Annotated in this window: 58 protein-coding genes (1 of these 58 only partly in view); 33 read left to right on the plus strand and 25 right to left on the minus strand. The window is 49.8% G+C overall.

Annotation, left to right across the window (positions count from 1 at the left end; all coding sequences use genetic code 11):
* Positions 1-448 precede the first annotated feature (448 nt).
* The gene (locus tag PsAD26_RS04570) at positions 449-1,978 is read right to left on the minus strand and encodes a reverse transcriptase domain-containing protein (protein WP_063309459.1); all 1,530 of its coding nucleotides are present in this window, start codon (positions 1,976-1,978) and stop codon (positions 449-451) included.
* 566 nt (positions 1,979-2,544) lie between these two features.
* On the opposite strand from PsAD26_RS04570, the gene PsAD26_RS04575 reads away from it, so the two are divergent.
* The 8 genes from PsAD26_RS04575 to PsAD26_RS04605 all read left to right on the plus strand — a co-directional run bounded on the left by PsAD26_RS04575 (position 2,545) and on the right by PsAD26_RS04605 (position 13,305).
* On the plus strand, positions 2,545-2,817 hold the full coding sequence (locus tag PsAD26_RS04575) for a hypothetical protein (RefSeq protein WP_063309460.1): 273 nt from the start codon (positions 2,545-2,547) through the stop codon (positions 2,815-2,817).
* Between the two features lie 1,311 nt (positions 2,818-4,128).
* Complete coding sequence (locus PsAD26_RS04580) at positions 4,129-5,505, plus strand: tyrosine phenol-lyase (RefSeq protein WP_063309461.1); 1,377 nt, start codon at positions 4,129-4,131, stop codon at positions 5,503-5,505.
* Between the two features lie 212 nt (positions 5,506-5,717).
* A complete protein-coding gene (locus tag PsAD26_RS04585; RefSeq protein ID WP_063309462.1) occupies positions 5,718-7,010 on the plus strand; it encodes an aromatic amino acid transport family protein in 1,293 nt (430 codons plus the stop codon).
* An 801-nt stretch (positions 7,011-7,811) separates the two neighbouring features.
* Positions 7,812-8,021, plus strand: a complete 210-nt coding sequence (locus PsAD26_RS04590) for a cold-shock protein (RefSeq protein WP_057464243.1) — start codon at positions 7,812-7,814, stop codon at positions 8,019-8,021.
* A gap of 58 nt (positions 8,022-8,079) precedes the next feature.
* Positions 8,080-8,262: a hypothetical protein gene (locus tag PsAD26_RS29275; protein ID WP_153039783.1), complete on the plus strand. Its 183-nt coding sequence runs from the start codon at positions 8,080-8,082 to the stop codon at positions 8,260-8,262.
* Positions 8,263-9,035: 773 nt separating this feature from the next.
* The gene (locus PsAD26_RS04595; RefSeq protein WP_193758249.1) at positions 9,036-10,178 is read left to right on the plus strand and encodes a D-alanine--D-alanine ligase; all 1,143 of its coding nucleotides are present in this window, start codon (positions 9,036-9,038) and stop codon (positions 10,176-10,178) included.
* Positions 10,179-10,671: 493 nt separating this feature from the next.
* Entirely contained in the window at positions 10,672-12,411 is a 1,740-nt protein-coding gene (locus PsAD26_RS04600; RefSeq protein ID WP_063309464.1) for a sulfatase-like hydrolase/transferase, read from the plus strand.
* Positions 12,412-12,516: 105 nt separating this feature from the next.
* Positions 12,517-13,305, plus strand: coding sequence for a hypothetical protein (locus PsAD26_RS04605; RefSeq protein WP_063309465.1), 789 nt, complete (start codon positions 12,517-12,519; stop codon positions 13,303-13,305).
* 134 nt (positions 13,306-13,439) lie between these two features.
* Here PsAD26_RS04605 and PsAD26_RS04610 read toward each other — a convergent pair whose 3' ends face one another.
* The 4 genes from PsAD26_RS04610 to PsAD26_RS04625 all read right to left on the minus strand — a co-directional run bounded on the left by PsAD26_RS04610 (position 13,440) and on the right by PsAD26_RS04625 (position 16,402).
* The gene (locus tag PsAD26_RS04610; protein ID WP_208985513.1) at positions 13,440-13,913 is read right to left on the minus strand and encodes a GNAT family N-acetyltransferase; all 474 of its coding nucleotides are present in this window, start codon (positions 13,911-13,913) and stop codon (positions 13,440-13,442) included.
* A gap of 136 nt (positions 13,914-14,049) precedes the next feature.
* Positions 14,050-14,505: a DUF2267 domain-containing protein gene (locus PsAD26_RS04615; protein ID WP_063309467.1), complete on the minus strand. Its 456-nt coding sequence runs from the start codon at positions 14,503-14,505 to the stop codon at positions 14,050-14,052.
* Between the two features lie 652 nt (positions 14,506-15,157).
* Positions 15,158-15,901 carry a VOC family protein gene (locus PsAD26_RS04620; protein ID WP_063309468.1) on the minus strand — a complete coding sequence of 248 codons (744 nt, stop codon included), beginning with the start codon at positions 15,899-15,901 and terminating at the stop codon, positions 15,158-15,160.
* A 42-nt stretch (positions 15,902-15,943) separates the two neighbouring features.
* A complete protein-coding gene (locus tag PsAD26_RS04625; RefSeq protein WP_193758250.1) occupies positions 15,944-16,402 on the minus strand; it encodes a nuclear transport factor 2 family protein in 459 nt (152 codons plus the stop codon).
* 107 nt (positions 16,403-16,509) lie between these two features.
* On the opposite strand from PsAD26_RS04625, the gene PsAD26_RS04630 reads away from it, so the two are divergent.
* The 5 genes from PsAD26_RS04630 to PsAD26_RS29915 all read left to right on the plus strand — a co-directional run bounded on the left by PsAD26_RS04630 (position 16,510) and on the right by PsAD26_RS29915 (position 20,157).
* Positions 16,510-17,415, plus strand: coding sequence for a LysR family transcriptional regulator (locus tag PsAD26_RS04630; protein WP_063309469.1), 906 nt, complete (start codon positions 16,510-16,512; stop codon positions 17,413-17,415).
* A gap of 182 nt (positions 17,416-17,597) precedes the next feature.
* Positions 17,598-18,476, plus strand: a complete 879-nt coding sequence (locus PsAD26_RS04635) for an alpha/beta fold hydrolase (protein ID WP_063309470.1) — start codon at positions 17,598-17,600, stop codon at positions 18,474-18,476.
* Between the two features lie 110 nt (positions 18,477-18,586).
* A complete protein-coding gene (locus PsAD26_RS04640; protein WP_063309471.1) occupies positions 18,587-19,081 on the plus strand; it encodes a DUF2165 domain-containing protein in 495 nt (164 codons plus the stop codon).
* A 136-nt stretch (positions 19,082-19,217) separates the two neighbouring features.
* The gene (locus tag PsAD26_RS04645) at positions 19,218-19,877 is read left to right on the plus strand and encodes a hypothetical protein (protein WP_063309472.1); all 660 of its coding nucleotides are present in this window, start codon (positions 19,218-19,220) and stop codon (positions 19,875-19,877) included.
* 118 nt (positions 19,878-19,995) lie between these two features.
* Positions 19,996-20,157, plus strand: a complete 162-nt coding sequence (locus PsAD26_RS29915; RefSeq protein ID WP_208985514.1) for a hypothetical protein — start codon at positions 19,996-19,998, stop codon at positions 20,155-20,157.
* Between the two features lie 275 nt (positions 20,158-20,432).
* On the opposite strand, the gene PsAD26_RS04650 is transcribed toward PsAD26_RS29915, so the two are convergent.
* From PsAD26_RS04650 to PsAD26_RS04670, 5 genes are all read right to left on the minus strand, one after another.
* On the minus strand, positions 20,433-20,999 hold the full coding sequence (locus PsAD26_RS04650) for a hypothetical protein (RefSeq protein WP_063309473.1): 567 nt from the start codon (positions 20,997-20,999) through the stop codon (positions 20,433-20,435).
* Positions 21,000-21,172: 173 nt separating this feature from the next.
* Positions 21,173-21,751, minus strand: coding sequence for an alkylphosphonate utilization protein (locus PsAD26_RS04655; protein WP_063309474.1), 579 nt, complete (start codon positions 21,749-21,751; stop codon positions 21,173-21,175).
* A 98-nt stretch (positions 21,752-21,849) separates the two neighbouring features.
* Entirely contained in the window at positions 21,850-23,655 is a 1,806-nt protein-coding gene (gene lepA / locus PsAD26_RS04660) for a translation elongation factor 4 (protein WP_063309475.1), read from the minus strand.
* A 129-nt stretch (positions 23,656-23,784) separates the two neighbouring features.
* Complete coding sequence (locus tag PsAD26_RS04665; RefSeq protein WP_063309476.1) at positions 23,785-24,540, minus strand: outer membrane beta-barrel protein; 756 nt, start codon at positions 24,538-24,540, stop codon at positions 23,785-23,787.
* Positions 24,541-24,780: 240 nt separating this feature from the next.
* Positions 24,781-25,482, minus strand: a complete 702-nt coding sequence (locus PsAD26_RS04670; protein WP_193758251.1) for an outer membrane beta-barrel protein — start codon at positions 25,480-25,482, stop codon at positions 24,781-24,783.
* 434 nt (positions 25,483-25,916) lie between these two features.
* Here PsAD26_RS04670 and PsAD26_RS04675 point away from each other — a divergent pair, with 434 nt between their 5' ends.
* Complete coding sequence (locus tag PsAD26_RS04675) at positions 25,917-26,447, plus strand: GNAT family N-acetyltransferase (RefSeq protein ID WP_063309478.1); 531 nt, start codon at positions 25,917-25,919, stop codon at positions 26,445-26,447.
* 64 nt (positions 26,448-26,511) lie between these two features.
* Here PsAD26_RS04675 and PsAD26_RS04680 read toward each other — a convergent pair whose 3' ends face one another.
* The 4 genes from PsAD26_RS04680 to PsAD26_RS04695 form a co-directional block, all read right to left on the minus strand.
* Complete coding sequence (locus PsAD26_RS04680) at positions 26,512-27,216, minus strand: hypothetical protein (protein ID WP_063309479.1); 705 nt, start codon at positions 27,214-27,216, stop codon at positions 26,512-26,514.
* 658 nt (positions 27,217-27,874) lie between these two features.
* Complete coding sequence (mepA, locus tag PsAD26_RS04685) at positions 27,875-28,867, minus strand: penicillin-insensitive murein endopeptidase (RefSeq protein WP_084403575.1); 993 nt, start codon at positions 28,865-28,867, stop codon at positions 27,875-27,877.
* Positions 28,868-28,955: 88 nt separating this feature from the next.
* A complete protein-coding gene (locus PsAD26_RS04690) occupies positions 28,956-29,999 on the minus strand; it encodes a patatin-like phospholipase family protein (protein ID WP_063291314.1) in 1,044 nt (347 codons plus the stop codon).
* Between the two features lie 132 nt (positions 30,000-30,131).
* Complete coding sequence (locus tag PsAD26_RS04695; protein ID WP_063309537.1) at positions 30,132-30,722, minus strand: flavodoxin family protein; 591 nt, start codon at positions 30,720-30,722, stop codon at positions 30,132-30,134.
* 90 nt (positions 30,723-30,812) lie between these two features.
* Here PsAD26_RS04695 and PsAD26_RS04700 point away from each other — a divergent pair, with 90 nt between their 5' ends.
* The 3 genes from PsAD26_RS04700 to PsAD26_RS04710 all read left to right on the plus strand — a co-directional run bounded on the left by PsAD26_RS04700 (position 30,813) and on the right by PsAD26_RS04710 (position 33,521).
* The gene (locus PsAD26_RS04700; protein ID WP_063309480.1) at positions 30,813-31,745 is read left to right on the plus strand and encodes a LysR family transcriptional regulator; all 933 of its coding nucleotides are present in this window, start codon (positions 30,813-30,815) and stop codon (positions 31,743-31,745) included.
* A gap of 173 nt (positions 31,746-31,918) precedes the next feature.
* Entirely contained in the window at positions 31,919-32,611 is a 693-nt protein-coding gene (locus PsAD26_RS04705; protein ID WP_063309481.1) for an SDR family oxidoreductase, read from the plus strand.
* Positions 32,612-32,645: 34 nt separating this feature from the next.
* Complete coding sequence (locus tag PsAD26_RS04710; RefSeq protein ID WP_063309482.1) at positions 32,646-33,521, plus strand: nucleoside-diphosphate kinase; 876 nt, start codon at positions 32,646-32,648, stop codon at positions 33,519-33,521.
* Between the two features lie 21 nt (positions 33,522-33,542).
* Here PsAD26_RS04710 and PsAD26_RS04715 read toward each other — a convergent pair whose 3' ends face one another.
* The 3 genes from PsAD26_RS04715 to PsAD26_RS04725 form a co-directional block, all read right to left on the minus strand.
* Positions 33,543-33,863 carry a multidrug efflux SMR transporter gene (locus PsAD26_RS04715; RefSeq protein WP_063309483.1) on the minus strand — a complete coding sequence of 107 codons (321 nt, stop codon included), beginning with the start codon at positions 33,861-33,863 and terminating at the stop codon, positions 33,543-33,545.
* Positions 33,864-34,011: 148 nt separating this feature from the next.
* Positions 34,012-34,629 carry a flavodoxin family protein gene (locus PsAD26_RS04720; protein WP_063309484.1) on the minus strand — a complete coding sequence of 206 codons (618 nt, stop codon included), beginning with the start codon at positions 34,627-34,629 and terminating at the stop codon, positions 34,012-34,014.
* Positions 34,630-34,758: 129 nt separating this feature from the next.
* Positions 34,759-35,268: a lactoylglutathione lyase family protein gene (locus PsAD26_RS04725; RefSeq protein WP_063286729.1), complete on the minus strand. Its 510-nt coding sequence runs from the start codon at positions 35,266-35,268 to the stop codon at positions 34,759-34,761.
* A gap of 130 nt (positions 35,269-35,398) precedes the next feature.
* On the opposite strand from PsAD26_RS04725, the gene PsAD26_RS04730 reads away from it, so the two are divergent.
* Positions 35,399-36,295, plus strand: a complete 897-nt coding sequence (locus PsAD26_RS04730; RefSeq protein WP_208985515.1) for a LysR family transcriptional regulator — start codon at positions 35,399-35,401, stop codon at positions 36,293-36,295.
* Between the two features lie 34 nt (positions 36,296-36,329).
* Here PsAD26_RS04730 and PsAD26_RS04735 read toward each other — a convergent pair whose 3' ends face one another.
* Complete coding sequence (locus PsAD26_RS04735) at positions 36,330-37,118, minus strand: alpha/beta hydrolase (RefSeq protein ID WP_063309486.1); 789 nt, start codon at positions 37,116-37,118, stop codon at positions 36,330-36,332.
* Positions 37,119-37,249: 131 nt separating this feature from the next.
* On the opposite strand from PsAD26_RS04735, the gene PsAD26_RS04740 reads away from it, so the two are divergent.
* The 9 genes from PsAD26_RS04740 to PsAD26_RS04780 all read left to right on the plus strand — a co-directional run bounded on the left by PsAD26_RS04740 (position 37,250) and on the right by PsAD26_RS04780 (position 43,472).
* Positions 37,250-38,425, plus strand: coding sequence for a glycosyltransferase family 4 protein (locus PsAD26_RS04740; protein WP_063309487.1), 1,176 nt, complete (start codon positions 37,250-37,252; stop codon positions 38,423-38,425).
* Between the two features lie 190 nt (positions 38,426-38,615).
* Positions 38,616-39,158: a translation initiation factor IF-3 gene (gene infC, locus PsAD26_RS04745; RefSeq protein WP_082596985.1), complete on the plus strand. Its 543-nt coding sequence runs from the start codon at positions 38,616-38,618 to the stop codon at positions 39,156-39,158.
* A 126-nt stretch (positions 39,159-39,284) separates the two neighbouring features.
* Positions 39,285-39,824: a nucleoside deaminase gene (locus PsAD26_RS04750; protein ID WP_063309488.1), complete on the plus strand. Its 540-nt coding sequence runs from the start codon at positions 39,285-39,287 to the stop codon at positions 39,822-39,824.
* Between the two features lie 86 nt (positions 39,825-39,910).
* On the plus strand, positions 39,911-40,561 hold the full coding sequence (locus PsAD26_RS04755; RefSeq protein ID WP_193758252.1) for a lysoplasmalogenase: 651 nt from the start codon (positions 39,911-39,913) through the stop codon (positions 40,559-40,561).
* Between the two features lie 184 nt (positions 40,562-40,745).
* Positions 40,746-40,943, plus strand: a complete 198-nt coding sequence (rpmI, locus tag PsAD26_RS04760; protein WP_057464257.1) for a 50S ribosomal protein L35 — start codon at positions 40,746-40,748, stop codon at positions 40,941-40,943.
* 29 nt (positions 40,944-40,972) lie between these two features.
* Positions 40,973-41,329, plus strand: coding sequence for a 50S ribosomal protein L20 (gene rplT, locus PsAD26_RS04765; RefSeq protein ID WP_008553032.1), 357 nt, complete (start codon positions 40,973-40,975; stop codon positions 41,327-41,329).
* A 179-nt stretch (positions 41,330-41,508) separates the two neighbouring features.
* Entirely contained in the window at positions 41,509-41,892 is a 384-nt protein-coding gene (locus tag PsAD26_RS04770; RefSeq protein ID WP_063309538.1) for a GFA family protein, read from the plus strand.
* Positions 41,893-42,249: 357 nt separating this feature from the next.
* Positions 42,250-42,825: an AraC family transcriptional regulator gene (locus PsAD26_RS04775; RefSeq protein WP_244278153.1), complete on the plus strand. Its 576-nt coding sequence runs from the start codon at positions 42,250-42,252 to the stop codon at positions 42,823-42,825.
* A 98-nt stretch (positions 42,826-42,923) separates the two neighbouring features.
* A complete protein-coding gene (locus PsAD26_RS04780) occupies positions 42,924-43,472 on the plus strand; it encodes a YbhB/YbcL family Raf kinase inhibitor-like protein (protein ID WP_063309490.1) in 549 nt (182 codons plus the stop codon).
* A gap of 133 nt (positions 43,473-43,605) precedes the next feature.
* On the opposite strand, the gene PsAD26_RS04785 is transcribed toward PsAD26_RS04780, so the two are convergent.
* Positions 43,606-45,507: a PhoX family phosphatase gene (locus tag PsAD26_RS04785; RefSeq protein WP_063309491.1), complete on the minus strand. Its 1,902-nt coding sequence runs from the start codon at positions 45,505-45,507 to the stop codon at positions 43,606-43,608.
* 388 nt (positions 45,508-45,895) lie between these two features.
* Positions 45,896-46,312, minus strand: coding sequence for a GNAT family acetyltransferase (locus PsAD26_RS04790; RefSeq protein WP_084403576.1), 417 nt, complete (start codon positions 46,310-46,312; stop codon positions 45,896-45,898).
* 163 nt (positions 46,313-46,475) lie between these two features.
* On the opposite strand from PsAD26_RS04790, the gene PsAD26_RS04795 reads away from it, so the two are divergent.
* Complete coding sequence (locus tag PsAD26_RS04795; RefSeq protein WP_063309492.1) at positions 46,476-47,951, plus strand: methyl-accepting chemotaxis protein; 1,476 nt, start codon at positions 46,476-46,478, stop codon at positions 47,949-47,951.
* Positions 47,952-48,096: 145 nt separating this feature from the next.
* On the opposite strand, the gene PsAD26_RS04800 is transcribed toward PsAD26_RS04795, so the two are convergent.
* Positions 48,097-48,549, minus strand: coding sequence for a YtoQ family protein (locus tag PsAD26_RS04800; protein ID WP_063309493.1), 453 nt, complete (start codon positions 48,547-48,549; stop codon positions 48,097-48,099).
* 41 nt (positions 48,550-48,590) lie between these two features.
* The gene (locus PsAD26_RS04805; protein WP_063309541.1) at positions 48,591-49,223 is read right to left on the minus strand and encodes a DUF2799 domain-containing protein; all 633 of its coding nucleotides are present in this window, start codon (positions 49,221-49,223) and stop codon (positions 48,591-48,593) included.
* Between the two features lie 203 nt (positions 49,224-49,426).
* On the opposite strand from PsAD26_RS04805, the gene PsAD26_RS04810 reads away from it, so the two are divergent.
* On the plus strand, positions 49,427-49,843 hold the full coding sequence (locus tag PsAD26_RS04810; RefSeq protein WP_063309494.1) for a GFA family protein: 417 nt from the start codon (positions 49,427-49,429) through the stop codon (positions 49,841-49,843).
* 72 nt (positions 49,844-49,915) lie between these two features.
* Positions 49,916-50,329 (plus strand): GFA family protein, encoded by a 414-nt coding sequence (locus PsAD26_RS04815; protein ID WP_063291330.1) that lies wholly within the window; start codon positions 49,916-49,918, stop codon positions 50,327-50,329.
* A 67-nt stretch (positions 50,330-50,396) separates the two neighbouring features.
* On the opposite strand, the gene PsAD26_RS04820 is transcribed toward PsAD26_RS04815, so the two are convergent.
* The 3 genes from PsAD26_RS04820 to PsAD26_RS04830 are packed head-to-tail and all read right to left on the minus strand — an operon-like array spanning position 50,397 to position 53,328.
* On the minus strand, positions 50,397-51,260 hold the full coding sequence (locus PsAD26_RS04820) for an SDR family oxidoreductase (RefSeq protein ID WP_063309495.1): 864 nt from the start codon (positions 51,258-51,260) through the stop codon (positions 50,397-50,399).
* A gap of 21 nt (positions 51,261-51,281) precedes the next feature.
* Complete coding sequence (locus tag PsAD26_RS04825) at positions 51,282-52,118, minus strand: RNA methyltransferase (RefSeq protein ID WP_063309496.1); 837 nt, start codon at positions 52,116-52,118, stop codon at positions 51,282-51,284.
* A gap of 4 nt (positions 52,119-52,122) precedes the next feature.
* Positions 52,123-53,328 (minus strand): class I SAM-dependent methyltransferase, encoded by a 1,206-nt coding sequence (locus PsAD26_RS04830; RefSeq protein ID WP_343228967.1) that lies wholly within the window; start codon positions 53,326-53,328, stop codon positions 52,123-52,125.
* Between the two features lie 356 nt (positions 53,329-53,684).
* Between PsAD26_RS04830 and PsAD26_RS04835 the strand changes: the two genes are divergently transcribed.
* The 3 genes from PsAD26_RS04835 to PsAD26_RS04845 form a co-directional block, all read left to right on the plus strand.
* On the plus strand, positions 53,685-54,386 hold the full coding sequence (locus PsAD26_RS04835; RefSeq protein ID WP_063309498.1) for a carbon monoxide dehydrogenase subunit G: 702 nt from the start codon (positions 53,685-53,687) through the stop codon (positions 54,384-54,386).
* A gap of 192 nt (positions 54,387-54,578) precedes the next feature.
* Positions 54,579-55,067: a (2Fe-2S)-binding protein gene (locus PsAD26_RS04840; protein ID WP_063309499.1), complete on the plus strand. Its 489-nt coding sequence runs from the start codon at positions 54,579-54,581 to the stop codon at positions 55,065-55,067.
* A gap of 108 nt (positions 55,068-55,175) precedes the next feature.
* Positions 55,176-56,877: the 5' portion of a xanthine dehydrogenase family protein molybdopterin-binding subunit gene (locus PsAD26_RS04845; protein ID WP_063309500.1), read on the plus strand. It continues 662 nt past the right edge of the window; only the first 1,702 of its 2,364 coding nucleotides appear in the window; the start codon lies at positions 55,176-55,178; the stop codon falls past the right edge of the window.

Below are 56,877 nucleotides of genomic sequence, written 5' to 3' on the forward strand. Positions count from 1 at the left end.
CAGACAAACCTGAGATCTTCAACGTATGTTTTGCAGCAAACACAGTCGCAAAAATCGACTTAACATCATAACATGACCGTCACCCATGTCCCCGAACAAACGTCAACCATCTCTCCGGGACAAACATCAAGTGCGGGATGACGTCCTTTGCGGCTCTCTCCTCAATCGCTGCTGCAGTCGTTTCACATACTCGCCAGCTCAATCTTACACCTTGCCAATACCTCACCATCCCCTTGCACTCACAGCGCTGCCCACCTTCCGTCATCCCGCACAAGCGAAGCTCAATGCGGGGACGAAGACGTTCACTTTGTTAGTATACGAGATCTATTGCTAAATGTTGGGAGTGGTCCAGGTTGGATCCCACATCAATTACGGAAAAATTCCTAGAGCCTTTCCGGCTCTCCCAATAATGCACTAAGGACCGAATTTCTAACTAAATAAATGGAATTTAGTAATATCCGTAGTGTGGAGGTTCGACATCCTCTAGTCCAAAGGTGAAATAGTACTTTCTTGCCGCTCTCCATCCTCTTACAAAGCTGGGTATTTGGGTGTTCGGGATATCACCGTCACCACGCCAATGTTTGGGGTCAAACCAGTCTCCCAATATAAGTTGCTCGTTAGATGGGGTCGGGCATCCGTAACTAGTCGGATACATTTTCTTAAGCATTTGATTTCGCTTAATCATTACACGGCGCAAATTATTTACAAGCCAGCCATCTAATCTCTGTAGTGCTGATTTGTCATCAATGAGCGCATAGAAGCCCATTAAGCCTTTCATCTGTTGAAGCTTTTCACCGTTATAAAGAAAGTTACGAATTTCGTTCTCATGCAACCCACCGTAAAGATACCCTCTTATTTCTCCAATGAGACCCATGAGATCCCAATCTTTCGCAACTGAGTTGCTCCTAGATCTAGCAAAATCAAATTTTTGCGGGTAATGGATAAGATATACGTGGCAAAGCCTTGATATTTTTGACTTTATTCTACTTTCGACATGAGTTGGGACCGTTAATCCATTTTTGGTGAACCTGTACCCTAGATAGTCAAAATGCTCGAATGTTCGAATCTCAGCGTCTTCGTTTGAGATAATTGCAATTCCAGGCGATTTCTTTTTGTTGATGACAAGTCCACTGTTTGCGCAGTGACTTACAAAAGCCTGCTGTAATCCTTGAGCTTCTTCATATGTATCACACAAAGCAACTACATCATCCGCAAATCTTACGAACCTTCCTGAGCGTCTTTCTAGAGCTCGGTCAAGGTCATCATTGGCAAGGTTTGCAAGCAAAAGTGATAATGAGCACCCTTGCGGTGTACCAATGTGCCGTCTTAAGAATTTTCCGCTAGCATATGCTGCCGAGTCACCAAACTGGTGATGTAGGAACTCTTTGAAAACGTACTTCTCGTGCGGTGTAAGGCTTAGCTTGTTTTTGTCATCTATTAAGTTAATTAAATACCTAGTTGGAATCGTATCGAAATACTTTTGAAAATCAATTTGGACCGAATAAAGCTGCTTCTCAGTAATGAAGCCTCGTAAAGCTAATACTGCATCAAACAGGTTGAGATCGGGATGGTATGCGTATGAAAATGGGGAGAGACGTTTTAGATTTCGATCCCTAGCTTTTCTGAGCATCACATTTGTTAGCGCTGCATCTGGGATAGAAAAAGACATCACACTCCGATGCCCACCGGATGGTTTGGGTATTTGAAAGTTATATGCAGGGAGTGGTTTGTAGCTCTCTGTAAGAATCTTATGCCAGATTGTTTTGGCAATAAAATTTGCGTTTCGGCAGCAGTAAATGGGATCAAAGTGCTTATGGTGGTAATTCTTGGGCGCTTTTGATACAGAGATCACTCCCTTTCGCCCAGTTCTCTTCATAAACTTCTTTTGGAATTCAATATTCCTATTTTGTTTAGAGCGTTCCTTCGCCCACATTCTACGGCAAAGTCGTTTAATTTCAGCTTTAAGTTGTTTTTGCATGAGTAGACAGAGGACCAGTAAGTAAGGGTTTCCGCAACATAGCGTTCCCAACACCTTAGCGTTGGGGTTTCCTTCGCCGCGTCTCAGCGACAAGACCTTTAGTGCCTCGACACTAGGTAACTTTGGCCCTCTGCCAATTGGGCTACTACGCCATGCATGTAGTATAAAATAAAATTTTAAATTGATAAATAGAAATATGTAACTTTTGATTGAAAAATTCTACTGGACAACTCAGGCGCTTCCCATCGTCTCCCCTTCGCCACACAACGCCCGCTTGCAAACCTTGGCCATTGACACCGCATGCATCTGGTTGCATGCTCTTGGGTGAGGCCCAAAACCTCTCCAAACAGCGGTACCCGCTCCCGTTAACTAGCGGATTTTTTGTGCCTTTTTTCCAAAAGTGCGCAAACCCTTCGTTATGAGCGGGAGGGCGGTGAATGCAATACCTTCTTCGGAGGGGAATAAACCCGCCTGTCTGTTTGCAGGTTTTTGGCCTCCCGCTCGCCAGCGAGTCCCAAAAGCTCTTTGTCGTGCGGCCTTCAACACCCTAAACAGAGGGATTGAATATGGTCGACTCCGCATGCGCATGCAGCGCCACAAACACTCTTCAGAATGAAATTGACGAAGTCCAGATCGTCGTCTCTGATCTTCAGAACCTCGCGTACATGCAACAGTTTGTACTCAGCGAGCGCGTGAAGAACAGCTGCGAGCGGGATGCTTTGCTCACTTTGCACCACGCTTTATGTGACCGCCTGGAGGCACTGAAAAAGTCCTGCGGATTATTGGAGCGGGTCGCCCTTCCGCAGCCGGTCAACACCAATGTTGTGTCTCTGGATTAACGCACTGTGACAGGTGCTCGGGTGGTGTCACACGCACCCCGTGTTCACTGCCACAGGGAAGCCTCCACACCAAGGCCTCCAACCTCAGGTGAATGGCACAACCCTGCAAATGAGCACCCTGCTGGTCTGCGGCCGGGCAAACGCGCCCGCAGGCCAGCATCCCAAAATTGGGCACCGCAGCGCTGCGACTCTGTTCAAACGCAGCGCAAGCGAGCTCTCTGAGCGTGAAAGTGATTCATGCCAACCTTTTCAAAAATAGTGGCAGGACTTGCTAATATATAAGTTTATTGTGGAATAAATAGGATGTTTTGGCGAAACGAGGACTCTGCCCAAATGAGTGATTCATACCCTATAAAACCCGAAAACCCTTGGTATTTCAGGGAGCTTGTAACGGCATCTGCATCGCGCCGCGGCAGGGCAGCCCCGTCAAGCCACTGTCTCTAAGTAGTTTTTCCTTTTGACTTTCAGGCTAATTCGCCCAAACTCCGATGTGTGTAATCAATTAGGTCTTGAAGTTACATTGGGACTAGGAAAATGCGCTGGTATCAGCTGTATTTGAATATCTTAAAGAGAGATAAGCTGCCTTGGCACATCGAAGATGTTTCCATGGCCAATAACCTGCATCTCGTCTGACGACCTCCGCCTGCAGTGGAGTCGCTCCTGCTGCACGGCCGCATGTAAGCCCGCCTCCTGCCTCCTACAGTCCACCAAAGATGCAGAGCGTAGGGGCCAGCCAAACATGCAACACCCCCAGAACAAGTAAATATTAGGCACTCATTCCAAAACTGCATCCCCTGTGCAGCAGAAGAACTGTGTCCGGATATTGGCAATACCATCGGCACCTCCGGTTTGCGCTGCAGTTGTGTCGTGATTGCTTCAGATAATGACGTTTGTCTTTACTCCTGTCTCCCAAGTGTTGAGCGCGCTGGGTGCAGAAGAACGATACCGCCATGCCTGAGACTTGCAACGGGGAAATATACAGATCACAGCACAGCCAAGATTATGCAGACCATGAATCTGTATGATCAAGTAATACTCATGTAAACATCAGCGCCTTGTGTATTGCATAAAGGTATATGTGTTTGTGGTCTGTATATAAAAACGATTATTTATTCACATATGGATATTGTTACTTATTGTGGTGATGAAATATTTGAGTATCTAATGGTTTTGAAGATTGGTGAAACGAAAATGCTTTCGATTCGTAAGTAAATAAACTTTGAAATCGATAATTTTCTTCACTCCTTGAGAATTCGGAGAGACATATTCCCTCCGCCCTATTGGTAAAGAAGCAAGTAAGAGGACGTTCTTATGACTAAGTTTATGCCAGAGCCGTTCAAGATTAAATCTGTTGAACCAATGTACTTCATTTCTGACGAGCGTCGCGAAGCGGCAATCCAGGAAGCTGGCTTCAACACATTCCTGCTGAAGTCCAAAGATTGCTACATCGATCTGCTGACCGACTCCGGTACATCCGCGATGTCCGACAAGCAGTGGGCTGGCCTGATGGTTGGTGACGAAGCTTATGCTGGCTCCGAAAACTTCTACCACCTTGAAGAAGTTGTTAAAGAGCACTTCGGCTTCAAACACCTCATCCCTACTCACCAGGGCCGCGGCGCAGAAAACATCCTGTCCACGCTCACAATCAAGCCAGGCGACTACGTTCCAGGCAACATGTACTTCACCACAACACGTTTCCACCAGGAACGTAACGGTGCAACATTTGTTGACGTAATCTGCGACGAAGCCCACAACCCTGACCTGGCTGACGTGCCATTCAAAGGCAACGTGGACCTTGCAAAACTGCAGAAGCTCATCGACGAAGTTGGCGGCGAAAAGATCCCTTACATCTGTCTTGCTGTAACCGTGAACCTGGCTGGTGGTCAGCCTGTTTCCATGGGCAACATCAAAGCAGTAAGCGAACTCTGCCACAAGCACGGCATCAAAGTGATGTACGATGCAACCCGTTGTGTAGAAAACGCATACTTCATCAAAGAACGTGAAGCTGGCTTCGAAGACAAAACAATCAAGGCAATCCTCCTTGAAATGTTCTCCTACGGCGACGGCTGCACCATGTCCGGCAAAAAAGATTGCCTGACAAACAACGGCGGTTTCCTCTGCATGAACGACGACGACCTGTTTGCTGAAGCAAAAGGCATGGTTGTTCAGTTCGAAGGTATGCCTTCCTACGGTGGTCTCGCAGGCCGCGACATGGAAGCAATGGCAATCGGCATCAAGGAATCCGTAGAGTTTGACTACATCTCACACCGCGTAAATCAGATCCGCTACCTCGGCGAACGTCTGGATGCAGCTGGCGTGCCAATGGTTAAGCCTTACGGCGGTCACGCAATCTTCCTCGATGCACGCGCATTCCTGCCACACCTTGACCAACAGCAGCTCCCTGCACAGGCACTTGCCGCAGCGATCTACCGCACCTCCGGTGTACGCACCATGGAACGCGGCATCGTATCCGCAGGCCGCGACGTTAAGACCGGTGAGAACCACGTTCCTAAGCTCGAAACCGTTCGTCTGACTATCCCACGTCGCGTATACACATACGCACACATGGATTACGTCGCAGATGCGATCATCGAGCTCTACAAAAACCGCGAAAGCATCAAGGGTCTCGAGTTCGTATTCGAACCTAAGGTACTTCGCTTCTTCACTGGCCGTTTCGAAGAAATCTAAGAACTAAGCCATTGAAGTGACTAGCAATAGTCAAAGACTAAACTGCATTGGAGGAGAGCCTGTGTGCTCTCCTCTGTTGTTATCAAAGCACAAATCTTACCCATCGTAAGTCTATGTGCGCTTTTCGGGAAAGCTCTGCCACGGGGCACTTACAAAATCGGCAGGTGTTTTCTCAATTGGTCACGGCAAATGCCGGAGTTGGGAGGCTCAACATGACCATCGCTTCTGATCAGGTTCCAGCTGCTGAGACAGCCGAACCGAAGCCTACCAAAAAAAGTCAGGGCACTATCTTGGGCGCCAGTGTGATCGCTGCTGGCACCGCCGTCGGCGCGGGCATGTTCTCGCTCCCTGTTGCAAACAGTGGTGTTTGGTTCTCTGTCTGTCTGGTTCTGATGATCGTCGTTGGTTACATCATGCACACCGCATCGTTGTACATCATGGAAATCACGCTTCATTTCCCTGAAGGGTCCAACTACGACAGCCTTGCCAAGGGCACCATTGGTAACGTGGGCCGTGTGGTCAACGGTCTTTCCGTTGCCTTCCTGTGCTACGTTCTCACCTACGCCTACATCTCAGGTGGTAGTTCAATCATCACGTACTCGCTGTCGATTTTTGGTGACGTAAACATGTCATCAGAGGTTGCGAGTTTGATCTTCGCAGTCGTGCTATTATCGATAGTGATGATGGGAACCCGAGCAGTCGACCGTGTGAACACAGTTCTCATCGGCGGTATGATCATCACATTCATGATCAGCTTGAGCTCATTGATCGGCAACTCATCTACAACGAACCTGTTCCCAGAGATCTCACTCGGCGATCGCATGCCATATGCGTTCTACACCATCTCCTTCTTGGTGGCGAGTTTTGGTCTTCAGATTACAGTTCCAACTGTAACCAACTACCTGGGGCTGGATGCGAAACGGACAAGTAAAGCGCTGTTAATCGCGATTTTCCTTGCTGGTTTCTTCTACTTCCTCTGGATGTTTGCAGTATTCGGAAACATCTCCCGTGATGACTTCCCTGCAATTATCGCTGAAGGCGGTAACATCGGTAACATCATTGGTGCTCTGAGTAAGTCTGGTATCAGTGCCAACATCTCTGTAATCCTGCAGATCTTTGGCAACATGGCTGTTGCAACATCCTTCCTGGGTGTGTCTCTCAGCCTGTATGATTACATCTCTGACTTGTTCAAGTTCGACACATCTACCGTTGCCGGTAAAGCAAAGACTGTAGGTATCGCATTCGTCCCAACCATCATCCTTGCTATCCTGTACCCACACGGGTTCATCGCAGCAATCGGTTATGCTGGTGTGGTTCTGGTGATCTTCTCCTTGCTGGCACCAATCGTAATGGTTCGCATCTGTCGTGAGCGGAACCCAGACATGTACCAGGTCCCAGGCGGCAACGCCCGTCAGGCAATGGTATTCGGCTTCGGTATCCTGGTGTTCATCATCACTGCATTCGAACTAACCGGTAACCTGCCAATCTTCGGCTCATCCGTTTGAAGAGAATGCAATAAAGACGACTATTCAGTCGGGGCAAAACTGATTGCGAGGCAAGCCACAAGCCCCCGCAATCAAACCAACTGACCCTCAAACGTCAGTAAAAGACTTGCCGCAGCCCTTCCCGCTGCGGCAAGTTTTTGTCCGTTCCAACACCCCGAACCCACTGGGAGGCAGGTTCGGGGTGTTGGCGTAACCCCCAACAATGACTGATCAGGTGTAGTAGAAAACAAAATCGCGCTCTGAGAGGGCGACTGTTTGCCCCCAGACAACCTCTCACCAAAAACGCAAAGCAACACCGAGTGCCAAATATCTGATCGGCAATTCAGGCGGGGTAACTGCCCATTGTTGCATTTGCGAAGTGCCGTGCTAATAACAAGGTCAGAGCTGGAATGTCGGGCCAAGAGTGGGCATTCGGTAACGTCAGTTAAGGTTTGAGATCGTACTACCTCAATATTATAGATTGCACGCCTCCGGTATTTTCTTCGAAAATAAATATTCACGCAGTCGAAGCACTAAGTGATCATGGTGTAGGGTTGTAGGAGAACGAGCTTTTCTTGCTTTCAGGGCCGATCATTGCAGCAAGAATTGCAGATTGTTTAGCATAGCTTACATAGCCTCTTGAAAAGAGAGCCGAGAATAACTACATAAGCAGAGCGCGTTTACAGCCATCATTGGCTATCTTTTCTTCCGGCTTGCCGGTTTGCTAGGTTCCCCCTGATTTTGAGAATGTTGCACCCCATGTACATATCGAACATGGGAAACACGCCCGCTTAGCCCGGGTAAAGTTACAAGGTATCAACCATGACACACGGCACTGTAAAATTCTTCAATTCCACAAAAGGCTTCGGCTTTATTTCTCCGGAAGATGGCGGAAAGGATGCATTTGTTCATATTTCTGCTGTTGAGCGGGCTGGACTTATGGGTCTCGAAGAAGGTCAAAAAGTTGCTTATGAACTAGAAAGCGGCCGCGATGGCAAAGCTTCAGCTGTGAATTTGCAGCTGGTCGACTAATAAAAGATCAGGGCTGCGCCTGTTGCGCAGCCCTAGTCCTGATAGAAAGAACCAAAATATGCCTAATATTTCAATGTCATGTGCAAAAGATCGATTTGCTGCGATTGAAAAAAACAAAAAAAAAGAACTCACTGATGAAGAGGAACGGGCTCTGCAATTAAGTGAAAAAACGTCTCGCCTAAAAGAACTCCGTCTTGCTAAAGAAGCTACAGATAAAAAGCTTCGCCCTTTGATAAAATAGTCTACCAAGTGATTGGCAATCAGCGAGTGCACAAGATATCGCTAAATATCTAGGGTTAAGCTCTATTCTTCGGGCTAGTTCATTGATCTAGTAGATCTAAATTCAATAAACTATGTTTCTCTAAGATTTACTTAGACTAGCCAAATAAATCCGTATTAAAATTTAAATTGATTGAACCAGTGCGATAAGATGTGCAATATGTATATAATAGAATATTGCTTTTGGGGAAGTAGTATTCTCTGGCCAAGCGATTGTACATAAGTACTAAAGCGTTTTTGGTCATCACAGATTGTATCCTAAATGATCAATGGTTCCGTGAAATTCTTCAATTCTGAGCAAGGCTTTGGCTACATTCAGGAGGAAGGTACAAATTCACAGTTTCGCGTCCTTCGTGCGTCCTTAAATCGTGCTGGTATAAGAAATTGGCTGAACGCCAAAAAGTACGTTTCGATACGCTTACAAATCCTGCAAACGGGAAAATAGAAGTCAACAATATTGAAGTTGCCTAACAAAAGACGGTCCCTGGACACGTAACTTCCTTACTCTTGACAGTGGTGTTTATCAGATCTGCAGCTGGTCATATACACTACCTCACAGCTGCTCTCCCTATTCCTACAAGATCTTAGTGCCGTGAATACAGCCATCCTCACCCGGCACTGTGTGAGTTAAATCCACGTTTTACCGGTCAATTATCCTCGCCACTTCCCGTGCTCTAAACAAAGGGCCGGCAATTTGCTTGTCAACTGATGACTGAGCAACGAAAGAATGGTCCAATGACAGAACGAACTGATCTTGCTAAAATTGGCTTAACCGCAGAATTAATTGGTCCTCTCCAGTCTCCCAATCCAATTGCAAACAATAACCATCGGCAAGATTTGCAGGAACACTCCTCAAAATTGAAGAACCACATTGCAGTTATAGCGACCAATACACATGATTTGAAAGAAACCGGATTTGGATCGATTGAGACATGTCGCCTCTTTTACGATGCTCTAAAAGAAAAATATCAAACGGTTACGTTTCACGAGATTTCTTCGATATCCAGTTTAAATGATATTGTTACGTCTAGACCAGATCTTGTTGTCCTTTGCAGTAAATACTTCCTGGATGTAAGTAATAATACAAAAACTTGGTTTTCAGATTACTTTTCTAAGCATGCAATTGCTTTTACCGGATCTGATCGCAACTGTCTGGAGTTCGATTCCAATAAAGGAAAGGCTAAGACGGCTATACAAAACCACGGTATTGCTACTGCAAAGTTTTTCCAAGCCTGCCCTGACCAGTTCGAAACAGAAGACAAACTCCCTCTTTTTCTTCCTCTTTTCGTTAAACCAATAGATGCTGCTAATGGAAATGGAATTGATGAAAACTCGATAGTTCGCGACTTCGAAAGTTATCAAAGTAAAGTCAAAGAACTTTTCGAAAGCTATGGTGCAGATGTTCTGGTCGAGGAGGTGCTACCGGGACGAGAGTTTACCGTTGCAATCTTTGATGACCCGGAAACCGATTCAAGATCTATTATGCCTGTAGAAATCATAGTTCCCAAGAATGAAAAGGGTGATCGAATATTGGGATGTGCTGCAAAGCAGCAAAATCATGAGTTACTCAGAACTATTACCGAACCCACTTTGAGCGCTGTTTCCGAGCTTGCAGGCAGTGCTTTTACGGCATTGGGAGTTAAGAGTTTTGGTCGGATTGACATCAAGCTTGATGCAGAAGGAATCCCCAATTTTCTTGAAGCAAACCTAGTGCCGGGTATGACGCCCGATTCAAGTTACTTCCCGAGGGCTTGTTCATTACAAACTGGGTCAAAATCGAAGACGAACAGGCCGTCAGCGATGACACATTCTGAGGTTGCCTTGAAGATCGTTGAACTAGGCCTCAATCGCATCAACACATTACAGCAAGTGGGCTAATTACAATCGTCTGCTACAACGTATCTCCAAAAAGTGGAAATCGGTCTTCGGATAAAGATCCGCAAAAACAAAGGCTAAAGCAGTTCATGTGTTTCAACTTAAATGCGAACTGATTTAGGTAGTTTTTGACCTGAGGTGAAGTAGGTTATTACTCAGTAGAGCCTACTTCCTACTCTTTACGTGTTGCCGAATTAGACCCAGATAAGGTTCAATTATTACTCTCGCAGGGAGTGACTTGTTTAGAACGAAGGTTGGTTAGGCTAACTGATTATCACGCTGTTCAAACCGCTCCTCACGCAAATATCTCCCCCAATATTTCAAGATGAAAACACGTAACAACTTTATGTTGTGATTCATGTTTCTGTCATACAACTTTCCCACCCTCTTCTCAGAGTGCTTCAGCTCTATATCTGCGTCGGTCACTCAGATTTACTTGAGTACATACATTCCAGCGAACGATGTCCAAAACGAACAAAAACGATAAGGACACAGCATGAAAATTAACGGTAAGCCTCTCAACTTCTTGATTATTACGACGGATGAAGAGCGCTTTCCGCCGGTCTACGAAAATGACAGTGCCAGACAGTACCGGTTGCAAAACAGTGTTGCGCTGGGGAAAATGCGTCGCCATGGGTTGGAGTTTCTCAACCACCACACCGCAACCACAGCCTGTGCTCCCAGCCGAACCAGCATCTATACCGGCCAGTACCCCTCATTACATGGTGTCAGCCAGACGCCGGGGATCGGCAAATCCTCTTATGACCAGAATATGTTCTGGCTGGAACCTGATACGGTGCCAACCCTCGGCAACTACTTCCGTCAGGCAGGCTATCAGACCTGGTATCGCGGAAAGTGGCATATTTCCAATGAGGACATTGATGTTCCAGGCACACAAACAGCGTTGATGAGCAATGCTGTCGATGGGACTGCGTATCCTGAACGCATAGCGCTTTATGAAGAAGCCGAATGTCTGGACAAATACGGTTTTTCCGGTTGGATTGGTCCGGAGCCCCATGGTTCAAATCAAGCCAATGATGGCACTGTCCGCGACCCCGGCTTTGCCGATCAGGTCTGTCGTTTACTATTGGATCTCGATGAAAAAGCCCAGTCGGGAGAGGAGCAGCCCTTTTTGCTGGTCTCCTCCTTTGTGAATCCGCACGACATCGTGTTTTCGGGCATTCCGAGCTGGTTCCCCAACTTCGAAGCGTTAAAGAACGAAGGCAAACTGCCCTTTGTGGCTCCGGCACCAACAGCTGGAGAGTCACTGGAAAGCAAGCCTCGTTGCCAGAAGGATTATGTTTATACCTATCCGCGCATGTACCTGCCGCAGCCTGATGATGACAGCTATCGGCAGCTCTATTATTTTCTGATGGCAGAAGTGAACAAGCATATCGATCGGGTCTATGAGACCCTGCAAAACACCAGTTTTGCGGAAAACACGGTCGTTGTTTTTCTCTCTGATCATGGAGAGATGCTGGGGGCTCACGGTGGTTTGCATCAGAAGTGGTACAATGCCTATCAGGAAACCGTGCATGTCCCTTTCATAATTTCCAACCCCGTGCTGTTTCCGGAAGCGCGTCAGTCTGAGTTGCTGACCTCACATGTAGACCTTCTCCCAACACTCCTTAGTCTGGCGGACATTGATGCCGAAGCTGCAAGAAAAGAACTGGCGAGATCCCACAGTGAAGCGCGCCCTCTGGTGGGGCGAGATCTGTCAGAGTTTATAACTGAGCGCCAGAGAATGGCTGATGAGCCCGTTTACTTTATGACAGATGACAGTGTCGAAGAAGGCTCGCAGATGACAAATGCGATTACCGGACTGGCATTCGACAGCATCATTGAGCCCAAGCATTTGGAGACTGTCGTTACCAAACTGCCTGAGCGAACGGGAGATATTGTGTGGAAGTACACGCGCTACTTCGACAATCCTCGCTTTTACACTCAGCAGAACCATCGTTTTATGCAATCTTCGGCGGCTAACCTTCTCGGTGCTGGTAATCCGGATAACGTCACCACACCACGTGGCATTCCGGATGAGTATGAGTGTTACAATCTGACGGAAGATCCACTGGAAGAGCATAACCTGACCTCGCCATTGGCCGGTAAAGCCTTGCCCGATGAGATCCGCCACGCACTGGAGCAAGTGCTGGTTGAACAGCGCCTTAAGAAACGTCTGCTTCCCCATACATTGAACAATGAAGACAGTTCCAGCCCCGGACCTTTGCGGCGCTGACGAACACTCTGACCGTTCAATCATGACGTCATAAGCAAGCAGATAAACCCCACTGACTGTTAGCCCCAAAGACGGCAACCATTCAGCGCAAAAAGGAGAAAAAACATGCCGCTGAAATCAGTTTCACGATTAGCAACGCTATGGCTCGTCCTCGCGTTCCCGCTGCTTAGTATCGGCGCAGTCAACGCTGATACCGGCACGGACGCAAGCACGGACATAAGTCTTTTCAAGGAATGTCCGGTATCGCAGGATGACCCCAACACCTTTGCCCTGTGCGCCACAGCCAAATGCTGGACCGTCGATACCGTCGCCTATTGCAAATGCGATGTGTTGAATGAGCAGAGCATTTCCCTACCGTTTCACTATGAAGAGGGCGGTGAGAAAAAAGATGTCTGTGATCTGCTGAAGGCCGGCATTGATAACGGGTTCACAGTAAGCACATACGCCACACCACGCCAGATGGAAACCGACTACGATCCCGACACCGAGAAGCTGGGACCACCCATGGCGACGTACAGCTGCCCCAACACAGACGATGCGCCCGCTGGTTACTCTGCTCAATGTGATGGCGGCTTCTGTTTTAACAGCACTCAAGGCAAGGACTTTCCCGGCATCGGAGCAGTTAAGGAAGACGAGATCATCTGTTCCTGCCCCTCAGTGCCTAGCCCGTCCGCAGGCTTTCAGATGGCTGGCCCCTGGTCATGTGCGCCCGGTGATCGTAACACCGATGGTACGTGCTGTGATAAATCGTTCCATGACAAGCTCTGCTCGGTCAAATCAGTCAACTCCACGGGAACTGAGCTCATGGTAGGCGCGCCTCTGGGAGTAGCTACATTGCTCTCGAAAAAGTTGGACGGTAAGGATCCGGCCATCAATCGCTGCGTCTTTAAATAAGCAGCACCTGTCAAAGACATGTCGCAGCTCTTCCCAGCTGCGGCATCTTTCTGCCGCTCAAGCACGCATACATTGCGGCCTCGACTAAGAGGCAGGCTTCGGGGATTTTGTTGACCACTCAGCTGAAGAAGCCGTCATTCAGTATTCAGGCAGTACTTGAGAAATGTAGTGCCATCATATTCGATTTCACCGACAAATACTGCGCCGAGCCTTTTAAGCGCTCCTAGTTTTTTGCGCGACGGCGGCAACAAAAACGTGACGAAGGGGATACGCTCATCTGCAAGGGCAAATTCAATTGCTTTTTGTGAGATGCGTGTGCCTAGGCCAAAAAACTCTGTTTTCAGAACCAGACCATAATCCCATTCATCTCCTTCTTTTTGAAAGCCACCCCAACCGACATAGTTGTTGTCTAGCAAGATGGCCCAATGCCCTAGGCCATCACGTTTCCAGCACTCTTCTTTAGCAGAGACAAATTTGCTGACGGCTGCTTCATCCCACTCGAATGTCAGAAGTGGCATATGCTCGGCAATACGAGGGTCGGACATGTGAACAATAATTTCACTTGGCTCAACTTCAGGCAATCTGGTGAAGGTAATTTCGTGTTTCAATGGGGTTTCTTTCATCGTTTAATAGAGCCGTCTAATAGGCGGGTAACTGGTGCCAGACAACTGGCGATACCTTCTAACATTGAATGCCGGGAAGGGGATCAATGTAGTATGCCTTCCTGAACTCAGAATGATAATCTCACTTCACATCAGCCACCTCTGCTTCAGCCGAAACTTCAAATCCCCAAAACCGTAAAGCGTCAGGGCCGATCTGGCCTAACACCTGCTCAAAGCGGGGAAGGTCAACGTGGCTGCGCAAGACCTCAGCCACACCTGCAGGCGTCTTATCATCCGCAAAGTTGTGATGTGCCCTGAGAGCTTTCACCTCAGCAGCCCAATCGTGTTCAGCGCCAAATTCCGCCGTGTAGTCGCTGCTGCTCCAGCCAGACGTGAAAATCGACCGAAGAACCGCTGGCAGCGTATCAGCAAAGGACAGAACCTGCTCAGCGTCCAGTCTCCGGCGGAACACCAGCAAAACAGCCTGTACGCATGTGTAGGTCTGATTGCGAGTGGTCAGGCCAAGCCCGTCCTGAGCATCAGCAAGGAAAGATTCGTACTGCTGAGAGGCCAGCTGATACTCCTGAGGCATGGGCATGAGAGTACCTCCGAAAAATAAGGTGATTGTCTGATGCCTGAGCTTAACCCAAGTTTCTGCGCTGCAAAAGTGACGGATTTTCAATCGGCTTCTAAATCGATTTAACTTAGATGATCTACGTATATATACTACAGCATTGAGTAAAGGTGGGGTCAGATATAGAAAGTTCATGATCAAGAATAATAAAAGAAATAATTATACTAAGTTGTGCGCTGCGAAATGAAATGGTGAAGAAATATCGCTTCTGACCATGAGTAAATTTCACATTAGTCAAATTATAAATTCATATTGACATAGGTCAAAATGCTATCTACGCTTTATTTGTCATTGAAGTGGAGGCACTATGACTTTCGGCTTGATATTATTCATTTGCGTATTCTTGGCGATTCTTGGAATGGTTGTGGTTTCTGAGTTTGCTTCGCGAAATAAACCTGCAGATGGCATGATCGCTGGTTTGGACGCTGATCTCAGCAAGAAATAACTCAGACAGAAATCCAGTCGAAGTGTGAGGCGCTGACTTTAAAGGACGGTTTGAAGTCGGCACCACCTCACAACGATAAGGCGGCTAGAGCTAGGGTATAGGGGGACTCTAGCTCTGCCGCCTTCTTCATTTTCAGGCAGTCCGCACGTAGGGGCGGGAGGTGCCGCAGTCTCAACCTGTCGTAATCATCAACCGCTTGGAATGAACAGGTGCACCGGCTGAGCCAAGTATCAGACCGCCATATCCTGCAGCACCAACCTCCGGCAAACTCTCCCTCTCCAAAGCAGAAACATGCTGAATTTCCAGAACCGTATAAGGCCGCTGATAAGTCCAGGTCCGGTTCTCAATTGCGGAGAGGTCAGGGTTTGGAGGTTGTTCTTTCGTGAAGGCGTAAAAGTAGAGTGTGAAGCCAAAAGGCTCGACGGACTGAACAGAGAGCGGCGTCATTCCCCAGCTGAGAATATCGGGCTCAATCGCGTCAATATCGCCGGTGCGTAGAGTCACAAGGCTCAGATGCGCGCCACCGCCTAAACGGCTCTTATCAAACTCCAGATCAGGCCGGTCGCCTTCAAACCAATGGTCAATCAGCTCAACCACAAACCCTTCGGGATCTATGAACTTGGCAAGATACCCAACATCGCGAAACTGCTGGGGTCCTGTAACATAAACACCATGTGCCCGAAGCTGGGCGCAGGCAAGCTCGATGTTGGGAACTGAGATCGCGATCTTCCAGTAAAGATCAGAGGCTTGTGGCGTGTAGGGCGTCTCAGCCGCGATAAACTGCAATGCGACCTCTGCCGCCGAATACCCGATCCGCCCGTCACCCTGATCGGACATACCTAAAACATCGCAATAAAACTGTTTCAGAGCGGTCACATCACGGACACGCAAACGAAGAGTATCAAGCTTTGTCATAACAGGCTGTCCTTCATCAGGGCACAAGGCAAACACGTTTGTTTACTGAGCGATCTCGAAGTGGTCTTCACGCAGCAAAGCACGGCCATCCGGCTGCAAAACCCAAAGCTCATTGGTGATGACGCCATGGGCGTTGTTCATCTTCCAGTTGGCTGCAACGCGGGCAGAGGTCTGGTCCAGAACAGTGGTGACGGTATTGCTGTAAACCACATCATCAAATCCCTTGGAGATGATGTCAGTCCAGAAGCCCTCAATCGCTTCACGTCCTTTGAACGTGCCAAATGGCTTCACAACCATCACAGCATCGTCTTCATACAGCGCTGCGGCACCGGCTGCATTGCCTGCGTTGAAGGCATCACGCCAGGCACGGCTTGCTGTGGCAACTGCGGTGTTGAGCTTGTATTCACCTTCTGCCAGCTTTCCAGCTTCGTCAGCGATGGCTTGTCCGCTCAATCCAACTGCGACAGTAGCAGCGAGAGCGATAGATTTAATGAAAGTCATCACGTGATCTCCGTTCAGATGCGATGTTGATGACTGTCTTTTGCCGCACTTGCATTGTTTGAAAAACACTCTATTTCTGAAATCACTATTCACATAGTGAGAACAAAATGCTCTCAACGCTCCCGCTCTCCTTCGTCACAGTTGTCGAAACTGGCTCAATCACCCGTGCAGCAGATGAGTTGAACATAGCCAAGTCCGCTGTCAGTCAAAACCTGAAACGGCTGGAACAACAGCTGGATGTAAAACTCGCCATCCGCACCACGCGCCATTTGTCTTTGACGCCAGCAGGGGAGAGGTACTACCAGCGCTGCAAAGAGATCCTTGCACTCTCACGGCAGGCAGAAACTGAAATGGAGAGCTTTGGTGCGGTCCCATCAGGCCCAATCACCATCACCGCCCCCCATGCTTTCATCACGCCCGTCATCGCGCCCGCGCTGGCCGTTGTGAAGGAGAAATTCCCGAACCTCCAACCTTCGGTGATCGCAGAAGACAAACGCTTGAATCTGATTACGGAAGGGATTGATGTCGCCATCAGCGTCGGCCAGTTGCCTGATAGCACTCTTCAGGCCCGCCGCATTGGTTCCCTGCGCGATATTCTATGTGCAGCGCCAGCTGTGATGGAAAATGCGCCCGCCTTTGATGATTCAATCTACTGGCAGTGGGTGCAGTCTCTGCCATACATCGCTCATACACGAGAACCTGCCGTGGTCCGGCATCGCCTTCCGGCTCTGGTTGGGGCAGAGAGTGTTGATGTGAGCTTCAGGTCTGCCGTCAAAGCCAACACCATAGAAGCCATTGCAGCTTTTGCCCGAAACGCTCTGGGTGTTGCACTCCTGCCAGATATTGCAATTGCACAGGACCTGAAGGCTGGAACGCTCCTGCCTCTCCTAACTCTGGTAGAGCCTGAACCAACCCCGATCTACGCTGTACACAGCTACGATACTTTACCGCCTAAATCGGTGCAGGAAACAATTACGGCAATCCAACAGGCGCTGGCGAAAGCACTGCAATAAAGCAGGTTTCACTTGACCCAAGCGCCTGTTAAGCCACGCAACATGCTCTGAAACCACGGTGTTTACGCGAATGAACTCATGAAACCTTCTCTTAAAAGAGAGCGGTTTATTTTACCTTCCAGCTTTACCTATACGTTAATATATGATCCTATGCGGCTATCTTGAATGGAAAAGATACCGCTATGAAGCAACTGGAAGAAATGATGGCTGAAAGTGAGCAGCGCGTGGAAACAATCACAATTCCCAGTGAGGGTGCCACACTGATTGGCAAAGCCTACTGGCCTGTGGGCGATCCAAAATCCTCAGTCATCATTCACGGTGCAACCGGTGTGCCGCAGTTGTTTTATGCCAAGTTTGCCCGCTGGGTTGCGGAGCAGGGCCATCTCTGCCTCACCTATGACTATCGCGACTTTGGTGCCTCTAAGCAGATCCATCCGCGCAACTCCAAAGCGACCATGGCCGATTGGGGATTTTATGATCAGCAAGCCGCCTTTGATGCGTTGCTGCAGTTGGCAGACACACCCAAGACCCATGTGATTGGACATTCCCTCGGCGGCTTCATGCTGCCCTTCCATCGCAATCTGGATAAGGTTGACAAGGTCACCACAGTGGCCTGCGGTCAGGTCTACTGGCGCGACCATCATCTGCCCTACTTCTTCATGGTAATTATGTTCTGGTTCCTGCTTGGGCCTGTTGCAACCCGCGTAAAGGGTTACCTGCCGGGCAAGGCGCTCGGCCTTGGCGCAGATATGCCTGCTGGCGTCTACTGGCAATGGCGTAAGTGGTGTACATCACCCACCTTCTACACCAGCGATATCGGCAGTGTTCTGCCGCAAATGAATCCAAATCCCTACAAGGGCCCAATCAAGATCATCGGCTTCACTGATGACGACACCGCTCCAAAAGCCTCTATTGATCGCATGGAGCCGCTCTACAAAGAGGCGGAGATCACGCGCCAGACGCTCAATCCAGACGACTTTGAGCTTAAGGATGTGGGGCACCTGAAAGCCTTCACCAGACAAAATGCAGCCCTCTGGCCTGAAATTCTCGATATCGCCTGAAGTACACCGCTCCATTAACAGAGGGCAAATGAAAAAGACCAGAGCTGAAGAGAGCACCTAACCGCGCTTTAGCGGCAATCTGCTTTACTGGCGAAAAAGCGGGTAGTCCCATGCTTCTTCGACTGATTAAAGTTCTGGTCTCCTTGGCGTTCGGCGGCTTTGCTGCCTTGGTCTGCTTCAATAATTATCAGGATGCGCCAGCCAATCTGGCGTATATCGAAACCGTCATTTCCATGGTGGACACCTTCCCAACTAGCCCCAAGTTCCGCGCTGTGTTCCCATTGGAGACTGCACCAACCTTTCTCACCATTATTCTGGCCATTGAAGGGTTTATTGCTCTCCTGCTGGTTCTGGGTAGCCTGCGCATGCTGGTTAGCATCCATAGGCCAGCCGCTTCATTCAACCGCTCAAAGGCCATCGCCTCTTTCGGCTTTTGCATCGCCATCCTGCTCTGGTTTGGCATCTTTGTAACAGGAGCGGGAGAATGGTTCCTCGCATGGCAATCTCCAGTTGGAAGAGGGGCCATAGATACCTCCTACAACATCAGCATCATCGCGTTTCTGGGCTTGATCTTCGTGAACCAGAAAGAGGAAGACGACGGTTGAGATCTAGGGAAACCCTGAGATCCACCCCATTAGATGTGACCTGAGACTATCCATCTGAGGCATTTGAAGGACTGCTTTTGCCTAGGAATTGTTCCACGTTTGAAACATTGACCACTTGTGGTGACGGGGAACAGATATGGATACCAGCTTCGGGAGGAATGTATTTTCTGGCCAGCCAGCCGCTTCAAACAGGAAGCCGCACAGGTCCATACCCGCGCGTTTTCTTGATGATGACTACCTGATCGGCCTTGGCCTTGCTCTGCAAAAGAAGCGGGGCGATGAGTACCTGACAGGAAGTGGCAACACCGTTCAGCGTAAAATTGCCAACCAGCCGCAACGGGTCACGCTCCAATACACCAACCGGTCCTTCTACTTCTCATCCATCTGTGATGGTGCCATTGTGGTGTTCGACTACCTGCCACAAAATGAAAGCATGGCGCATTTCAATGAGTACGCTCACGTCGGCAAACGCTTCGCCACGATCAAGAAACCGCAGATCTGCGAAGTTCATCGCGTCGCTGAAGAAACCAATGCTGCCAACGCCATAGACCTGCTCCTCGCCGACTACCCCGGCAACCTCACCATGCTGCACCCACTCAAGACCAATAAATGGTTCAACAAAGACCGCATAGATTGGTACGCCCGCCAAGGCGGCCGCCACTACCGCATAGAAACCTCAAACCTCGGCTCAAGCCTCTATCAATGGAAGGACAGCCAACCCCTCCTGCGCTTAACCCCCGAGCAGATCTTGTTACACACGCAGATTCGTGCCCATCGAAAGGGTGAGGAGAACTAGCTAACGGCTTCTTATGCAAACTTGCTCTCGTTCTTTTCATGGAGCCGAGGTGATTAGCTTTAGTAAAGTATATGCTCAGGCTTTGATCGAGAAACGTCGAATATTCAAGAGGCTAAGGTTGATCTATTTATTATGGCTCATTCCAATTAGTATCGTGGCTGCTGTTGTCTACGATCTACGGCGTTCACGAAAACGCCACCAACCTTTGTCCTACCACTCTCCCAATCGTGAGGATCCTGATGATCTGGGAGGCATCTATGGTGATGAGCTGTCCTACTGACACGGTGACTTCCAGCAAAGGCAGAAGCAGGAACATCTTGATTGGCTGCGTGATATGAATAAGAAGTGCTGGAAACGAGAGGACAAGGAAGCAGGTATCAAGCCGAAAGAGAAATGGGAATAAAACCAGAAAAAACGGCGAATTAGGCCGCTTTCTGTTCTTTTAGAAGAAGCTAACACTTTAATATTTCTTCGTAATAGAAGTTAAAGTAACAATCCACGGGGCGTTGGCTGATATGATAATCTTACCCCTGCAAAATGATGCTTCGCACTCTCTTAAGGGCGGCATCCTTTGTTCTTCTTCGTACATGCCTTATTTCGTGTCAGTTTTGCAGTATAGCCAACCTCTTTCATGGCAGTTTCGATAGAGACATAAACTTTGCTTGGCAATGTTTGGGGAAGCTTGTTTGTACGCTTAAGGCGCAATAGGTCTCCCTCTCTAATTTCATTGAGGCCACCTATGTAACGAAGAGCAACATGACAATTCCAATTCTTATCAATTTTAGGAATTGTTGAGTTATTGTTGCTAGGTATGTAGTTGAAACAGATTTCTGCATTGCGTCCAGTTTGGATGACCTGCCAGCGTCCCTGTATTACATGAGTTTTTTCAGGATAAACAAGGTAACTACGGCCATTTTTCCCGAGGTACTCAAGTAAAGTTCCGTATTTTTTACTCCATGATTGAGTGGTCGTGCCAGATAGGGTGTCTTTATAGGCGTATACTTCTATTGTTTTCTTAGAAGTTGCAATGCGTTTTTCAAAGCATTCTTTCGACCCGTCGCAAGTGCTTTGACATCCTGAAATTAATATTAGGAGAGAAAAAAGTATAAATAAATGTCGCATTACACAACAGCCTTTTACAACTATAAATTGACGGTATTGTTATGTGTAGCATAGGCAATTTGTAGTAACACGTGCTTTTTTATTAAAAAGAGTGTGAGCTCAATGGCAACGGGCGAATAAAAAAAGCGACCCTTAAGGCCGCTTTCTACGTCTCAAGTTTTCAGTGCCAAACCTCAGGACTTCTTCACGAATTCCGTCAGAATAACAATACGTTGGTCGTTGACACGGCCTTCAATGTGCTCTGCATTATCCTGCACCAGAGTAATGTTCCGCACCGCTGTGCCGCGCTTAGCAGTGAAGCCCGCGCCTTTGACTTTAAGGTCTTTGACCAGCGTCACGGTGTCACCAGCAGAAAGCACAGCACCGTGCGTATCCTTGTGCACGATGGCATCTTCATCCTCTGCCGCTGGCATGCCGGACTGAGCCCACTCAAGCGTTTCCTCATCCAGATACAGCGTATCCAGCAAGTCACGTGCCCAGGCTTCGCCAGAAAGACGGCCCAGTAGACGCCACGCACTCACCTGAACCGCTGGCTCAGTGCTCCATGCGCTTTCATTCAGGCAGCGCCAATGGTTCACATCCAGCTCTGCTTCGTTCTCCAACTGTGCGGAGCACGTGCCGCAGGCCAGAATGGATTTCTCAGCACTGCCATCGCTATCCGGACCAACTGCGACTGCAGCAAGGTCCTCTGTCGCACCGCAAAGCTCACATTTATCGTCTGCACGGCTGCGCAGGTCATTCTCAAGGGACATATCTACGTACCTTTTCATAGTCGCATTTGCCAAAAACAAAGACCGGCCTCATATGGGCCGGTCTTGAATCTTAGTATCACTGCAGCTCTAATCGATGCTCAGTCATCCATCTTCAGCGCTTGAATAAACGCTTCCTGAGGAATCTCAACTTTACCGAACTGGCGCATCTTCTTCTTACCCGCCTTCTGCTTGTCCAGCAGCTTGCGTTTACGGGAAGCATCACCGCCATAACATTTTGCGGTCACATCCTTACGCAGAGCGGAAAGGGTCTCACGCGCAATCACGCGTCCACCAAGTGCTGCCTGAATAGGAATCTTGAACATGTGCCGAGGGATCAGCTCTTTCAGAACCTCACACATCGCACGACCACGTTTATCTGCCTGTGAACGGTGCACCAGTACGGAAAGCGCATCAACCGGCTCGTCGTTCACCAGAATAGACATCTTGGCCAGATCACCAGCACGATATTCGCTGATGGTGTAGTCAAACGAAGCGTAGCCTTTAGAAATGGACTTCAGACGGTCGTAGAAGTCGAAGACCACTTCGTTGAGCGGCAGGTCATAAGTGACCATCGCACGAGACCCAACGTAGGAAAGGTCAACCTGCACACCACGGCGATCCTGACACAACTTCAAGATAGCACCGAGATATTCATCCGGTGTCATGATGTTCGCACGGATCCAAGGCTCACGGATTTCTTTGATCTTCACAACATCCGGCATATCAGCTGGGTTGTGCATTTCAAACTGAGAACCGTCTGTCATCTCCATCTCATAAACAACAGACGGTGCTGTTGCGATCAGATCAAGGTTGAACTCACGGGACAGGCGTTCCTGAATAATTTCCAAGTGCAGCAGACCAAGGAAGCCACAACGGAAACCAAAACCAAGTGCAGCCGATGTTTCCATCTCGTAAGAGAAAGACGCATCATTGAGGCGCAGCTTGCCCATTGCACCGCGAAGATCTTCAAAGTCGTTGGCATCAACAGGGAAGAGACCACAGAACACAACAGGCTGAGCAGGCTTAAAGCCCGGCAGCGCTTCGGTGCAGCCCTTCTTGTCATGGGTGATCGTGTCACCCACGCGCGTATCCGCAACTTCTTTGATAGAAGCCGTCAGAACGCCAATCTCACCCGGGCCAATACGATCGGTTGTGACAAAGGCTGGTGTCATCACACCAACGCGGTCAACTGGATACACAGCGCCAGTACCCATCATCTTGATGGTGTCGCCTTTTTTCAGTTCACCGTCGATCACCCGGATAAGAACCATCACACCAAGATAGGTGTCGTACCAGCTGTCCACCAGCATGGCTTTGAGCGGGCCATCCGGATTGCCTTTTGGAGCAGGGAGCTGTTTGACGATTGCTTCCAAAACATCAGGAATACCAAGTCCGGTCTTCGCTGAAATCATCACGGAGTCAGAAGTATCAAGACCGATCACGTCTTCGATCTGCTCTTTGATGCGATCCGGCTCAGCAGCAGGCAGATCAACCTTGTTGAGAACGGTCACGATATCGTGGTCGTTGTCGATTGCCTGATAGACGTTCGCAAGCGTCTGCGCTTCCACGCCTTGGGAGGCATCAACCACCAGCAGGGAGCCTTCCACCGCAGCAAGGGAGCGAGAAACTTCATAGGCAAAGTCCACGTGACCTGGGGTATCGATCAGGTTCAGCGTGTACTCCTCACCGTCCTCCGCCTTGTAGATCAGGCGAACTGTTTGAGCCTTAATGGTAATGCCGCGCTCCTTCTCGATATCCATGGAATCGAGAACCTGCTCCGTCATCTCACGATCAGTGAGAGTGCCGGTAGACTGGATGAGGCGATCGGCCAGGGTGGACTTACCGTGGTCGATGTGCGCGACAATCGAGAAATTGCGAATATTGGACAAAGTTTTGGTCGTCATGGGCGCTCAATTACCACTGCTTTGCTCTATGGCAAAGCACATAATAAGCGCCCACGCGCTTTTTTGCCGTTTTCCAGCCAATAAAGTGAATAGCAATCCGCTAGATCTCAAATCTTTGCTGCTATCTGGCTAAAAATGATACTCAAAGCCGAGACCGAACAGATGCGCCGAAATATCAGTCGAGCCGTTGCCTGAGCTTGAAAGAGGCTCTCCACTTGGACCACTTACGTTAAGGCTAAAGTCAGCTGTCTGAAAGAAGCCATACTCAAGAGTCGCGCCAAGCTTTGGGTTGATGGCAACTGTCACTCCGGCTCGTGCCAGAAGTGCGCCAACCGTGGATTGCCCGCCCTTAATTGTAAACGCTCCAGCATCGGTAGTACCGTCAATTGTACCAATAATCGGAAATGCTGCCCCGAGACTGAGACCGGCGAAAGGAATAACTTTCTTGGTGAGGGGAGAAAGTGGGGCAGAAAGCACCACGCCGCCCATCACGTAAGCAGCGGCTATTGATCCACTACCTCCATTCACTCCGGTAAGATTGGAAATACTGTTGCTGATATAGCCAGTGTCCAGCTGCAACTTTACAAAATCACCTGCTGTAACCCCTGCAAACGCAGCTGCATTCCAGCCAATGTTGTATTCAAAGAATTTTGTCCGCCCAGTCCCAGGTGTATAAAAATCACCATCAGGTGCATAAGAAACAAAGGCCTTTGCACCTGCATAAGGTTTGAGTGGAAACATGCCCATCGCCGCCTTTTCAGCCGCAGCCGCAGCTGCTTCTTGTGCAGCCGCCGCCAAATCCGCAGCATAGGAACGGGCAGAGAGTGCTCCTGTCGCCAATAACGCAGAAACTAACATGATCACAGTAGAGGAAAACTTTCCCATTGCGCACTTTCTCCTGAAGTCCTGAAAGGGAGATTCGCGCAAATAGACAAGTCTTACCAAATAATTAATGATGTAATTCACAGAACATGTAAAATATAGGTATGAATTACAATGATATAACTTGTTTGGTGTCTGTAGGATTTGATGATATTACCAGTAGTCCCCATGCATAAAACAAGGCGGCAACCTGCCGCCTCTGTCAATCGTGAAAATTAGCGAAGTACTTACGTATGTTACCCACTAGAAATCATAGCGAAGACCAACGCCGATGAGGTGAGAGCTTAGATCTGACTCCAATGTGTTCTCTACTGAAACGCCGCTTTGGGCTGTTTTTTGCTTGATGTCAAAATCGGCTGTTTGAAAGTAAGTATAATCTGCAAAAAGGTGAGTGTTTTTATATGCTTCATAAGAAAGGCCGCCAGTGAGTTTCCATGCAAAAACATATTGATCTTCGATCTCGATTTGCCGTGTTTGACCCAAAAGCGCATTTGAGAGGATTGTTTTATCCATATCTGGCTTTGCAATGCCAATACCACCTCCCGCAAAGGCGGTCAGCTGATCGGTAAGAGCAAAATCAGCAAGGATGTTTGCCATTGTATATCTGGCAAAGATTTTTCCTCTCGAGCTGTAATCGATTGGAATGGTGTCACTGCTCATATCTTTGACCGAGTTGACAAGATATCCTAGTTCACCTTCAAGACGAAGATACTCATTCAACCTATATCCAAGGCTAGTGCTTGCTGACCATTCGCTTTTATAGTCAAAATCATAGTTATCAGTTGGCGCCCCCCCGATTGGATCAAAGGTGCTGCGAAGTGAAAATGCCTTTGCACCTTTGAGCGAGATGTACATACCACCATCTTGAGCGTGTGCGGAGGATGCTCCGGCAATTATTAATCCAACGCCTGCAAGAAGGGTGGAAATACACAGAACCTGTTTCACTTCGAATACTCCAGATATGAAAGTGTAAGCAGGGTGATGTTTAAGGAGTAAGATAATTGCCGTTCAGTAGGGCGTTTACTCTCTGTTAAGTAACGACGACCTGTAGGTGCAGTAATTAATTGCTAACCTTAAAATCAACCATTTAAATTTGATGTAATGATCAAAAATTATGGTTAAATTTACGTAAAATAATCTGATAATTAGCAGTTTTCATCTATCTTGGATTCCTTGGGTGTTGAGCCAAGGTACCAGATTATCCTGCAATAAACTCAAGTGTTTGGAGACCGCAAGTTCTTGAGATGCACGACAAAATATGACAATTCGTAAGAAAGTTAAGGCGGATCTCTCGAAGATACGCAAAAAAGTAGGTTTCCCGGGCAGCATGCGCGGCTTTATTTGAGCGTGAGTTGCTTCGGTGTTTTAAAGGGGCTTCCATGAAACTGCGTCATGCAACCAAATCTGATCTTCCCGTCATTCTGGGGATTCACAATGATGCAGTCAAAACTCTAGCTGCCATCTGGACCGATTCATTAGAGACTTTGGAAGATCGTAAGAACTGGTTTGAAAGCCGGATTGCTGGCGGATATCCGGTCATCGTAGCTGAAGACGACAACGGTGATGTGCTGGGTTACGGCAGCTATGGCCCGTTCCGTGAGAAGTCCGGCTATAGCAAAACCATGGAACATTCAGTTTATGTAACGCCGCAATCTCGTGGAAAAGGGGCAGGATCCGTACTGCTCGAGAAACTGGTTGAACTTGCATCGCAAGACCAATACCACGTCTTGGTTGGTGCCATCGACAGCGACAACAAAGGCTCAATCCGTCTGCACGAACGCTACGGTTTTAAAGTCACCGGAGAACTCCCACAAGTAGGCTTCAAATTCGGCCGCTGGCTGACCCTGACCCTGATGACACTCATCCTGAACAACGACAAAGCCCCAGCTGCCTGCATGCATGACGAATGAAAAAGGGAGCATCTTCGCTCCCTATATACATGTTCAATCATAGAAAAATGAATGGCGAATATCTTTAAGGCCAGGTGAAGTAGAAGGCCAAATTTTTGGCAACTTGCACATAGTAGGCGTTTTGGCCTGTTTTCTTATCAATTGAGCGACCTTCGTCATTTACATAAGTGAGATCTTTGAACAGGCTATCAGCGCTAGCATATTCTCCAACGTGAGTAATCGACGACATTCCTACGACATACTCTCCGTCAGGGTTGAGATAGACAATATAATCGGACTTTGTCTCAAACCCATAATCCGCCATATCTTCCATCTGGAGCGTGCCGTCTTGCATAGCTTTTTTTATCTCGATTGCAATGGGATCGCCGGTCTTTGCACTGGCATTGATTGCGCTCATAACCTCTCGGAAAACAACTTCACTATTCGGATCTGTCCAATCTTTGGATATATCAAAGAATTTCTGAATAGCTTTAGCCTTACGGTCTTGCTGCGATAGATATGACTGTATGACGTTGTCCATTGCGTCGAGATTAAGCCCAACAAGGACTTCAAAGATTTTGCTTATGGCTTTCTTCGCTGGGTCGTTGCTGTTTTCAGCCTCAGTTTTTGCATTTTGACTTTTCTGTCGAAGCTCGTTGTCTGGCGTAAATCGAACAATGTCTTGAAGCAGACCAATCGCAATTTCGTCCTGCGTCATAACTGGAGCAGGGTCATAATTTCCGGCAAAATTAGTAAATGAAAAGGATAAGCGAACGCCACTAACATCCATAATGAATACCTCTACAGAATATCAATAAATTGCTATTGAAATCAGCACGCTCACTGAAACAACAGACATCATATCTGTAGGTAGCAAAATCTAGCTCTTACATGAGCTGAGAAATAAGTAAACGTGTTTGCATGTAGTGTCAAATACTTGAGTTTATTTGATTTAACTATAATTTTAACGTTGTAAGGGTGTTGGGTGTATTTTAGTAGGTTGGGCGCTGTTTGCGTATTCATATGGAGCTTACTATGGATGATCATAATTCATCTATATCATGATGCGTTGATTATGAGTACTCTGTCAGTTGGCTGGCTCGAAGAATACCGATTTCTGCCGACACCGCTTGTCTAAAAAGTGCAAATCTGTACTGAGCAACCACTCATCTCCTAAGATGGTGGAGTAAAAGAACTCAGTAGTTTGCTTGCAAACGTGCCGGGGAATTCTCTACGGCCATGATGTGCATCACCGCTGCTAAGAGAGCACCACAAGCGGATATGAGCCTAGTATGACAACGCCGCCCCAGGCCTGTTGTATGGAATCGTGGGCCTTGTTGTACCTCAGCCTCTTTCAAAAGGCATGGACTAAACACCAGCACATGAAAGCAGTCACCGCCGAACAAACCAGAGATTGTTAGTTCGGTTACATCAGCAGGGCGCCAAACTTACTCGGTTCTCAAAACCGTCGTACAGCTGTTAGGCAAGTCAGCAACAGCAAGCGGAGGCTTAGGTTTGCGTGGTTTTGGTTTCTCGCCCGGCTTTGGCTTTTTAGGAACCCAGGGTGCATCAGAAAGCCAATAGGTCAGCTCTTTGCCGCAGCCATCACCAGCGGGTGGTACAGTTTGGTTCTTACATTGCGCGCTGCCTTCCGGGCAGGCCATCCGTACGTGGAAGTGATAGTGGTGTCCCCACCAAGGCCGTACTTTGCGCAACCAGTCGCGATCACCAGTCTCAAACTCACACAGTGCTTTCTTGATTGTTGGATTTACAAAGATGCGCGCCACACCATCGTCCTGGGCAGCGCGGCGGATTAGCTTTGCATGAGCATCTGTCCAGCGTTTCGGGTTGACGCGGCGGTCCGCCCCCGGTTTACTCAGGTTGCCGTTTAGCATAGAAATCGCGCTCTCTGCCTCACGCTGCTTGGCGCTGAAGCGTGTGTCTGGCATTTGTCGCAGCCAGATATCAGCATCCAATCCAATCTGATGAGAAGCATGACCTGTCAACATCGGGCCACCACGCGGCTGCGAAAGATCGCCAACCAGCAAGCCATTCCAGCCCAGATCGGGCGCATCAGCAGCCAGACGCTTCAGGAAATCAATGAGAACAGGATGCCCCCAATTGCGGTTACGAGACAGGCGCATGACCTGCCAGTTCTCACCGTCTTTGGGGATGGAGACAGCTCCTGCAACACAACCTCTTGCATAACTGCCAAAGGAGAGAGGCTTTGTTTTGGCAGGCGTTTTCTTGTGCCCGAAGTGATACTTGGCAGCTCCCGGAAATTCTGGCTGCTTTTTCAGGGCTTCGCGATAATCCTCAGCAGAGAGCAAAGGCTTTGTGTCAGGAAGAGGCACAGCATGGGCACCAGCAGAAAGCAGGCTCACAACAATTCCACCAGCCATAAAGGCAATCGTGCGCTGATGACCTCTCAACCCAAACATGATCCCTCCGATGGATCCACGGCTATAGCGTGAATCACTTTCACTATTCGTCCTAGTGGTTGTAGCAGGGGCGGAAGGATTGTGAAGCCTAAAAGCCAGGGCCATCCTGCCTTTCTTCCATAATATCTGCCAGTTTATCGAGTTCATCTCCGTGGCCGGAAAGGAGGTCATCTGCAATGCGGTTGAGCTGAAGCACCTCGCCCGGACGCACGCTATAAATGTCGCTGCCAAAGTGTGGAAGATCAGCGTTGAGGCGAATGTACTCAATCCCCGGCATGTCTTTAAACAACACGTCTGCATACTGTCCCGTGGAGGCCGTTTGCCCATGCATGTAGCTGGAGAGCAGGGGCGTACCTTCTTCTGGAGAAAGCCATCCACTGGTGCCCCAGTTCACTGCCTGATTAAAGCTATGCTTCTCTTCAACCGGATTACCTGAGCCAAGCGAGAGAATAATGATGTCTTTGGGTGCCCATCCATGACGGCGTGCCTCTGCATAGGCTGCAAGTACTGGGTCATTCAGGAAGCCGGCAGCGTCAATCATGATTTCTTCATCGCCGGTCGTCAGGTTCTCAACGCGGGCTGGTTCAAACCACGATGGGGAGGAGGTCGTGGCCCGCACAGCCTGCCAGAAATAATAGTCATCCCGCCCGGTTGTGTTGTTGCTCATGGAAACGACGCGGCGGTTTTTCAGGTCATACGCAGTCAGCAAAATAGCCGTCATACTGCAGGAAAGTGCACTCCAGCCAATATGCTGCTTGATGGCTTGTTCAATGGGACGCTCTTGAATGCCTTTATTGAATTGTCCGAAAGTATGGTAGAGGCGTCGAGGCAGCCAGTGCCTGCGGTTGTTCATGTAAAGCTCACGAGCTTCGATCTCAAAAAACTCTTGCAGCTCGCTGAGCGTCATCGCTGGCTGGCCGGATTTGTCACGGTCTGGGTTCGGTGCTGTCAGCCCGGCAGCAATCAGGCCGCCACTGGATGTTCCGCAGATCAAATCAAAGTATCGGCAAAGGGGAGCGGATTTTCCGCGCTCATATAATTTGGTCTCAAGGCCGCGCAGCAGTCGAATTGGAATAAGGCCGCGCGCTCCGCCACCGTCAATGGAAAGGATAATGCGTTTTCTTTTTTTCATAGACAAACCCGATACAGTGATCTTGTGTTTTAATTTGCTCTTATACGTATCGAGTTTGTCCAAAAATGAGGTGAAGAGATGGCACCTGTACCCGCAGAAATACAAGCACTTGCAATTGCAGTGAATTAAGGGTTAAGCCGCTTCACTCACAAGGGTGAGGGAGGCTGCAACCTTCGCAATTCTGCCACCAAGTGCTTTAGCTGTGTCCTTATCGGCTGTTGGCGGAACAACCTCCGGCCCTTCATCTGCATTGGCCTGTGCCATAACACCCAGCGTGCTGCCCAAACGGTTGAGGTCTTCCTCAGAGCCTTTGCTGCTGTTGTTGCCGGGCATAAGATCCAGCCCAACCCAAATCATGCCATGCTGCGCAGCAAACACACTCAGCTGTGTCAGTGTGCCAAGTTTATCGCCGCTGCGAGAAGCGGAAACCGTAAACGCTCCAGCGACTTTGTTCACCCAACCGCGCTCCATCCAAACTTTGGAACTGGCATCCATAAAGGCTTTGAACGGTGCACTCGCACTGCCCATATATGTCGGCGAACCAAAGATAAGGGCATCAGCCGCGGCCAGCTTGTCCCAGTTCACATCATCCAATGTGGCAACAGGCATCAGTTCAGCATCCGCACCCACATCCAAGGCACCCTGAAGCACGGCTTCCGCCAGCACCTGAGTGTGGCCATACCCACTATGATAAACGACGATGACCTTGCTCTGCACGCTCATTGCAACTTCCTTTTCCTGCACTGTGAGATCGACAGCCCCTGTCTATTCGGCTAAGTATCATTCGTCTAATGCATGTAAGGTATAATCATTATGCGTCAGGTGAATTTACGCAGTGTAGACCTGAACCTCCTCGTCGTTTTGGAGAAGCTGCTGGAAACGCGGCATGTATCTGTTGCTGCCACACAATTGCACATGAGCCAGCCTGCAGTGAGCCGTGCCTTGCAGCGTCTCCGCGATGCCCTGCAAGATCCCTTGTTGGTGCGCATTGCCGGAGATTATGAGTTGACGGAAAGAGCTATAGAGATCCAAAGGCTGCTCCCGTCCGCTCTGGCAACTATCAAGGATGTGATCGCTAAACCGGAGTTTGACCCCACAACTGCAGAAGAAACCATTCGTTTCTCTGGGCCGGAGTTGGAGTTGAATCTGTATGGCCCTCCACTTCTACGACGGATGAAGCGTGAAGCACCCGGCATGAAATTGGAGATGAAGAGCGACATCCGCAATCAGTTCGAACCGCTGGAAAATGGAAAAGCCCACTTCGTCTTGTCAGGCCAAACCCCAACCACAGCAACAAGCCAGCTTCACTGCTTTTCGCTGGGCCGCTTCAGCTACGTGTGTTTGATGAGCAGGAACCATCCACTTGCAGGCAAGCCCGTCTCATTGGAGGATTACCTCAGTCAGGACCATATCTCGGTCATGATCACCGGGGCGGGGCACAGCATAATTGATGAGAAACTGGCAGTGCTGGGCCACAAAAGAAACGTCGCTGTAAAAATCGGCAGTTTCTTCGCCGCCATGCATTTCTGTGGCCAATCCGACATGCTCTTTTTGGTGCCCTCCATTTTTGACACCCAAATCTACAACGGCCACAACACCGTTCCCTCTCCAGTGCCCGACTTCCTCAAGGACCACCACCAGGAATTCTTCCTCTACTGGCACGAACGCTACCACCACGACCCCATGATCAAATGGACCCGCAATCTGATGAAAGAGACCACAAAGCAATATAGGTCAGGTGAGTGAGGTAAGGTGCCTTGCTGCAACTTTAGCGGCCTGATGAAACATACGAAAAGTGGACAGGCGCTCATATTGACACGGAACAACAGGCCACTCTATCGTTACGAAAATTCCAATAGGCTGCCTGCCTCGATAGATAAGCTGTCAGCGACCTAGCAAATCTGAGAAAGCATCATTTCGTGAAGAAGAATATTCTGATTGTTGGTGGTACGTCTGGCGTGGGCCTTGAGCTTGCAAGGCACTACGTAGAAGAAGGTCATAGTGTTGGGCTGACCGGACGTCAAAATCCTGAACTTGAAGGGGCCACCTTTCATAGCCTATCGATAACGGATGATCCCGTTCAGTTAGCGCAAAATATTGATCAGGTGTTGGACGGCTTCAACAATGTTCATACGCTTATCTACGCTGCAGGTTTCCTTCAACGTGGGCATATTGACGAGCTTGCTGATGATCAACTCGGGACTATGGTCAATGTCGGCTTGCTGGCACCTATGATGTTGATACAGCGCCTGAAAAGAAGATCAGATCATCCTCTTAAGATCATGCTCATCACCTCCAGTTCGCAGTATACGCCGCGTGAGCTGGAACCAGCATATTGCGCGACCAAATCTGCTCTAGGAATGTTAGGCGCGTCACTCGTGCGTGACAAAGGTCTCGGCAAAGTTCTTGTCGCAGCACCGTCGGGAATTCAAACGCCATTCTGGGACGATACCGAGGAAGATACGGAGACGATGCTTGATTCGTCCTGGGTATCAGAACAAATTGTCGAGCTCTCCAGTGGTAGCTTCAAATATAAGTTTGCAAAACTGCTGAGAGACCCGGCACGTGTGGAGGTCGTTGAAACTTTGGATAATAATCTGGCAACAATCTAGACGGTTAGACAGCCTGCTAACGGGAGGAGCCTTGATGGAACACAACATGATCCTTGTTAAGCCTGACGCGTTTAATCAGGAAAGGTACGTTGAGGCCATCAGTGCTGACCTTTTAGAGGGCGGATATGAGATTGTTACAGCCAGATATAAACAGCTGAGCCCTAAGGAGTTTGAAGACTACTTTATTTGCAAGAATAGCCAGCATCAAGCATACATGACCAGTGGTCCAATCGCAGCAATACTCTATCGCGGGCATTCTGCTGTGGGCTTCGGAAGGAGCTATAAGTTCCAGTTCAGAAAACAGCATTCAACGGATAAGCTCAAAAACATTCTGCACTCGACAGAGCCGGGCAACGAATTTGCTGCTCAGTTCGAGTTGTTCTTCTCAAACCTAAATATCACCGATTTTCATCAGTTTGCTGATCAGGGTGTTTGTTTGGATGAGTTGAACGAGGTGCAGCCGCGTGAACTGCCAAATCTTGCCAGCTTCAATCTGATTGCGGCTAATAATGAAGAGGCGAGTTCGCCGCAGTTCAGCAGAATAGGTAGCCTGAAAAATTGCAGGTATGTTGGTTACCGCGAACGCATTCATACAAGCATTGAACTGTTGCGGTATCGAAGGAAAACAGATTTAGGCGCCGGAGACATGCCCGAGGTTAGGGTTCTGCTTTTGCATGATTTGCAAGAGTATTCGCAGCGTATCAGGCATTTGAAAGAGACGCATGAGGTGCAAGGAGTGGTGTGCTACAGGCCGAAGTTCACGCTTTTAGAAACGGAAACGCTACGCACCGCAATCTTGGAAAACAACCTGCTCTGTGTTGGTGGGAGCTTTGGTGAGGGATTGCCCGGTTCGATCAGAGCTTCGCAAGAGTTAGCCGACATGTTTGATGCTCACTTTGAGCGTAACTAAAGTCCTCGCCCCTTTGTTCACCTATCCATTCGAAACAAACTTCAGCCCCACGATTGCGGCGATGAGCATGGTTATGAAGAAGAGGCGGAGGAAGGTGGCTGGTTCTCCGAAGAGGAAGATGCCAAGGATGGCAATGCCGGAGGCGCCGATCCCTGTCCACACGGCATAGGCCGTGCCAAGCGGTATGGACACCATAGCTTTGGTCAGGAAGTAAAGTGACAGCAAGGCCGTGATGATGAAGGCTATCGTATAAAAAGGCTTGGTAAAGCCGTCAGATAGCTTGAGGCAGACGGCAAAGGTCATTTCAAACAGGCCAGCGATGATGAGCCAGATCCATGCCATTCAGTTGCCTCCAACGCAACGTTTACGGCGTAATCTCAGTGTCCCATCAAAGGAGCATCTTAGAGAATACGCGATGAAACAAAAGCTTATCACTGTTTGAGTGATCTGCTCGAAATTCAGTCACTTACATGAAACGCGGTTTAAGCTCTCAGTGTAAAGGGCTCTTACCTTGAGGTGGATGATTTTCTCCACCTTCCACCCATCGACGTGTCGCTTTTGCAATGCGGGCACCATAGGCAAAGGCTGTGTCTCTGTCTGATTGAGGGGGAGCCACTTCTGGTCCTTCATCCATATTGGCCTGCGCTGCCGCGCCATAATACACACCAAGGCGGTTGAGATCTTCGTTGCTGCCAAAGCTGTAGTTATTGCCCGGTGGCATGCCAAGACTTACCCAGATCATGCCATGCTGGGCTGCAAAGGTCGCCATTTGAAGGAATACGTTGTGTCGGTCACCGCTCATGGAACCTGATACGCTGAAACCACCGGCAATCTTGTTGATCCAGCCCTGCTTGTACCAAACGGTTGCAGACGCATCCATGAAGAATTTGAAGGGAGCGGCTACACCGCCCATGTAGGTCGGGCTTCCAAAAATGATGGCGTCAGCGGCTTCCAGCGCCTCCCAGTCTGTGTCCTCATAATCGCTGACAGGCACATAAGTAACCGTGGCACCGTTTTCACTTGCGCCACGAGCAACTGCATGCGCCAGCGCTTCGGTATGCCCGTTGGCAGAAAAAAAGGCGATTGCTACTAGAATGTCTTTTGACATGGACCGCTACTCTTCAAGCCTGTCAGAACTCCGGTCTATTTGGGGGCAAACGCCTTTCAGCTACTCTAAGATGACATGGGCAGATTTAGATGTGCTCGATTAAAATTCTTCAAGCACATCCCTGTTTGCCTAGGATTCCTTATAGGCTCCGCTGGAATAATGCAGCTCATAGGAGTGGCTGTAGATTTCCAGAATGTTGCCGAACGGGTCTTCCATGTAGATCATGCGATATGGCTTCTCACCCGGATAATAATAGCGAGGTTCTTTCATGCGGCGTTTACCTCCAGCAGCCTCAATCTTGGCAGCTAGACCTTCCACATCCGGGTCCTGAACACAGTAATGGAAGATACCGGTCTTCCAATATTCGAAGTTATTTTCCGGGGTCTCGTTCTGCGCAAACTCAAAAAGCTCCACACCAATGCCATCACTGGTGGAAAGATGAGCGATCTTGAAGCTCTTCCAGCCTTTACCAAACACGTCAGTACACATTTCACCAATCGGACTGTCATCTTCAACAATCTCGCTTGGTTCCATGATGATGTACCAACCCATCACATCACGATAGAACTTCACTGCGGCTTCAACATCCGGAACGGAAAGACCAATGTGAGAGAAACGTCTTGGATAAGGTGCGGACATAACAGACCTCGCTACGCTAAACATTACAGGCGGAATGCCTTGGATACGTTGGATGTAGCAACTCTGTGAGAAAACCAAAAATTATCAATTATTAGTTTTATGATAATTTAATGTTATGTATACTTGGGCCATGTTGAATTCTCAGTGGCTTAAGACCTTCGTTAAACTAACCGAAACTGGTCATTTCACCCAGACAGCCAACCAGCTTGGTATGACACAGCCGGGTGTAAGCCAGCACCTGAAAAAGCTCGAGCAGCAAATCGGTGCGCCGCTCATCACAAAAATCGGCAAGGGTTTTGAGTTGACGCGGGAAGGAGAGCTTCTGCTTGGCTTTGCATTGAAAGCAGAGAGGCAAGAAGCAGACCTTCGCGCCGCAATACAGCAAGACGATCCCAATACTGGTGAAGTCCGTATTGCGTGTTCCGGTTCCATGGCGCTCTACCTCTATCCCAAACTTCTCAAGCAACAGAGCATCCATCCCGGTTTACTGCTGAAAGTCGAAGTGGCCCCCAACCATCGCAGCCTCCAGCTGTTGCAAAGCAATGAGGTCGATCTCTGCATCGTTACTCAGCAGACTGTTCAGACCTCGCTTGTGCAACACCACATCGGCGATGAACCGCTTTGCCTTGTGGTGCCAGCCGATTTCGAGGGGAACCCATCGGTCTTCGCGGACCTGGAGTCGCTGGGCTTCATCAATCATCCGGATGGACTACACTATGCAGAGCGCCTGCTCACGCCAAATTTTCCAGAGATAAGTACTGTTTCTGCTGACCTTAGAACAACTGGTTACATCAACCAGCTCAGTCAGATCCTTGTGCCTGTTGCGCAAGGACTCGGATACACGGTTTTACCAGAAACCGCCGTTCGCAGTTTTGAGGCACAAGCGAACATCAAAATTGTGGAGCTGAAAGAACCCGTCAGTGACTCGCTCTATCTGACGGCTAAAAAGCATCGCTCTTTGGCAGCGCGTTATGACTGGTTCAGCAAAAAAATTGCAGAACTATGCGATCAAATGAGCAGCAGTTAGGCCCCCATCACAGAAGCCTAACCACAAAATCAGATTAGCGCTGGGCCAGTTCCGCCACAGCAGCAATCATGCGGTCCAGATCTTCAGGGCGAGACAGGCGGTGGTCGCCGTCTTTCACCAGCGTCAGCACCACATCGTCATGGGCCATGCCCTCAACAATACGCAGCGCATGCTGCCATGGCACTGCATCATCCTTCTGACCTTGCAAAATGATGGTCTTGCAATTGGTGATGATCGGCGCGCCAAGCAAAAGGTTTGTCCTGCCATCCTCGATCAGGTCGCGGGTGATGATGTATGGGCTGTCTTCATACTCAGATGGGCGCTCAAAGCGGCCTTTCTCCATGATCTCCTGCTTGACTTCATCGGTAAACTCATGCTTCCACATCAGCTCCTCGGTGAAATCCGGGGCAGGGGCAATCAGCACCATGCCGGAGAGGGTGCCCTCAAGTGTCTCGGAGGCGTCATGCAATGCTTTCGCCAGCAGCAGTGCCATCCAACCGCCCATAGAAGAGCCAACAACAATGGTCGGTCCTTTACAGAACTGCTTGAACACAGCAACGGCTTCTTCCAGCCAAAGAGAAATGGTGCCATCAACAAACTCACCGCCGGATTCGCCGTGACCGGAGTAATCCATACGTGTGCAGGTCAGGCCTTGCTTCTCAGTCCATTCACAAAGCACTTCGGCCTTGGTGCCCAGCATGTCGGATTTGAAACCGGAAAGCCACAGAACACCCGGTGCACCGCGTTCATCATGTCGCACTGCGATCTTCCGTGCACTGTCTCCTTTGCCAACGCTGATGAATTGCGGTAAGTCAGCACTCATTCATAACCTCCAAACATTTATCGGCTTATACTGGCCGGCAATTGTTCGGAAACCTGATTACAGAGCCTCCACAGTTGCCCGCCGGACATTTTGGCGAGCATAGTTGGATCACTCTCAAAAAACATAGAGAAATGTCCAAAGTGCCGACCATTTTGCAAATTGTCCCCGACCTTCAAACCGGCGGAGCCGAGCGCACCACAGTGGATGTCGCAGAGGCGATCGTCAACGAAGGCTGGAATAGCCTCGTGATTTCGCAGGGCGGACGCATGGTCCCCGAGTTGGAAGCAACAGGCGCGGTGCACTTTGAACTGCCAGTGAAGTCCAAGAACCCTTGGACCATGTGGCGAAATTCCTATTTGATTGAGCGTATCTGCCAGCAGAACAGGGTTGATCTGGTGCATGCCAGATCCCGTGCACCTGCATGGTCGGCATTGTGGGCGGCTCACCGTCTCAACATTCCTTATGTCACCACTTATCACGGCATCTATAAGGAAACGAACAAGTTCAAGGCGTTCTACAACTCCTCCATGACCCGCGCGGATATAGTGATCGCCAACTCTAGGTTCACAGCGGATCTGGTGGAAAAGCGTGACCCGCGCACCAAAGGCAAAACCTCGGTTATTTATCGCGGCCCGGATGTGGAATCCTTCAACCCCGACAACATCAGCGACGAGCGTATCACAGACTTACGTGCGCGCTGGGGCGTCTCTGACAGCCGCCGTGTGGTGATCAATCTTGCTCGCCTGACAGAGTGGAAAGGCCAGCGCGTGCTGATTGAAGCAACGCGCCAGCTGATTGAACGTGGCGGCTATGACGATGTACTTGTGGTTCTGGCAGGCGATGATCAGGGCCGCGAGGCCTACCGCCAGTCTTTGGAACTTCAGATTGCTGAATCGGACCTGACAGAACGCGTGCGCATCGTTGGCCACTGCTCAGATGTTCCGGCAGCCCTCGCTATCGCAGATGTTTCTGTCGTGGCCTCTATTGAGGCGGAAGCCTTTGGCCGTGCCGCAGTGGAAGCGCAGGCCGCTGGGGTGCCGATCATTGTCTCCAACATAGGTGCCGTTCCGGAAACGGTTCTTGTGCCACCTGTTGTGAAGGCTGAAGAGCGTACCGGCTGGCATTTTGAAAATGGCGATGCAGAAGAGCTTTGCGAGCTGATGGCGCAAGCCTTGGATATGAGCGCCGAAGATCGTGCCAAACTCACCAAACGGGCTCATGACCATGTGGAACGGTCTTTCACCAAGCAGGCTATGTGTGATGCCACACTAAACGTTTACCGCGAGCTGTTACCACCAGGAAGCTAACTGGTTGTAAATGTCGCGTCAGAACCTACAAAACTAGTGTTGACTTACGTGGCATTTTTCCTGATTCTAGCAATGCAGCGCAATTGATGTCCTTCCCACGCGTTTCTCGACTTGACGAAACAGTCGGAACCAGTCATTGAACTGTTATCAAATATTCGCAAGTTCGGCAGTCTAAAGAGGAGATACTCACATTCGCCGTCCGTTTCGCGCACCGCCACCCACTAAGGAAGGGCCGCGCACCAATAAAGAGATTCGCGTTCGCGAAGTGCAGCTGATCAACACCGAGGGTGACAACCTCGGCCCAACTCCAACCGAAGAAGCCCTCGCAATGGCGGTGGAACAAGGTTTGGATCTGGTCGAAATTGCTCCGAACAGTCAGCCACCTGTTTGTAAGATTCTGGACTATGGTCGCTATAAGTACCAAGCTCAGAAGAAAGCTGCAGAAGCACGCAAAAAACAGAAGATCGTTGAGATCAAAGAAATCAAAATGCGTCCGAACATCGACACTCATGATTATGAAGTGAAGATGCGGAACATGAAGCGCTTCTTTGAAGATGGTGATAAAGTGAAGGTGACACTTCGCTTCCGTGGCCGTGAAATGGCTCACCAGGATCTCGGCATGAAGTTGCTCCTGAAGGTTAAAGCAGAGACTGCGGACATCGCTAAAGTCGAGTCCCATCCGAAGCTTGAAGGCCGCCAGATGATGATGGTGCTCTCACCTATCGCTCGTTAATACGGGCAGGTTGAAGCGCTCCGGCTTTGTTTCCGTGTAGCTACTCAACCGTAGCCCCAGAGAATTTTGAGATTACCCGGCACATTGTGTCGGGTATTTTCGTTTGTAGCTGAGAGTGGAGGCCAGATGATGAATGATGAGATGAAACTGCATCACGAGCGCATGCAAGCGCTTGTTGCCTTCACTGCTTCCTCCTTTCAAACCTCGTATCCCTCTCCATTCGGTGGGGCGATTTATACCGCTGAAGGAAGGTTATTGGCTCAGGCCTACGACAGTGTGATCCGGGAGTGTGACCCGACCTGTCATGGAGAAGTCAATGCCATTCGGCAGGCGAGTAAAGTGCAGGGCTCTCGCTGGCTTGCAGGTTGCACCCTATACAGTACTTGCGAACCTTGCGCTATGTGTACCGCCGCAACCATATGGGCTGGAATCGACCAGATTGTCTTTGGTGCCTATACCAATGAGGACGCGACATGCTTCTGGCCTCAGGAAATGGACCTGAAGGCGCAGGATTTGATAGGTCATATGGTGCAACGCCCTCAGATTACGGTGATTGAAGGGGTTGAGCGTGAAGCCTGTAAGTCTCTTTTTTCGCAGTGGGAAAGCGTGATGCAAAGGCTTGGGATTGAAATCTCAAGCACTTCATGGCCTGGCAAACTTTTTTGACGAAAATTATTTGCCGTATAGGCTATTTCATTCGATCAAAATGCGGCTTAGCCTGATTCAATATGTTTTGAAATTGGGCGATGATAATGCGACAGGTCATTTTCTTAATTAGCTTTAGTCTTGCGCTTGCCTATGGAGTGTATTTTTGCTGGCAAGACCCGTCACTACTGAAAACCGTTGTGAAAACAACTGCTCTCGGAGTTATCGCTCTTTGGGCTTTTGTAACGCAAGCTCCGCTATTGCTTGCATTGGCCCTGACGACGTCCTCAGTAGGAGATGCAGCTCTGGCTGTGCCGGGTGAAATTCGGTTCCTTGTTGGGCTTTGCAGTTTTGCGATCGCACATGTTTTTTATATCGTCTTGTTCTCTCGAAAAATCAGGCATTTCGATTCCAGGATATTCGTATTGTCAGGAGCTGCTCTCTCAGTTCTGGTGCTTTCGACCGGTTGGTGGTTGCTTCCCTATACCGGTGATCTGATGATTCCAGTTGCGATCTATATTATTTTGATAGCAACTATGGGAGGAATGGCAGCACAGGTTGGTGGCTGGGTTTTGGTAGGCGCTTTCGCCTTCATGATGTCTGACACTTTGCTAGCAATCCAACTCTTCCGTCTGGACGACATCAGCCCTCTCCAGCTACCGGTTTCGGTGGCACTTTGGACACTATATTATTGTGGTCAGATGTTGATATTCTTGGCTATCACCAGACACAGGGTTTCAGTCAGCAAGTTCTCTTGAAATCTGCTTGCATTCCCATGCTGGCAGTTTTATAAGGCCTCGTTCAAAGTCGCCCGGCTGTAGTTTGCCTCCTAGGTATTTATAGGAAATCAGGCAGAAATTACAGGGCATGCCGTGGCGGCTTCTGATGCATCCATTGCAAATTTTTGATCAGTTTACTGATCATCACAAGAAAGGACGCAAAATGCCCAAGTTGAAGACGAAGTCTGGAGCTAAAAAACGCTTCAAGCTGACCGCGACTGGCAAAGTTAAGTGTGGCCAGGCTGGCAAACGCCACGGCATGATTAAACGCACGACTAAGTTCATCCGTAACGCACGTGGTACAACCACTCTGTGCGATGCAGATGCACGTATCGTGAAAAAATATCTGCCTTACGGCTAAGCCTTAAAACCTGACACTAGGAGACTACCATGTCACGTGTAAAAAGAGGCGTCACCGCCCACGCTCGTCACAAAAAAGTTATTAAGGCAGCCAAAGGTTACTATGGCCGTCGTAAGAACACCATCCGCGTTGCTAAGCAGGCAGTCGAGAAAGCGGCACAGTACGCTTACCGCGACCGTAAAGCTCGCAAGCGGAACTTCCGTGCACTCTGGATCCAGCGTATCAACGCAGCGACCCGTGAACACGGCATGACCTACGGCCGCTTCATCGATGGCTTGAACAAAGCTGGCATCGAAGTTGACCGTAAGGTTCTTTCTGACCTCGCGATCAATCAGCCAGACGCATTCAAAGCACTGGTTGAAAAGGCGCAGGCTGCTGTAGCTTAATTGCAATAGTAGAAAGCAGAAGCTTTTTTTGAAAAAGGCAGGTTCCGAAAGGAGCCTGCTTTTTTTGTACGCGTTTCAATGCTCGATGGAAGTTATCTGTTCTTCTGCTATGGATTGTGAAGAAATGGCGGAACATCAGAAAGATGCGCATTCAGCGCTCTGATGCATTGGGGGGAACTATGATCAAAGGGAAATGCGATTGCGGGAAAGTAAGCTTTGAGGTTGAAGCCGTGAGAGACAGTGTCACGATCTGCCATTGCAACCAATGCAGACGCACCAGTGGCCATGTTTGGGCCTCAACGCATGCTCCCTATGAAAAAGTCAGTTTTACTGCTGATGAAGGGCTTACCTGGTATTCGTCCTCTGACTTTGCAAAACGCGGCTTCTGTAAGTTCTGCGGCTCGAGCTTGTTCTACCGAATTAACAATGAAGAAGGTATCGCTATAGCTGCTGGCTGTCTGAATGAGCCAACCAACCTGCACATAGGCAAGCACATCTTTGTAAAAGACAAAGGGGACTACTACGAAATCACCGATGGCGCCCCTCAAATCCAGCGGTTCTGATCTGCAGGCAATATGACTCGCAAGAAGCAAGCCCAATGACCTATACTTGCCATCTTGCACCTGATCAATAAGATCGCAAAAACTACTGTCGGAAAGGTGCTAGCGAAAGTGGCCCAACTCACGAGTAATGTGCCTGAAAAGGTGGCATCAATTGCCCCGAAATTGTCCATTCATCCGATCACACAGGCCACAAGAGCAACATTTACGGATCTGTATTTTCGGCAAACGTTCCTCTCGTTCATTCATAAAGGGACGAAAAAGGTCATCTGTCCACTCAACGGCGAACTGATTGGCTCAGCGGGAGATCTCTTTATCTTCCCCCCCGATTCCATAATTAGCCTCGAGAATAGACCTCTGGTGAATGATAATTATCAAGCTGATGGCGTTAGTATCGATAACGCGCTGGTTGATGCAGTCTTTGCAGATCAATCGGCTAATCCAGTGGCTACAGGTATTCAGATTGTGCGTGGTGAAGAGCAGCAGCCGGAAGAAGTACTCGCTCTAGTCAAAGAGACACTAACAAATGCTTCTCTTCCGGAAGCGTTAAAGCAACACCGCCTGTTGGAGCCGTTAATCTGGCTGCGCCATATTGGAGTTCATCTGCCAAAGTCTGATACAGTCAATTCGCTGAGCAAGGTACGCAGCCTCATTGAAACTGATTTGAGCTACGCATGGCGCGCGACTGATGTTGCCAGCCATTTTGCCATGAGTGAGGCAACCTTCCGCCGTTGGCTTGCCAAGTCTGGGCATGGCTTTGCAAAAGCTCTGCTCCACGCCCGCTTGGAGAAGGGGCTAGCCTTATTGCAATCCACTCATGATCCAATCTCGAACATTGCATTGGATTGCGGCTTCAACACACCTTCACATTTCTCCGAGGCTTTCAAAAAACGCTTCGGCATTCGTCCGAAAGAGATCCGATTACGAGATCATTGATCGAAATTTGATAGTTTGTGAGTGAAACGCGAAAGCGCAAGCTACAAGTACTGCCTATAGCTGGAATATGTTCAACGCACTAAGCCACTGGAGATAACATGTTCCCGAAACCACATGCACTTGGTCTGGCCATCGCCGCTTCTCTTGCATCTGCCGCCCACGCGCAAGACTTTAAGCTCACCAGTACCTCCATTGCTGAGGGAGCACAGCTTACAAACGAGTTCGTTTACAACGGATTCGGATGTACCGGGGGCAACCTTTCGCCTCAGCTCAGTTGGTCCAACGCACCAGAAAGCACCAAAAGCTTCGCTCTTACTGCTTATGACCCGGATGCTCCAACCGGCTCCGGCTGGTGGCATTGGAATGTGGTGAACATTCCTGCCTCTGCAAACTCTCTTGAAGAAGGCGCGAGCAATGACAAAACCTTGCCTTCCGGTTCAATGGAAATCACCAATGACTATGGCTCAAAAGGATTTGGTGGTGCCTGTCCCCCTCAGGGAGAAGTACATCGTTACATCTTCACTATCCATGCACTAGGTGTTCCTACACTGGATCTCCCTGAAAATCCTAGCAACGCATTGGTCGGCTACATGATTGGCGTGAACACGCTGCAATCCGCCAAGATCACGGCCGTCTTTAGTCACTAAACACGCTCAGTTATTGCTAGCTTGGCATATGCAAAGTGAAACCACAGGTAAGAGGCTTTGCCAGGCTATGTTTGCAAAATCCCCTCTGGGACGCTCTGTCCCAGAGGGGTATCGTATGAGCTGTGACGTCTGCTTACCCAATCACACCGTTGTCGTCGCGCTTGATGACGATGACGGAAGAGCGTGGCAGTTTGCCGCCATCTGGCCAGTTGCCGCCCGGGTGCTGAATGCCCACAAACATACTGCGGCGATCAGCAGACCAGGTCAGGCCAGTGACTTCACTGCCGGTTGGCCCGGTCATGAAGCGTTGGATTTCTCCTGTTACAGGGTCACCAACCAGCATCTGATTATTGCCCATGCCAGCAAAGTCGCCTTCGTTGCTGTCACTGCCATCTGTCTGGATCCAGATAAGACCGCTCTCATCAAATGCCATGCCATCCGGTGAGTTGAACATGTTGCCAGTATTGACGTTTGCAGACCCGGCCTTCGGGCCTTCGTGAACAGCCGGATTGCCAGCCATCACGTAAAGATCCCAGTCGAACGTGTCTGCTGCATGATCCTCATTATGAGGGCGCCAACGTACAATCTGACCATACTTGTTGGTCTCGCGTGGGTTCGGGCCGTTGACGGAAGTGTCGTCCCCTCCGGCATTTGGCTTTACACCACGGTTCTTGTTGTTGGTCAGACAACAATAAGCTTCTACTGCATTCGGATTGGCAGAAATCCATTCTGGGCGATCCATGGTGGTCGCACCAACAACGGAGCCAGCAATACGGCTGAAGATGGCGATGCTCGCGGCATCCATGCCAGTAGTCTCTGGAGTCAGTGCCAGCCACTCACCGGTCTGGTCATCGTTGAACTTGGCAACATAGAGCGTACCCTCATCCAACAAGCCATCAGTCGGCTGCCCTGAAGCGTAAACGCCGTTGGAGACAAAGCGGTACATGAACTCGCCGCGCTCATCATCCCCCATGTAAACGACCACGCGGCCATCTGGTGCCAGAACAGCTTCCGCATTCTCATGCTTGAAGCGGCCTAGGGCGGTGTGTTTCACAGGCGTAGAAGTCGGATCTGTCGGGTCGATCTCTACAATCCAACCAGCACGATGCGGCTCGTTTGGGTTCTTCGCGATGTCAAAGCGCTCATCGAACTTGTGGTAGTCATAATTGAAGCCTGTCTCGTTGATGCCATAACGCTGATAGCCAGCATCAACACCGTCCAGACGTGCAGCTGGAGCAGCTTCAGTCGCGCCAAAGTACCCGTTGAAGTTCTCTTCGCAAGTCAGATACGTGCCCCAGGGCGTTTTGCCAGATCCGCAGTTGTTGAAAGTACCAAGTGACTGCGTGCCAGAAGGATCAGCAGCCGTCTGCAGCAAGGGATGACCAGCAGCAGGGCCTGCCAGCATCATCGGTGTGTTGTGTGTGAGGCGGCGGTTGAACGGACTGTTCTTCACGATAGCCCAGCCATCGTCCCCGTCTTCCACTTCAATAACAACCACACCTTGCAGATGTTGCAGTTTCAGAACATCGTCAGCGCTCTTCGGTGCGCCATCTTCGTTCTGAGGCAGATTGATCTTGCGGTTAGCGTATTCATGGTTGATCGCTAACAGCTGCTTGCCCTGAAACTGAAAGCTTTCCATACCGTCAGTGTTCTCGCCAAACACCTTATCAGCACCAGCAGCTGAACCACCCGTCTCATGGTTGAAAGCTTCAGCACCATCCACCAGAGCATCGCCCCAGCGCGCCAGAATTTTCCAGCTGTAGCCTTCAGGCACATGCACGGTCGCATCTGTATAAGTTGGAATAGGTTTGAACGCAAAGCGTGAAGTAGACGCCTTGGCTTCAGACATGGAGAGGCCAAGTACACCAGTGCCCATCACAGCAGCGCCGGAGCCAAATGCCAACACGCCACCCAGAAATCCGCGGCGTGAAATCGCACGCTCAACAACGCGGTCAAATTCATTTTCTTCAGCACGAGGGAAATTTTGCTCATCCCACTCATCTGCTGTGAGTTCATTCATAAATTCGTTCGTCATTGGAAATATCCCGTAGAAGAAGGTGAATGCATACTACGGTGCTAACATGACATCTTCACGAAGCATTTGGGTCATAAAAAATCTGCAAATGTAATATGAGTAATGTATTCAAGTTATAATTTGCCGCATATGAGAATAAGAATATCTGCTGGACGTCACATTAAACTGTTGTAGTTCATTGTTATTGTCTATTTCGTCTGGTGTGGCTTTGTGGATTACTTAAATTTATTCAATAAATGCTATGATAATAACATATTGCTCATGAGGAAATAAGAGTTGACGCCTAACAAGATGGTACTGCTAGCAAAATTTCAGAATGCCTCGGATTGTATTTGTAAGCTTTCAACTGTTTCCAAGGCCCCTGTGAAATCTGCGCAAAAACATCACCTCATACTGTTTCAATCACCTTTTGCAAACAGACGGAGCGGGTATCCATGTACCCTTGTCCCTCATAGAAGCTAACAGCCTGCGCGTTATCTCCGCGTACAAGCAGGTTAACTTTCCAGATGCCTCGTGCCCGCAACCAGGCCTCTGCTGCTGTCGTGATCGCCTTCCCAAGCCCTTTTCCCTGTTGGTCCGGGTGTGTACTCACATAATAAAACCAGCCGCGATGCCCGTCTTCCCCGCACATAATGCTGGCAACAACAATCCCATCCAGCTCACCAATCAAAATCGTAGAGTGTTCGCCCTCGAGTGCTTTCTCGATATCCCGAACCGGATCATTCCATTCACGGAAGACCCCAGCAGCTTTCCAGAGAGCAATAACTGCATCCTGATCTGATAAGCACATTTCACGATAAATCATATGCACCGCACATAGTAGTTTGAAAATAGAAAAGTAATCACAGGATGTTTTGTGATTATCCTTTTTAATACAGTAACTTGAAATTAAGAAGAGGAATAATAACAAGGTTAATAATCTATAAGTAAAAATATGAAAATCTTTGCGCGATTGAGAGGTTTTCGACATGGCTTTTTTTAAGCGTAATACACAAATGCTTGCTGAAGCCGCTGCAAACGACCAAGGAGAAGTAATCGGTCAGTCTGCAGTGGTGGAATTTACAGAACCTAAGAATTCCATTGATAGTGCACGTTTGTTTGGCGAATTAGATGCGCTCGCGTTGGACATGGCATCAGCTGCGGGAGAGCTGGACGCTGTGAACAACACTGCAGGCGCTTTGAAAGTGGCCATGGAAAGCCTCCAGGACGCGTCTGGGCGCGTTGTCGAAAGTAACCGGGAAGTGAGTGCGGCGGTTGAACAAACTGCTGAGCAGACATCTAACGCCCGCGATACCATGTCTAAGTCGCAGGAGGTGGTGACCGACGCGCTTGCCAACATCAACAGCCTGTCAACAGCTATCAGCAGTATCAACCGACAACTGGAAGGTCTTCAGGCTTCATTTGCCAACGTCCGCCAATTCTCCAGCTCTATCGATGCCATTGCCCGCCAAACCAACCTGCTGGCGCTCAACGCAACCATTGAAGCAGCCCGTGCAGGTGAAGCAGGGAAAGGCTTTGCGGTTGTGGCCAGTGAAGTGAAAGCTCTCGCAACACAAACGACTGTTGCAACGGAACAGATCGACCAGACCATTCTCCAACTTGGCAAAGAAGCTGACACCTTGGTCGACTTGGGCAAGAGCGCGCTTGGCACCGTCGCAACCGCTGAAAACAGTACTCAATCCATCAACGACCTCTTCCATGAGTTGGAAGCGATGGTAGACAACATATCTGCAAACACGGACTCCATACGAACGGCTTGCGCAAACAACGATGCAGATACAGAGGAGCTCCTACGCAACCGTGATGAAATGATCGGTGTTGTCTCAACAAATGCGGAAAGCATCGAACAGGTCTCGGGCCAGATGCTGGGCACCTCTCAAACCGCCGACGCGCTTCTCGCCGAAGTGGCTGTCGAACATGGCGATAACCTCAATCAGCAGATGATCGAGGTGGCAAAAGAGACCGCTGGAAAGACCATGGAAGCGTTTGAAGCTGAAGTGGACGCAGGCCGGATCTCAGTGAATGACCTCTTCGATTTCAACTACACGCCAATTGAAGGCTCCAATCCAGCGCAGTTCATGGCGCTTTTTACCCAAATGACCGATCGGGTGCTTCCAGCTATTCAAGAGCCGGTCAAAGATCTTGATGACCACATCGTCTTCTGCGCAGCACTGGACAAGAACGCTTATCTGCCAACACACAGCAAAGACTATTCCAAACCGCAGGGCAGCGACCCGGTCTGGAATGCAGCAAACTGCCGTAACCGCAGAATGTTCGATGACCATGCTGGCCTAAACGCAAGCAAGAACACCAAGGAATACAGCCTGCAAACGTATCGCCGAGATATGGGTGGCGGCAAAGTAATGATGATCAAACTGGTCTCGGCCCCAATCTGGGTCCAAGGCCGCCACTGGGGCAACACCCTCATCGCATTCAATGCTTGACCGGAAGCAGGCAGCCCAGTTCAAGGTTGCCACCTTGCTTGATATTAAAGCCCCAAAAAACAAAAGGCCCTACACTCATCCCTCAAAACGAGGTGAGAGTGTAGGGCCGTGGTGAAACAGCGTCTTCCCTTGAATTGGGAGGGGCTTACAGCTCGCCGCGGATCACGTAACGAAGCAGGTCAACCACCTGGTCTGGGTCTTCTGCAACAGCCAGGGCAGCAGCATCCACTTCCTTCAGTGGATGCGTCAGAGCTGGTTCGTGCAACACGATGATGCTTTTGCCTAGTGCCGAGGCGAAACCTGCATCGAATGCTGCATTCCATTGCCGGTATTTGTCGCCAAAGCGAACCACAACGATATCTGCCTCGGAGAGCAATGTGCGGGTGCGGATAGCGTTCACTTTTGCTCCCTTGTGATCTCGCCAGAGGTTGTTTTCTTCTGGACCTAGAATTTCGACACCGCAATCATCACTGGCTTCGTGATCAGTCACAGCACTGTCGAAATGAACAGGTAGGCCTGCATCAGCCGCACCATGTTCAATACGCTCTCTCCAGTCGGTGTGGATTTCACCTGAAAGATAAACACGCCACGTTTTCATCGGCTCGCCTTCCCCTAAGAATCTGCATTTACCTACAAATTTTAGGAGGGGTTGTAGCTCGGTTCAAGGTCAAGCAGCTTATTGGTGACTTCTTTTCGGACACGATCGCGCTGGCGTTCGCGCGAGAATAACCGATTTTGTGCAAGTAACAGGTCTGCACGTGCCAGATACGAGTCTGTACGGGCGGCATCTGCGGCTTTCCGGCAGGCCTTGCCTTCCTTGCCAGACTTGCAATCCTCACCACGTGCCTCTTCTTCAAGCCGGTCAATGCGGCGTTGAATCTCCCAGACAGCTTCCTGAGCTTCACTGGCAGACTCGTTTGCCGAATAAAGCTGGTTGCCCAGAGAGTAGCCGACTTTGAAGCTCTCTTCTGTGGCGATTGGGCATACACCACGGTAGCTCTTGCCCTCGCGGCCCTGCTCAAAGCCAGAAATTGGCGTGCAGTAGCTTTGCAGGCCAATGGTTCGCCCAGCCATATAGGCTCCCACATCCGGCGTGACGCCGTACTTGCCGCAAGCTTTAGTATGTTCATTCAGCTTGTCAGAGGTGTAACCAGCACGGCCATCAACAACGCCAATGCCTTGCCAGTCGCCGACCTTGCAATCTTCCTCGGAGAGAGAGGCGCAACCGCTAAGCGCCAGCCCCAACCCCACAACAGTAAAAAGTACCCGCATCCCCAACATGCCTTCCCTGAAGTCCAATCACCTTGTAATGCCCAGCACATCTGATTGGACAAAAATTGAATCTATGAAACCCAGATACGAGACTTAACCTGAACGCTTGCTGAATACAAATGTTCGCTATATGTTCTTTTTAAGGAATCGCATAGCCCTCGATTCGAGAGGCCATCTCATTGCAGTAGGTATTGGAAAGTCAGATGACAAAGACCATAGAATTTAAAGGGCGTTGCCTGTGTGGAGCGGTCACTTTTGAAGGTGAAGCGCCAAATGAACCGGTCAGTAGCTGCCATTGCAAGCAATGCCGCAAATGGGGCAGTGGCCCGTTTGAAGCGTATAGTGTGCCGCTGGCAGATCTGATGTTCACCTCAGGCGAAGACATCGTCAAATACTACGAATCCTCTGAGTTTGCCCGGCGCGGTTTCTGTTCAAAATGCGGTTCAAACCTGTTTTGGCATGCTGACCGCCATCCTCAATGGAAAGACCGAATTGCGATTGCCGTGGGTACGTTAGAGCAGCCAACAGGCCTCACAGCAGGCAATCATATCTTCTGTGCCACAAAGGGTGACTACTACCAGATTGAAGATGGTCGCCCTCAATATGCCTACGAAGATTGATGAGGAAATTGATCTTATCCCAAACCGTGGCCCTCGGCTAAGGTTACCCAACAAGCTCTAAGGGAGAGAGATATGTCTGACTTGCGGATTTATAAAGCGAAATGCCTTTGTGGCGAAGTCTCATTCAAGGCTGAAGCGCCCCAGAAAGATATTGGTTTATGCCATTGCACAATGTGCCGTCGTTGGAACAGCGGGCCATTCCACGCAATCGCAATTCCGTTTGATGCTTTGAAGGTTGAGAGCGGAGAAGAGAACATCTCATATTACCGCTCCTCTGATTACGCGAAGCGCGCATTTTGCAACAACTGCGGCAGCAGCCTGTTTTATCACGGAGACAAAATCCCCGAGATTGCTCATGAAGTTTACTTCAGCGCTGGGCTTCTGGAAGAACCGACAGGCTCGAAACTGGCAGGTCACATCTTCTGCGCCAGCAAAGGCGATTACTACGAGATAGAAGGAGACCTGCCTCAACACGAAACAGTATAAAAATCCGCTCTGCGGTCAAAACCGGTGCAAGGTGAGCGGTTGGATCAAGGCGTGTTCTTCACACGCTCTAGCTCCAGCCGTTCTCCCACATATAATCCAACGCTTCCCGGTAGTTCGGGAATTTGAATTTATACCCCAATGCGCCTTTCAGCTTGGCATTGCTCGCGCGTTTCACTTCGCCGTAAAACGAAATCGCCATAGGTGAAAGATCAGCATCTTCAAAAGCGACTTCAGGCGGTGGCTCCACACCCATCAGGCGTGCTGCATATTCCACCACGTCTTCTGGCGGACACGGTGCATCATCACACACGTTGAAAATACCGGATGCGTTGTCTTCAAATGCATGCTGGACAGCTCCAGCAATATCACTCACGTGAATCCGGTTGAAGACCTGACCTTCCTTGATAATCCGGCGAGCTTTACCCTTGTCCAGATTGCAAAGCGCATTCTGGCCACGGCCATAAATGCCGGCAAGACGTAAAATGCTGACTGGGATGCTGGTTTCTTTTGAGAATGCAAGCCACTCGCGCTCAGCTTCCAGACGCTGTTTGGAGCGCTTGGAGGTTGGATTGCACTCTGCTGTTTCTGTCACCCAGCGACCTTCGTGGTCGCCATATACCCCGATGGTAGAGAGATAGCAGATCGCCGTTGGCTTTGCTTTCGCAACTGCGTCACGCGCAGCATTCAGCAAAGGATCACCATCGTCCGTTGGCGCGGCAGAAACCAGAATATGAGTTGCAGTGGCAATCGCCTCCAACAACTCATCGCTTGCTGTTTGTCCGTCAAACAGGATCGGCTGAACCCCTTTGGACTGCAGTTCCTCCATTTTCTCAGGAGAGCGGGTCGTTCCGCCAATCCAGGAAAATTCGGTCCCGTACATTTTCACAAAGTGGCGAGCTGAATATCCAGCCCCCAAAATCAACAAGCGCATTCCAAGCCCCCCGGCTTACGTTTACAGCTTCAGATAGTTCCTGCGCACTTCATAAAGCATCACAGCCGTTGCAACGGCCAAATTCATTGAATCAGCTTGCCCCGCCTGCGGAATCTTCACCAGATCAGAGCAAGTATCAGCCAGTTTATCACTCAGGCCAGCCTGTTCATTGCCCATCAACAAAATGACAGGTTCTTTATAATCTACAGCACGATAGTCCTTTGTGCCCCGCAAATGAGTACCAACTACAGGTCCGGACCACTTCTTGCGGAATTCAACGAACTCATCTGCAGTACAGCGCACAAGCGGCATATGAAACAGAGAGCCCATTGTCGCACGTACAGTCTCAACGGCAAATGGATCAGTTGTTTCGTCAATCAGAATCACACCAGTCGCACCAACTGCGTCCCCTGTACGGATGATGGTTCCCAGATTGCCGGGATCTCGCACACGATCAAGCGCGATCCATGTGGTGGCACTTCTTGGGTTAATGTCACTGAGCTTCAGAGTCTGCTGCTCATAAACACCAACAACCATTTGCGGATTATCACGGCGGGTGATCGCTCCAAGCACAGCCGTGTTCACCTCAAGAATGAGGGCTCCGCGGGCTTTTGCTTTTGCAGCCGCTTCTAACGCAATCTTGTTTTCGCGAGCTTCAGGGCCAAGTGCCAGATAACGTACACCCCAGCCAGCTTCCAAAGCATCAGTTGCCAGCTTCAGGCCCTCGGCGACGAACAACCCGGACTGTTTGCGATTCTTACGTTGAGCAACAAGACCCTTGATCTCCTTCACAATCGGATTTGAATGCGAAGTGATCTGTTTTACTGCACCAGCGCGGTGATTTTCTCTGGTTTCCATCGGGTTATGCTCCCTCAGCCTTATTGTTATCAGGTGCGCTCCACCGGCTGAATAGGGAGGTTGAGAGCAATCGTGGTCCATCAAGTTCGCGAATAGCCAATTCGCCAGATTCAATCGTGCCCGGCAGGCCGTCAAGGCATTCCCTCATCAACTCATGAGAGGACAGGAAGCTGGCGCGAATAGCATAGCTGGACATCAGCAGAAACTGTGCATTGGGTGAGAGCAGCTTTCGCACGCACGCCAACATGTGCGGCACGCTCTCAAAGAAGTCCCAGACCTCTCCATTCGGGCCGCGGCCATATTTCGGTGGGTCGAGGATAATGCCGTCATAGGTGTTTCCGCGGCGCACTTCCCGCTCCACAAACTTCATGGCGTCATCGCAGATCCAGCGAATTGGCTTGTCTTCCAGACCGGATAATTCCTGGTTCTCACGTGCCCAGACGATGGCCTTTTTAGACGCATCAACATGAGTGACTTGCGCGCCAAGAGCAGCAGGCAGCAGCGAAGCCATTCCTGTGTATCCAAACAGGTTGAGAATTTTGAGTGGGCGATCTACTTTTTTGATCTGGTCACCAACCCAGTCCCAGTGTGCAGCCTGTTCAGGGAACACGCCCACATGACGGAAAGACATGAACTGCCCGTTAAACGTGGCAGGGCCGTATTTCATCTGCCAGATCTCATCAACCTGATTGGCAAACTTCCAGCGACCCGGACCTTCTTCCTCTACATCACCGGTAAAGATCGCGTCCGCGCTTTTCCATTCGCTTTCAGGCAGGCGAGGAGCGCCCATAGCCTGTGCTTCAGGACGGATAAGCTTATAGCGGCCATAGCGTTCAAGCTTTTGTCCATGCCCCATATCCAGCAGGGCATAGTCATCCCAACCGTTCATTTCCACCATCACAGGCAGAACGCTGGCAGGTGTTGCAAAGCGGGCAGATGTTGGCTTGTGTTCGCGCACGATTGGCTCAACAACCGTCGTGGCTGGAGCACTGCGCATTTGCTCGCGCCGGTTCGGGCGAGCTGCAGCTACGCTGTCTTTCTTGCCACCACGAGTGTCGCGGGGATTACGCGCCTCTCTCTGGTCCCGATTATCTCGGGTATCGCGTTTGGCAGAAAAACCACGCTTTGGACCATTGTCCTTCCGTGCCCCGCCTTTTTTGGATTGCGCATTGCGGGCTCGTGGAGCACCGCCTTTGGGTGATTTGCTCAAGGATGTTGCCTTTGATTTTCTGCGCACAAACGCGAGACAATGCCTCACGCTGAATTCGTTTATTTAATGAAAAGGCATTAAGGCGATGCGGGCCTCGGGTCAACGCTTTAGCGCAAAACAAGCTCTTTACCGTTACGTGAGTATCCACAGCGTGGAAACACCAGCATAACGCAGGACGTATAAAACGTCGTTGTGTTCTGAAAAGAAGTTTTGAGCATCCATGACAATTTTAACACGAGAGGTACTTGTCTTTTCCCTCGATTTAAGTCCAATCTACATGATGTGGAATGCAAAAGTGACTTTAAGGCGTGGAGCCTACCTAAAGGAAGCACTGAAAAGAACGAGGGGGCCAATCCATGGAAATGTCTGGAGAGCAGCAAATACCTGCGAGTCAGGAAAAGGTTTGGGAAGCTCTCAACGATCCTGAATTGCTGAAAAAGTGTATTCCCGGTTGCGATAGTCTGGAAAAAACCTCCGACACGGAGATGAATGCCACGGTCACAGCGAAAGTGGGACCAGTTAAAGCCAAGTTCAAAGGAGAAGTAACTCTCTCCGAACTGAACCCGCCAAACTCCTACAAAATCTCCGGCGAAGGCAAGGGTGGTGTTGCAGGGTTTGCGAAGGGCTCAGCAGATGTAACCCTGTCAGAGAGTGGGGATGGCACTCTTCTGAGTTATGAGGTTAATGCAAAGGTCGGCGGTAAACTTGCTCAATTGGGAAACCGGTTGATCGACTCGACTGCCAAAAAGATGGCTGAGGAATTCTTCTCGAATCTGAACCGTGAATTAGGCGGGACTCCAGTGGTAGGTACGGACGAGCCACTAGAAGCTGTCGAGCTGGATCAGGGACTGATCGAAGAAGCGAAGTCTATCGCAAATGAGCACGCCATCGAAGGATCAGTTGAAGCCATGGCTGATGCTGAACATGCGTTGGAAGATGCGGTCAAAGACGTTGAGGAGAAGGTAGAAGTTGCAGCGGGCAAAGGATTCTTAGGTGGTCCGCTGGGTTGGGGCCTTCTGGCTCTGGTTGTTTTGATTGCTCTTTATTGGTTGCTATGAAACTAGAAATTTGGCGGCCGGAGATTGCAAGGCGCGAGAGGGCGTTTTGCAAGCTAACGGCCCCGCCGAATAACAAGGCCAACGGCCTAAATTACAACCAACTGCCTTGATAGGACGGGAGATCCTGACCAAGGCTGTTGGCTTCATAGTCTGCGGACGCGAAATTGCAGGCTTTTTTGAGGGAGGAAAACCATGACGACTGTCTCTATGACGGTGAATGGAAAGCAGATTTCTGGTGAGGTCGAAGACCGCACCCTTTTGTCTACATTTCTGCGCGAAAATCAGGGACTGACCGGAACACACATCGGCTGTGACACCTCACAGTGTGGTGCATGTCTCGTGCACATGGACGGTAAGGCGGTTAAGTCCTGCAGTATGCTTGCTGTTCAGGCAACTGGTTCTGCTGTCACCACAATTGAAGGCGTTGCCCAAAATGGCCAACTGCACATCATGCAGAAAGCCTTCAAGGAAAACCACGGTCTTCAGTGCGGTTTCTGCACCCCTGGCATGATCATGTCTGCAATCGATATGATTGATCGCCTGGGTACAGATCTGGACGAGAAAACAATCCGCCATGAGCTGGAAGGCAACATCTGCCGCTGCACCGGCTACCACAACATCGTCAAGGCGATCAAAGCCGCTGCTGACGAAATGGCCGAAGTTCTCGAAGCCGCAGAATAATTCGGAAATTCAACTGATCATTGATCCAGCTGCACCTTATTTCAGGTGCGTTGCACTGCTGGAGCCTATGAACAGTTGCTGAAGTCAACCTTCCGGGAGGGGATGGAAATGACACCAGAAGGAATCGGCGCACGAGTGCTGCGCAAAGAAGACAAAAGATTTATTACCGGAAATGGCCGTTACACAGATGACATGACCATGCAACGCATGGGCCACGCCGCTTTCGTTCGCTCAACACACGCTCACGCACGCATCAAGTCCATCAACACAGATGACGCGATGAAAATGCCGGGTGTTGATGCAGTCTTGAACGGACATCAGTTGGTTGCAGACGGTATCGGCAACATCATTTGCGGATGGATGATCCATTCCAAAGATGGTTCTCCAATGAACATGGGCGCGTACCGTGCTTTGGAGTCGGAAACAGTCCGTTATGTCGGTCAGGCCATCGCAGTTGTTGTTGCTGATACTCAGCAGCAGGCACGTGATGCAGCAGAAGCTGTTGTGGTGGAATATGAAGACCTGCCAGCTGTCGTTGACAGTCTTGATGCTCTGAAAGATGGCGCACCACAGCTCCATCCGGAAGCCGCCGGCAACCTCATCTACGATTGGGAGATCGGCGAGGAGGCTCCAACGGATGAAGCGTTTGCAAACGCAGCACACATCACCCGGATGGACATCGACAACAACCGCCTTGTTCCAAATCCGATGGAACCACGCTCTGCTCTGGCGCATTTTGATCCGTCAGAAGAGCACTACACGCTTTACACCACCTCTCAGAACCCGCATGTGGCACGCTTGGTACTCTCCGCGTTCTACAACGTGGCACCTGAGAACAAGCTGCGCGTAGTTGCACCGGATGTTGGCGGTGGCTTCGGCTCCAAGATCTTCATCTATCCCGAAGAGATTGCTTGTCTTTGGGCAACAAAGCGTGTTGGCCGTCCCGTTAAGTGGACTTCCGACCGTACAGAAGCCTTCCTGACAGATGCGCATGGTCGTGATCACCACAGCACCGCAGAACTGGCTCTTGATGCGAACAACAAAATCACCGGGTTCCGTGTGAAGACAGTCGCCAACCTTGGCGCTTACATGTCTCTGTTCTCATCTTCTGTACCAACCTATCTGTACGCGACGCTACTGTCGGGCCAGTACAACATTCCAAATATCTATGCGAATGTGAAAGCAGTCTACACCAACACCACTCCGGTGGATGCGTATCGCGGTGCAGGGCGTCCAGAAGCAACCTATGTGGTTGAGCGCATGATGGAAACGGCTGCGAAAGAAGTTGGCATGGCGCCAGCTGAATTCCGCCGCATCAACTTTGTGCGCGAGTTCCCGCATCAAACACCAGTGATCATGGCTTATGATGCCGGCGATTATGAAGCCTCTCTCGATGCGGCCATGAAGGCCATCGATTATGATGGCTTTGCTCAGCGTCGCACTCAGTCCGAAGCAGCTGGCAAGCTCCGTGGTATCGGCATGTCTTGCTACATTGAGGCATGCGGTATCGCACCATCTCAGGCTGTTGGCTCACTCGGCGCAGGTGTAGGTCTTTGGGAGTCTGCTGAGGTTCGTGTGAATGCCGTTGGAACCATTGAGGTTCTGACCGGGTCGCACAGCCATGGTCAGGGTCACGAAACCACCTTCGCTCAGTTGGTCTCTGACCGGCTTGGCCTGCCAACGGAGAGCATCTCCATCGTCCATGGTGATACTGACAAAGTGCAGATGGGCATGGGCACATATGGCTCCCGCTCTGGTGCCGTCGGTATGTCTGCGATAGCCAAGGCACTCGACAAGGTCGAAGCCAAGG

It is taken from the genome of Pseudovibrio sp. Ad26 (assembly GCF_001623285.1).
In the GTDB taxonomy this organism is placed as follows: Bacteria; Pseudomonadota; Alphaproteobacteria; order Rhizobiales; family Stappiaceae; genus Pseudovibrio; species Pseudovibrio ascidiaceicola.

Excerpts from the sequence above, each read along its gene's own strand:
- PsAD26_RS04590 (WP_057464243.1), top strand. The coding sequence starts at position 7,812 with ATGACACACGGCACTGTAAAATTCTTCAATTCCACAAAAGGCTTCGGC.
- PsAD26_RS04720 (WP_063309484.1), bottom strand. The coding sequence starts at position 34,629 with ATGTCAAAAGACATTCTAGTAGCAATCGCCTTTTTTTCTGCCAACGGG.
- PsAD26_RS04710 (WP_063309482.1), top strand. The coding sequence starts at position 32,646 with ATGGAACACAACATGATCCTTGTTAAGCCTGACGCGTTTAATCAGGAA.
- PsAD26_RS04800 (WP_063309493.1), bottom strand. The coding sequence starts at position 48,549 with ATGAAAACGTGGCGTGTTTATCTTTCAGGTGAAATCCACACCGACTGG.
- PsAD26_RS04605 (WP_063309465.1), top strand. The coding sequence starts at position 12,517 with ATGCCGCTGAAATCAGTTTCACGATTAGCAACGCTATGGCTCGTCCTC.
- PsAD26_RS04615 (WP_063309467.1), bottom strand. The coding sequence starts at position 14,505 with ATGCCCATGCCTCAGGAGTATCAGCTGGCCTCTCAGCAGTACGAATCT.
- PsAD26_RS29275 (WP_153039783.1), top strand. The coding sequence starts at position 8,080 with ATGCCTAATATTTCAATGTCATGTGCAAAAGATCGATTTGCTGCGATT.
- PsAD26_RS04630 (WP_063309469.1), top strand. The coding sequence starts at position 16,510 with ATGCTCTCAACGCTCCCGCTCTCCTTCGTCACAGTTGTCGAAACTGGC.
- PsAD26_RS04700 (WP_063309480.1), top strand. The coding sequence starts at position 30,813 with ATGCGTCAGGTGAATTTACGCAGTGTAGACCTGAACCTCCTCGTCGTT.
- PsAD26_RS04695 (WP_063309537.1), bottom strand. The coding sequence starts at position 30,722 with ATGAGCGTGCAGAGCAAGGTCATCGTCGTTTATCATAGTGGGTATGGC.
- PsAD26_RS04635 (WP_063309470.1), top strand. The coding sequence starts at position 17,598 with ATGAAGCAACTGGAAGAAATGATGGCTGAAAGTGAGCAGCGCGTGGAA.
- PsAD26_RS04785 (WP_063309491.1), bottom strand. The coding sequence starts at position 45,507 with ATGACGAACGAATTTATGAATGAACTCACAGCAGATGAGTGGGATGAG.
- PsAD26_RS04600 (WP_063309464.1), top strand. The coding sequence starts at position 10,672 with ATGAAAATTAACGGTAAGCCTCTCAACTTCTTGATTATTACGACGGAT.
- PsAD26_RS04645 (WP_063309472.1), top strand. The coding sequence starts at position 19,218 with ATGGATACCAGCTTCGGGAGGAATGTATTTTCTGGCCAGCCAGCCGCT.
- PsAD26_RS04650 (WP_063309473.1), bottom strand. The coding sequence starts at position 20,999 with ATGCGACATTTATTTATACTTTTTTCTCTCCTAATATTAATTTCAGGA.
- PsAD26_RS04655 (WP_063309474.1), bottom strand. The coding sequence starts at position 21,751 with ATGTCCCTTGAGAATGACCTGCGCAGCCGTGCAGACGATAAATGTGAG.
- lepA (WP_063309475.1), bottom strand. The coding sequence starts at position 23,655 with ATGACGACCAAAACTTTGTCCAATATTCGCAATTTCTCGATTGTCGCG.
- PsAD26_RS04815 (WP_063291330.1), top strand. The coding sequence starts at position 49,916 with ATGTCTGACTTGCGGATTTATAAAGCGAAATGCCTTTGTGGCGAAGTC.
- PsAD26_RS04715 (WP_063309483.1), bottom strand. The coding sequence starts at position 33,863 with ATGGCATGGATCTGGCTCATCATCGCTGGCCTGTTTGAAATGACCTTT.
- PsAD26_RS04620 (WP_063309468.1), bottom strand. The coding sequence starts at position 15,901 with ATGACAAAGCTTGATACTCTTCGTTTGCGTGTCCGTGATGTGACCGCT.
- PsAD26_RS04595 (WP_193758249.1), top strand. The coding sequence starts at position 9,036 with ATGACAGAACGAACTGATCTTGCTAAAATTGGCTTAACCGCAGAATTA.
- PsAD26_RS04580 (WP_063309461.1), top strand. The coding sequence starts at position 4,129 with ATGACTAAGTTTATGCCAGAGCCGTTCAAGATTAAATCTGTTGAACCA.
- PsAD26_RS04810 (WP_063309494.1), top strand. The coding sequence starts at position 49,427 with ATGACAAAGACCATAGAATTTAAAGGGCGTTGCCTGTGTGGAGCGGTC.
- PsAD26_RS04770 (WP_063309538.1), top strand. The coding sequence starts at position 41,509 with ATGATCAAAGGGAAATGCGATTGCGGGAAAGTAAGCTTTGAGGTTGAA.
- PsAD26_RS04740 (WP_063309487.1), top strand. The coding sequence starts at position 37,250 with ATGTCCAAAGTGCCGACCATTTTGCAAATTGTCCCCGACCTTCAAACC.
- PsAD26_RS04730 (WP_208985515.1), top strand. The coding sequence starts at position 35,399 with ATGTTGAATTCTCAGTGGCTTAAGACCTTCGTTAAACTAACCGAAACT.
- PsAD26_RS04680 (WP_063309479.1), bottom strand. The coding sequence starts at position 27,216 with ATGGATGTTAGTGGCGTTCGCTTATCCTTTTCATTTACTAATTTTGCC.
- PsAD26_RS04750 (WP_063309488.1), top strand. The coding sequence starts at position 39,285 with ATGATGAATGATGAGATGAAACTGCATCACGAGCGCATGCAAGCGCTT.
- PsAD26_RS04640 (WP_063309471.1), top strand. The coding sequence starts at position 18,587 with ATGCTTCTTCGACTGATTAAAGTTCTGGTCTCCTTGGCGTTCGGCGGC.
- PsAD26_RS04840 (WP_063309499.1), top strand. The coding sequence starts at position 54,579 with ATGACGACTGTCTCTATGACGGTGAATGGAAAGCAGATTTCTGGTGAG.
- PsAD26_RS04780 (WP_063309490.1), top strand. The coding sequence starts at position 42,924 with ATGTTCCCGAAACCACATGCACTTGGTCTGGCCATCGCCGCTTCTCTT.
- PsAD26_RS04625 (WP_193758250.1), bottom strand. The coding sequence starts at position 16,402 with ATGACTTTCATTAAATCTATCGCTCTCGCTGCTACTGTCGCAGTTGGA.
- PsAD26_RS04820 (WP_063309495.1), bottom strand. The coding sequence starts at position 51,260 with ATGCGCTTGTTGATTTTGGGGGCTGGATATTCAGCTCGCCACTTTGTG.
- PsAD26_RS04735 (WP_063309486.1), bottom strand. The coding sequence starts at position 37,118 with ATGAGTGCTGACTTACCGCAATTCATCAGCGTTGGCAAAGGAGACAGT.
- PsAD26_RS04725 (WP_063286729.1), bottom strand. The coding sequence starts at position 35,268 with ATGTCCGCACCTTATCCAAGACGTTTCTCTCACATTGGTCTTTCCGTT.
- PsAD26_RS04585 (WP_063309462.1), top strand. The coding sequence starts at position 5,718 with ATGACCATCGCTTCTGATCAGGTTCCAGCTGCTGAGACAGCCGAACCG.
- PsAD26_RS04835 (WP_063309498.1), top strand. The coding sequence starts at position 53,685 with ATGGAAATGTCTGGAGAGCAGCAAATACCTGCGAGTCAGGAAAAGGTT.
- PsAD26_RS04805 (WP_063309541.1), bottom strand. The coding sequence starts at position 49,223 with ATGCGGGTACTTTTTACTGTTGTGGGGTTGGGGCTGGCGCTTAGCGGT.
- PsAD26_RS04755 (WP_193758252.1), top strand. The coding sequence starts at position 39,911 with ATGCGACAGGTCATTTTCTTAATTAGCTTTAGTCTTGCGCTTGCCTAT.
- mepA (WP_084403575.1), bottom strand. The coding sequence starts at position 28,867 with ATGTTTGGGTTGAGAGGTCATCAGCGCACGATTGCCTTTATGGCTGGT.
- PsAD26_RS04675 (WP_063309478.1), top strand. The coding sequence starts at position 25,917 with ATGAAACTGCGTCATGCAACCAAATCTGATCTTCCCGTCATTCTGGGG.
- PsAD26_RS04690 (WP_063291314.1), bottom strand. The coding sequence starts at position 29,999 with ATGAAAAAAAGAAAACGCATTATCCTTTCCATTGACGGTGGCGGAGCG.
- PsAD26_RS04790 (WP_084403576.1), bottom strand. The coding sequence starts at position 46,312 with ATGATTTATCGTGAAATGTGCTTATCAGATCAGGATGCAGTTATTGCT.
- PsAD26_RS04825 (WP_063309496.1), bottom strand. The coding sequence starts at position 52,118 with ATGGAAACCAGAGAAAATCACCGCGCTGGTGCAGTAAAACAGATCACT.
- PsAD26_RS04570 (WP_063309459.1), bottom strand. The coding sequence starts at position 1,978 with ATGCAAAAACAACTTAAAGCTGAAATTAAACGACTTTGCCGTAGAATG.
- PsAD26_RS04575 (WP_063309460.1), top strand. The coding sequence starts at position 2,545 with ATGGTCGACTCCGCATGCGCATGCAGCGCCACAAACACTCTTCAGAAT.
- PsAD26_RS04795 (WP_063309492.1), top strand. The coding sequence starts at position 46,476 with ATGGCTTTTTTTAAGCGTAATACACAAATGCTTGCTGAAGCCGCTGCA.
- rpmI (WP_057464257.1), top strand. The coding sequence starts at position 40,746 with ATGCCCAAGTTGAAGACGAAGTCTGGAGCTAAAAAACGCTTCAAGCTG.
- rplT (WP_008553032.1), top strand. The coding sequence starts at position 40,973 with ATGTCACGTGTAAAAAGAGGCGTCACCGCCCACGCTCGTCACAAAAAA.
- PsAD26_RS04665 (WP_063309476.1), bottom strand. The coding sequence starts at position 24,540 with ATGGGAAAGTTTTCCTCTACTGTGATCATGTTAGTTTCTGCGTTATTG.